This window comes from Bradyrhizobium sp. F1.13.3, from assembly GCF_040548265.1.
In the GTDB taxonomy this organism is placed as follows: domain Bacteria; phylum Pseudomonadota; class Alphaproteobacteria; order Rhizobiales; family Xanthobacteraceae; genus Bradyrhizobium.
Map to the genome: position 1 here is coordinate 227,909 of NZ_JBEPRI010000013.1, position 50,965 is coordinate 278,873.

The following is a 50,965-nucleotide window of genomic DNA, read 5'->3' on the forward strand; positions in this document are numbered from 1 at the left end:
GCTGTCGCTCGCGTCCCACGATCGTCTGCTCAACGTCCTGCCGCTGTTTCACGCCCATGGTTTGATCTCCGGCCTGCTGACGGCGCTGGCCGCGGGCTCCAGCGTGATCTGTACCGACGGTTTCGACGCATCCTCCTTCTTCGGCTGGATGCGGCAGCTGCAACCGACCTGGTACACGGCAGTGCCGACCATCCATCGCGCGCTGCTGACGGCGGCGGAGGCGAACCCGGATCTTGCCCGATCGTCGTCGCTGCGCGTGATCCGCTCCGCCTCGGCATCGCTTGCGCCTGCGATCCTCGACGGGCTGGAGGCGACGTTCGGCGTTCCCGTGCTCGAAACCTACGGCATGACGGAGGCGGCCTCACAGATCGCGGCCAACCCGTTCGAGCTGCGCAAGATTGGATCGGTCGGCCGTGCCGCGGGCCCCGAGATCGCAATCATGGACGAGACGGGCCGCGCGCTCGCCAGCGGCGAGCATGGCGAGATCACGCTGCGCGGACCCAATATGAGCCGCGGCTACTATAATGACGAGGCGGCGACACAGGCTGCCTTTCGCAACGGCTGGTTCCGGACCGGCGATCTCGGTTATCTCGACTCCGACGGCTATCTCTTCATCGTCGGCCGCATCAAGGACGTCATCAACCGCGGCGGGCAGAAGATCTCGCCCCTCGAGGTGGAAGAGGTTCTGCTCAGCCATCCGGGGGTGCTGGAGGCCGGCGTGTTTGCCGTCCCGCACCAGAAGCTCGGCGAGAACGTCGCCGCAATCGTGGTGCTGCGGCCTAATTCCGAGGCGACCTCGGACCAGTTGCGTCAGTTCGCCCGGAAGCGGCTCGCGGCCTACAAGGTGCCGAGCCTGATCCGCAGCGTGGCGACGCTGCCGAAAGGCGCCAGCGGCAAGGTTAAGCGCAATGCGCTGGCCGAGCTGATCGCAACAGGGGGCGGCGGCGAGGACGAGGCTCGTCTGCCGCGCAATGCGCTGGAGACGGAGCTCGCCGGGATCTGGGCCAATTTGCTGGAGCTGCCGCAGGTCGGGGGCGATCAGGACGTCTTCGCGCTCGGCGCGGACTCGCTCGCGGTGACGCAGATGCGCTCGCGCCTGCGCGAACGCTTCAATGTCGACTTCTCGTTCGAGGACGTTTTTGATTGCGCCACGGCCGCCGCGCTTGCGGCCCGGATCGAGACCGCTGCAACCCATCGCGAAACGCTGCTGCCGGCTTGGCGCCAGGCCACGGAAGCAGACGCGCCGCTCTCGTTCCAGCAGCAGCGGATGTACGTGCTCTCGCGGCTCGACCCCACGCGCTACAATTATAACGTCGTCGAAGTCGCGCTCCTCAAGGGTGGGCTCGGCGTCTCCGCACTTTCTACTGGCCTCGCCGCGATCTCGGCGCGCCATGAGGCGTTGCGATCGATCATCGTTGAACGCGAGGGCGAGCCGGTGCAGCTTGTGCTGCAATCGCCGCCGCAGTTCGAGCGGATCAAGCTCAAGCCCTGCCCTGCGGACAAGCGGGCCGCTGTCGTCAGGCGCGAAGCGCTCCGGCTCGCGCAACATCCGTTCGACCTTGCGCATGAGGCGCCGCTGAAGGTCACGCTGCTCTCGTTCGACAAGAGCAGCCACGCGCTGGTGGTCAACGTCCACCACCTCGTCACCGACGGCTGGTCGCAGCGGCTGTTCTGGGAAGAACTCGCCGCCCATTATTCGGCAGCGCGCAAGAAGGACGCGGCGGCACTGCCTTCGCCCGCCTTCCAGTACCGCGACTTTGCGCTCTGGCAGCAAAGCTGGGCCAAGACGCCGGCGGCAAAGGAGCAGCTCGATTACTGGCGGACGCATCTCGACGGCGTCACCACGCTGCCGCTGTGGACCGACCGGCCAAGGCCGGAGGTCTGGAGCGGTCACGGTGCCCGTCACTATCTGGAATTCTCCAAAATTCTGTCGGCCGACCTGCGTGCGCTGAGCCAGAACCAGGGCGTCACGCCCTTCATGACCCTGCTCGCGGCGTTCCAGTGCCTGCTGTTCCGCCACACCGGACACGAGGATGTCGCGACGGGATCGCTGATCGCCAACCGTAACCAGATCGAGAGCGAGCGTCTGATCGGACTGTTCGCCAACACCCTGATCCTGCGCAATGATTTTGGCAGCGATCCGAGCTTCGGCGACATGTTGCGCCGGGTACGGCAGGTCACGCTCGATGCCTATCGCAATCAGGACCTCCCGATCGAAGAGGTCCTTCGCGCGCTTCAGATCGCGCGAAGGAGCGATGGCAATCCGCTGTTCCGGATCATGTTCATCCTCCAGAACGCCTCGATCGAGGCGGCATCTTTCTCCGGTCTGTCGACGCGGCGGCTCGAGATCGATCCAAAGGTGGCGCGATTCGACATCACCCTCGAACTGGTCGAGGCCGACGGCCGTTTCACCGGCTTCTTCGAATACGCCACCGATCTGTTCGACGCGGCGACGATCGAGGGCATGGCCGCTCAGTTCAAAACCCTGCTCAAATCCGTCATCGCCGATCCCGAGCAGCGCATCTCGCACCTGCCACTCCTGACCGAGGCCGAACGCCGGCAGCTGCTGGCGCAGGGCCGGGGCGTGCGGGCCAATTTCGCCACGCGCAGCAATCCGAGCGAACGTTTCGACCGCCAGGTCAAGAAGACGCCGAACGCGATCGCCGTGTCGGACGGCCGCACATCCGTGAGCTATCGCGAGTTGGCGCGCCGCAGCCAGGCGGCCGCGCGCTGGCTGGCCCTCGAAGGCATCGGCGCCGAGGTCGTGGTCGCCCTGCTTGCAGATCGCGGGCCCGACCTGCTTGCCGCGATGATCGCGGTGCAACGCGTGGGCGCTGCCTTCCTCAATCTCGATCCCGACCAGCCGCCGGCACGGCTCGCAACCATCCTCGGATCGAGCGGCGCCCGCGTGTTGCTGACCGGACGGGCGCAGTCGTCCATGGCGGAGGCGCTGCTCGAACCGCTGGTCGAGCGCATCCGAATGGCCGAGCTCGAGGACGCCATTGCGCCAGCGTCGACCAAGCCGGCCCGCGCGGCCCGGCGCGCGGCTTCGAGCCTTGCGTACCTCATCTACACCTCCGGCTCCTCCGGCGCGCCGAAGGGCGTCATGATCGAGCAGCGCGGGCTTTCGAACCATCTGGCCTCGCTCATCTCCGAGCTGAACCTCTCGTCCCGGGACGTGATCGCGCAGACCGCGCCCCAGAGTTTTGTCATCTCGGTGTGGCAGTTCCTCGCGGGGCCCATGGTCGGCGCGCGCGTCCATGTCTGCAGTACCGCGATCGTGCAGGACCCGATTTTGATTGCGCAGGAAATCGAGCGCGAGGGCATCACGGTGCTCGAGATCGTCCCGTCGCTGCTGCGCGTCATCCTCGATCGCATGGACGAGGCACAGGTCCGACGCGCCTTTGCGAGGCTGCGGCTTCTGATCTCGACGGGCGAGCCGCTGCCCATCGATCTCTGCAAGGCCTGGTTCGCCCGCTGTCCGAAAGTGCCGCTGATCAATGCCTATGGTGCGTCGGAATGTTCCGACGACGTCTCGCTGCATCGCCTGACCAGGGCGCCGGCGACCGACACGAGCCATGTCCCGGTCGGCGCGCCGCTTCCGAACATGCAGCTCTACGTGCTCGACGCAAGCCTGCAGCCGCAGCCGGTCGGCGTGACCGGCGAGCTCTGCATCGGCGGCGCCGGTGTCGGCCGCGGCTATGTCAACCATCCCGCGCAGAACCGGCAGCGCTTCCTGCCCGATCCGTTCTCGCGCAAAGCAAGCAGCCGGCTGTACCGGACCGGCGACCTCGCCCGCCGCCGCGCCGACGGCACGATCGAATGCCTCGGTCGCGCCGACCATCAGGTCAAGGTCCGCGGCTACCGTATCGAGCTCAAGGAGATCGAGAACGCGCTTGCCGACCATCCGGGTGTGCGCGCTGGCATCGTCGAGCCGCGTCGCGAAGCGAGCGGCGATGCCAGGCTGATTGCCCATATCGTCGCAAGATCCGGCAGCCGGAGCAGCGCCAGCGAGCTGCGCGACTTCCTGAAGAGCCGGCTGCCGGGACACGCCATCCCGTCCGCGTTCCTGTTCCTGGATCAGGTGCCGCTCAATGCCCATGGCAAAATCGACCGGAGCGCGCTGCTGGCGCCGGCGCAGCAGGAAACGTTCGGACCGGATACGACCGTGCCGGCGCGGCGCTTCACCGAAAAGGTACTGTCCGACATCTGGATCGACCTGCTGACGGTCGAGAGCCTCGGCGTGACCGACAATTTCTTCGACCTCGGTGGCCATTCGCTGCTGGCGGGCCAAGTCATGGCGCGCGTCGCTCGGGCGCTCGGCGTGTCGCTGCCGATCAAGACCATCTTCGAGGCACCGACGATCGACGAGCTTGCCCGGCGGGTCGACGAGGCCGTGGCGGCAAAGCCGCGCAAGCCGGCCGCAAGTTTCGCAAGGCTGGCTACAGCGAGCCTGGCCGAAGGCAGCCCTCCCACGCTCTCGATCGCGCAGGACCAGATGCTGCGGATCGAGCAGAATCTTCAGGGACTGCCGCTGTTCAACCTGCCTTTCGCCTTCCGTCTCCAGGGGCCGCTCATTCTGGCTGCTCTGGCGCAGGCGATCGACGACATCGTGCGCCGGCACGAATCGCTGCGGACCCATTTCGGCTGGAACGGCGGGGAGCCCGTCAGCCGCATCGCCGCGCCCGGCGCCCTCGGCCGTGTTCTGGCCGTCGAGACGATCGGCGACGGTCAGCCCCACAACAACAAGCGGCGCAAGGCGCTGGAGCTCCGCAAGATCGATCTCCTGATCGAACAGGAGACCTATACCCCGATCGACACCACGCGCGCGCCGCTGCTGCGCGCCCGGCTGCTGCGACTTCACGACGGCGATCACGTGTTGCTGCTGACACTGCACCACGCCGTCGTCGATGGCTGGTCGATCGGCGTGCTGTTCGAGGAAATATCCAACCGTTATGCGGCGCTGGCCGGCTATCGGTCGGTGCCGCTGCCGAAACCGCCGCCGGCTTTTTCGGACGTGGCGCGCTGGCAACGCTGGTGGTGCGGCACCGATGCCGCCCGCCGTCAGGCGGCCGACTGGACCGAGAATTTGCGCGGGGCGCCTCCCCTCTTCGAGGGCGAATCAAGCCCGGGCCCGTCCAGGGGGCACCATCCGGTCAGTCTCGAGCGTGAGCTGATCAGCCGGCTCGCGGCTTTCGCCGGCCAGCACAATTGCACGCTGTTCATGTGCCTGCTGACCGGTTTGAAAGCCCTGCTGCTGGCGCGGACCGGCCGCAACGACATCTCGATCGCCACCGCCATGGCCAATCGCGCCCAGCCGGACACCGACCGGATCGTCGGTCCGTTCGAGAACACGGTGATGGTTCGCACCAAAATCACGCCGGAGCTGTCGTTCGCGCAGGCAATGGCCCGGGTCCGCGAGAGCGTGCTCGACGCGCATGCGCGCCAGGAGCTGCCGTTCAACATCCTGGCCGACCATCTGGAGCAGGAGGGCGTCAATCCAGCCTCGCTGCTCCAGGTCTATTTCACCCTGCAAAATCCGCTGCGCCAGCCGCTCGATTTGCCTGATCTCGCGACAGCATCGATCGGCAACATCGCCCGCGAAGGCCAGCCGGTGCTGCCGATCGACCAGACATGGCTGTCGCTGATGCTCAAGGAGCGGTCGACGGGTATCACCGGTTCATGCAATTACAAGAGCGAGCTGCTCGACGGCGCTACGGTCGGCCAGTGGATGGAGGATCTCGTCGCGCTGCTCGGGGCTGCTCTCGTCCAACCCAATGCGCCACTCGGCCGATTGCTCAATCGCAGGGCGGCATGACCGGCCGCAAAGCACGGACGAATACGGGGTCACTCGTCAAAGCTGTGAATGACCAAGTTGCATCTTGATTATTTGGCGCCATCGCGCAAGATTATTCTCGCGTTTTGATTTGGACGATTATTTTCAACCGGGGAGTTCGTTATGGGTTTCATCAAATTTACCAAGGGCACCTCGTTGAGCGACAAGGACCGCAAGGCCCTGCAGAAGTTGCTCGGCGCCGAGAAGAAGAAGCTGCAGTCCGCGCTGAAGGACGTCGACGCTAGCATCTCGATGTTGGGCGGCTCAAAGAAGTCCAAGAAGAAGAAGACGTAAGACTCGTCGGCCGGGACGCCGCACGAATCTTCGGGCTTCAGTTTTCGGGCTTCAGCTTTCAAATTTGGCCGCTCGCGTGTCGAGTTGGGGTCTCGCACAAGCTTGCGCCCGTAAACCGGCCAGCAATCGACAAGGATTCGCCCGAGTGGACCGCTAGAAGCGGTCCGCTCAGTTGATTCTTGCTCAGTTGATTCTTCCGTCATGGCAGGGGATTTGGCCCCGGCCTGACGCCATGGGCCCAATTGATGGCAGACGACAGAATTGAACTGTTTGTCGGACTGATCGAGACTTTTGACGCGCCGGATGCGGTTGATACGTGCCGGCGCCTGCTCTCGGTCGACGAACGGGTACGAGCCCACCGCTTCATGTTCGAGCGGCACCAGCGGCAGTATATTTTCGCGCATGCGATGTTGCGCCTTGCGCTCTCGCATGTCGCACCTGAGGTCGCCCCCACCGACTGGTCATTTGCGGCCGGGCGTTACGGGCGGCCGTTTGTCGCATCGCCCAAGACCTCGAGCGCGCTGCATTTCAGCCTGTCGCATGCCGACGGCTGCGTCGCCTGCGTCGTGTCAGGGCATGAGACCGTCGGCGTCGATGTCGAGACCGTGTCGCGTCGGGTGGCGCCGCTGTCGACGGCGCTTCGGTTCTTCGCGCCGGAAGAGGTCGAAACGCTGCGCGGGCTGCCGGAGCCCGCCGCGACCGAGCGCTTCTTCGACTACTGGACGCTGAAAGAGGCCTATCTGAAGGCCAGGGGTTTCGGCCTCAATTTGCCGCTCGATGCCTTCGCGATGCAGGTATCGCGCGAGGCGATCGAGATCAGCTTCAAGCCCGATATTGCCGACGATCCGCAAGGGTGGCGATTCCAGCTGATCTCGCCGTCGCCCTCGCATCGTCTCGCGATTGCCGATGGCTCCCGCGCCACCGGCGGCCTTCCCATCACCCGCAATGCGTGGCCGCTGCAGGAGGCGGCTGAATGACGCCGCGGCGGCTGCGCGTAGCTGCAGGAGGCGGCTGAATGACGCCGCGGCGGCTGCGCGTATTTCCCGCGATTTCGCGCAACCGCGACCCCAAGAAATACGTCGCCGAGTTGATGCGGGTCGCGCAGTTCGCCGACCGCAACGGCTTCGAAGGCATCCTGCTGTTCGAAGGCAACGACGTGTTCGTCGAGCCCTGGGCGATGGCCCAGCACATCATCGGCGAGACGACCCGATCCTCGCCGCTGATCGCGGTCAATCCGGTCTACATGCACCCGTTCACGGCGGCGAAATTTGTCTCGTCCTTTGCGCAGCTCCACGGCCGCAAGGTCTATCTCAACATGATCACGGGGACGGCGGTCAGCGATTTGCAGGGGCTCGGCGACGAGCAGTCGCATGCCGACCGCTATGTCCGGCTCGGCGAATTCGTTGCGCTGATGCGCCAGCTGCTGGCAAGCCCGCGGCCGGCGACTTTCGAGGGCCGGTTCTACCGCGCAAGCAACCTGCAACTGCGGCCGCGCCTGCCGCCGGAGCTGATGCCGGAATTTCTGGTCGCAGGCCAGTCCGAGCCGGCACAGCGCGTGGCGAAGGAGACCGGCTGCATCAAGATGCAGATGCTGCCGCCCGATCTCGACCGCGGCCTCGATGCGCCGGGCGTGAATTTTGGAATTTTCGCCCGCGAGGGACGCGACGAGGCACGACAAGCGGCAAAGGCGCGTTTCCGCGATAATGCCGACGATCGCGAACTGCTCGCACTCACCGTGGAAAACAGCGATTCCGTGTGGAAGCGGCGCCTCTACGAGGGCCAGAGCGGCGAGCTAGCGGACAATGGCTATTGGCTGCTGCCGTTCCTGACCTTCCAGGCCGACTGCCCCTACCTCGTCGGCAGCTACGCGGAGATCGGCGCGAAGCTGAAGGAATTTGCCGCGAAAGGGCTGACCACGATCATGCTCGACATGGTCGCAGACGAGACCGAGATGCAGCACGTCTGCAAGGCGCTCGCGGCAAGCGGGATGTTTTGAGTTGTTGATGAAGTCGATCTAACCATCACATCGTCATTGCGAGCGTAGCGAAGCAATCCAGAGTCCCTGCGCGGAAAGATTCTGGATTGCTTCGCTACGCTCGCAATGACGGAGAATGATGGGCTACTCAGCGAGAATCACCGCGCCTCTTCGAATCCCGCCAGCACCGAGGTCAGGTTCGCGCCCAGGATATCCGAGAGATAGCCGCCCTCCTGCACGAACACGGTCGGCAGGCCCATCTTCGCGATGGCCTGGCCGATGCGGCGGAAGCCGGGCGTAGTGACGGCGAGACCCTTCAGCGGATCGTGCTCGGAGGCGTCGAGGCCGAGAGCGATGACGAGGGCGCCGGGCGCAAAGGATTCGATCGCCTTGCGCGCGACGTCCATCGCCTGGATGTAACCGTCATCGCCGGTGCCGATCGCCAGGGGGATGTTGAGATTTGTGCCGAGGCCGGGACCTTCGCCGCGCTCATGCGCATAGCCCCACACGTAAGGGTAATACGCGACGGGATCGGCATGGATCGAGACCGTGTAGACGTCCGGCCGCGCGTAGAAGATGCCTTGCGTGCCGTTGCCGTGATGGACGTCGACGTCGAGGATCACGACACGCTCGTGCCTCTGCCGCAGATGCGCCGCCGCGATCGCGCTGTTGTTGAGGAAGCAGAAGCCGCCGGCCATGTCGCGATAGGCGTGATGGCCGGGCGGACGGCAGAGCGCGTAGCTCGCATCCTCGCCGTCCATCACCATCTGCGCCGCGGTGACGGCGACGTCGGTCGCGGCGCAGGCCGCGGCCCAGGTGCCCGGGCCGATTGGCGCCGCGGTGTCGGCGGTGTGCCAGCCGAGCTTGCCGATGATGTGAGTGGGATAAGTCGCGGCATGGCGCACCGGATGGATGTTGCCAATCATCTCCGGGCCGGAATCGCCGAGCGCGGTCCAGGCCTCCCAGGCCTCGCTCAGGAACGACAGATATTCCGGACTGTGGATGCGCGCACGCGGCCCCTGCCCGAATGTGGTCGGCTCGACCAGTTGATGCTTGCCGTCCTTGAGCCCCTTGAGCAGGCGGTCGGCACGTTCGGGCTGCTCGGTTGTGCGCTTGACCACACCACGAACCAGGAAGAATTGCGGATCGTGGCTGCGATGCAGCTCGGTATGGACGGCTTTCACTCAAACACTCCGTGGTCGCTTTGACGGTGCCACAGATGTCTAAATCCCCGCGGCGGCGAGATGCAAGCAAGAAGAATGCCGCCCGTGTCGCGCCGCCCTGCGCCGGAAGCAGATCGCTCGTGAAACTCAGCAGCGCCCGCGCTGAAGACAGTGCTCGCGGCCCTGCTGGTCGGTGCGGAAGGACTCGACGAAGCCGCCCTGACGCTGGGTCACGAAGATCGTCTTGCCGTCGCTGCCGCCGAAGGCGAGATTGGTCGGCTCCTTGGCCCTTAGCGCAATCTCCCGCTCGACCGCGCCACTGGCCTTCATCAACGTGATCGTGCCCTTGAGGATGCGCGCGACATAGAGGCGGCCGGCCATGTCGGTGCGCAGGCCGTCGACGGTGTCGGGCTGGAACGCCTTGACGAGTTTCGGACTGGTGAGCTCATTGGCGCCGACCGTGTAGGACCAGATCTGGCCGCTGCTGGATTCCCCGACATAGAGCGTCTTGTCATCAGGGCTGAGATCGATGCCGTTGGTGGTGCCCATCGCGCGCGGCGCCGACATGAGCTGTCCCTGCACCGTTCCGTCGGCTCCCTTCGCGATGCGCCAGATGTGACCTTCGCGACCTTTCCAGTTCGGATCGCTCGCGTAGATCGTGCCGTCGCGGGCGATGGTGATGTCGTTGGGCTGGTTCATCTCGTCGGAGTGAAACCAGAGGGCGGGCTCGGTCGATCCCTTCGGGATCGCGAAGATGTTGTGCTTCTTGTAGTCGGCGATGAACATGGTGCCATCGCGCGCGAAGCGGATGGCGTTGCCGACGCTGCCCTCGGGCAAAGCCGTAAACGGCACGGACGCCGCGCCGCCGACAGGCAGCTTGCCGATGGTGCCGGGCTTGCCGAAATTGACGACGAAGAGATTGCCATCGAGATCGGCGGCCGGCCCTTCGATGCCGAACGTGTATTCGCCTGATGGCGTCACCTGCACGCTTTCGAACAGTTTCGTTTCCGCTCGGGCCGGTGCCGTCGCAAGGACGAGAACAACGCTACTGCACAGGCACCAAAAATTCCTGCCGGATGTAATAGCCATCGCCGTCGCTGCACTCGCCATTCAGATAGGGATCGGCCGGCCGGAAGAAGCGGCTGAAGCCAAGTTTGTCTACAGCGTTCCTTTGTGTCACGACGACGACCTTGGCAGCCGGTATTTCGCCGCATTCCTTGTTGGTTTTCCCAAAGAACTTGCGCTGCGGCGGGCCGGGCTTGATCCGCATCCGGATGCCTGGAACCATTTTTGACACCAGCAGATCCGCCGTGTCGAGCAGGCGCGTGTAACCAGGCTCGGCCTTCGGCAAGCCTTCGCCACCCGGCGGCATCAGCTTCTCCGCGCCTAACCCGTGAAGCCGCGTGCGCAACTTGCCGGAGTCGGGATCGCCAGGATAGATCCAGCCATCCTGCGACAGCATGAAGCGAAGCACCGTCGCGTCCTTCTGTGCGTCCGATTGGCCGGGCTTCAAGCCGAAATCCGAGTGACAGCCGACGCAATGCTTCTCGACGAGGCCCTTGCGCAAATTGGTAAGCCGGACGCTGTTCTGCGCGTCCCTGGCCACGAAGACCGCCAGTTGATCGATCAGCGCCTGGCTACGCATGTCGCAGGGCAACGGCGCGGGCGCATCGCCCGCGGCCCGGTCGATCCGGATCACGGTCTGGTTCTTGTCCTCGACCAACCAGATTGCGCCGTCCTCCGCGACCGTCATGCCGACGGGCGCACCTTGCGGCCGCGCGCCGTTGACGCGGTGCCAGCCTGCGATCAGCTCCTCGAACGGCGCCGCGGCGACGTCGCCGGCCTCGGTGTGAAAGCTGTGGGTCGGATCGGCCGCGCAACTGACATGATAGCGCACCGGCGCCGGGGCGGGCTTCGGGAAGCCGTGGTCGTCGACGTCATAGACGATGACGCGGCTGCCGGTCGGGCGATAGCCGTGCAGGCCGACCAGCAGCTTGCCCTCGAGCTCCGGAAATTTCACGCCGTGATAATAGAGCATCGCGAGCGGCGCACCGTGCGGCGGCAGCAGCGAGAACGGCGACTTGTAGAGAACGTTGGAGGTGCACAGCGACTTGTAGATTCCCGCCTGCAAGACGATCCTGAATTCGGGACTCGGCGTCGACAGATCGTAGCAATAGGGCCAGCCGTAATGCCGACCCTGCTCGATCGCATTGATCTCCTCGTTCGGCTTGAAAATGTCAGGCAGGTCGCGACCGTTCTCGCCTTGCAGGAAGGCATAGCCCGCATCGGGAAAGCTCGGGTGCAGCGCCAGTGCCATCGAGTTGCGCAGGCCGCGCGCATAGACGCTATGCGGCGGGTCGGCATCGCCAGGCTTCAACGCCGGGAAAATACCGCCCGGCGGCGGCATGAACAGCCAGATCGACGCCATCGCGGAAGCGCCCTCGGCCGCCGCGCAAGGCTTTGTGATCGGCGCCGGCGTGATGCAGTCGTCGCTGTGCGAGCCGATGTTGACGAACAGGCGGCCGTTCTTATCAAAGACAAACTGCTTGAGTGGATGCGCGCTCTCGTCGACCCTGGTGCCGTCGGGCAATGTGATCCGGCGGCCCGGCATGTGACGGACGATGGTCTCGACCGTATCGCGCGGTTTGTCGGCGAGCGGATCGAACCGGAAGATCGTCTCCGCGCTCGAGGCATAGAGCTTCTTGTCCGGACCGATCACGAGACCGAACGGATATTCGATTGCAGTCAGCAGCTCCTTGAACCGCTGTCCCTCAGGTGCACGCGGGTCGAGCAACAGCAGCCGCCCGTCGGTATGGCCCCAGCCCGCCATGTCCGCGACCACGAACAGGTCACGACCGGGCACCTGGATGATCGAGCGCGGGAATTTCAGCCGATCCTCCTCGCTGGCGACGAGGCCGGCGCAAAATCCCGCTTTCATGTCGATCTGGATTCTTGGAAAAACCAGATCGGAGCTGCCGCAGGTCTCCGGGCCGATCGCATAGCCGCTCTTGCGGACCGGTTCTGACGAGCCTACCGAGGCGAAGGTCAGGAGGATCACCAAGGCGCCCGCGCATACGCGCAGGCTTCGGCGTTCACGCCAGAATGTGAGGTGGTTCACGGCGCCTCCCGGGCTTTCCGTCCAGGGTTGTTCCATGCCGTGGGAATGCCGTCCAGTTGATCAACACCCCCTTGTGATCAAACCAGCAGGGGGCTTGGCGCCGACCAATCTCCGTAGATTCCCTTACCGGGCTCGACCCGAATGTTTCGCGAAGGCTTGGAATGGTATCGGTTTGCCGTCCCAATCGCTCCCAATAGGAGACGCATATGGTCCAGGTCTATTTTCACTGCTCAAATACCGAGGGCACGCTGATCGATCGCAGCGGCACAGCGGTGACCAATCTGACCGAGGCGCGCGACCGTGCCGCCCAGATCATGAACGCGATGATCCTGACGCCCGGCGCTGAGGATTGGCGCGACTGGGTGATCCATGTCAGCGGCTCCGACGGCGAGGAGATCTTCGATCTCCCCTTCACTGCCATGCTCGGCAAGCCGCACTGAGGTGATGCCATGTTGCTCGCGTCACTGACCCTGCTCCGCCAGCCCCTGAGCTTCGTCGCCAGCAAATGGCAGACGCTGATCCGGATCGCCGGCAATCCCTACCGGCCCGAGCTCCACTACATGCGCGGGCCTGGCCCGAAATGGCACGCCAAGTATCAGGCCAGCCGGCTGGATCGCGCCCGCTGAGCCCTGCGGCTCCTGCTTTCCACTGATCGGTCTCACAACTCGTCATGCCCGGGCCTGCCCGGGCATTCACGTGTTGGCGCCTCCCCCGCCTGCTTCACACCAGCCATGTCGCGCCTCCCTTTCCATGTTCTCGGTGGGGGCGATGTGCCATTCTTCGCACGCTCCCGCCCATTGCGGAGCTCAGCGCAACGAAGCCAAACCGAAGACAGCACACAGACATCATCATGCCTCATCAGTTCAGCCACGCCCAAACCGTCCGCAAGCCCGCCGTTACATCCAAAGGCGGCATCGTCGCTGCGCAATCGCGGCGGGCGGCCGAAGTGGGGGCGCAAGTGCTGGCGGCAGGCGGCGACTGTGTGGACGCGATCGTCGCCACCACCTTCGCGCTCAACGTGCTGGAGCCCTGGAACAGCGGCATGGGCGGCGGCGGCGCGATGGTGCTCTACCGTGCGGCGGAAAATCGCTACGAAGTGATCGACTACGGCATGTGCGCCCCGCAAAGCCTGCGCACCGCCGACTATCCGCTCAGCGGCGAAGGCGCGGCTTCCGATCTGTTTCCCTGGCAGCGGGTCAAGGACGACCGCAACATCCACGGCCCCGGCTCGATCGCCGTGCCCGGCGTCGTCGCCGGCATGGAAGAGGCGCATCGTCGTCACGCCAGGCTGCCTTGGAAAGATCTGGTCGCGCCAGCCGCGGCCCTCGCCGGTGAAGGCCTGCTGGTCGATTGGTGGACCACGCTGACGATCGCGGCGTCGGCGGCCGATCTTCGGCGCTATCCCGCGAGTGCGACAACGTTCCTGAAGGACGGCCTCCCGCCAAGCGCGCCATGGGGCATCAAGTCAGAGACGCGACTGCCGCTGGACACACTGAAGGCGACGCTGTTGCACCTTGCCGACGCCGGTCCGCGCGATTTCTACCAAGGCGATCTCGCCAGGAGCATCGCATCCGACATCAGCGCCGACGGCGGCGCGCTGTCGGTGGAGGACCTCGCCGCGTTCCGCGCCCATCCGCGCGAGCCGCTGGCGATCCCCTATCGCGGCGGCAAAGTGTTTGCGACGCCAGAGCTCACGGCCGGGCCGACGATGGCGCATGCGCTGCGCCTGTTGCTACAGAACTTTAAGCCGGGAAGCGCGCCCGATGCAGCCGCCTACGTCGAATATGCCGCCGCGCTGCAATCAGCCTATCGCGAGCGGCTCAAGGATATGGGGGATGCGGACGGCAAGCGTTCGCTCGGGGCGGACTATCTGGCGCCCGCCTGCACCACGCATTTCTCCGTGGTCGACCGCCACGGCAACATCGCGGCCGTGACGCAGACGCTGCTGTCATCCTTCGGCTCGAAATACGTCACGCCGCACACCGGCATTGCCATGAACAACGGCATCATGTGGTTCGACCCGACGCCGGGCACCACCAACTCGCTCGCCCCTGGCAAGCGCTGCCTCACCAACTACACGCCTGTCATCGCCGAGGCCAAGGACGGCAAGCGGCTCGCGGTCGGCGCCTCGGGCGGTCGCCGCATCCTGCCCTCGGTGATGCAGATCGTATCGTTTGCGATGGATTTTGGCATGGATCTCGATGCCGCGATCCATCAGCCGCGCATCGATGCCAGCGAAGGCGCAATCGTGATCGGCGATACCAGGTTGCCTGCGGGCACACGCGAGACGCTCGCGGCGCGCTTCGACTATGAGGAAGCGCGGGTGCAGTCCTTGCCGCAGAAGTTCGCCTGCCCGAGCGTGGTGATGCGCGACGGCGACACCAATTCCGGCGCAGTCGAGATTTTCCAGCCGTGGGCCGACGCGGTGGTCGAGGGCTGAGGCTTAGATCCCCAGCCGGTCCCGCACGCGACCAGCGATCACTGCCGTCGTCACGCCCACCGGCCACAACGCATGCATCGGGATCGGCTTGATGCCGGTGACGGGCATGTCGATCTCGGCCTTGGCGCCACCGATCAGACGGCGCGCCAGTTGCGCGCCCATCGCGGTCGAGAGCGCGACGCCGCGGCCGTTGCAGCCGAGCGAGATCAGGATGTTGTCCGCGGGCTCGTGCACATGCGGATAATGATCCCCTGTGATGGCGAGCCGGCTATTCCAGCCATGGGTCCAGGCAACGCCCTTGAGCTGCGGCCATAGCCGCTCGGCATATCGCATGAGATAGGCGACGTCGCGCGGCGAATTGATCCAGCGCATCGGACCGCGACCACCCATCAAGAGGCGGTTCTGCTGATCGATGCGGTAATAGACGGTGATGTGGCCGCTCTCGTAGAGCACCGGTCGCGTCGGCATGATCGAACGTGCCACGTCATCAGACAGCGGCGCCGTGGCGGCGATCGAGGAAAACACCGGCACGATGGTGCGGCGGAGCGCCGGCCAGAGATCGTCCGTAAAACCGTTGGTCGCGAGCAGCACCTTGTCGGCATGAACCACCGCGCGCGGAGTCTCGATGCGCCAGCGGCTGCCCTCGCGACGGAGCGATAGTGCCGGTGTTTCGCCATGCACCTGCGCGCCCGCGGAGATCACGGCGCGCGCAAGGCCGCGGGCGTAGCTGAGCGGATGCAGGTCGCCGCCGCGGGTATCCAGCATGGCGCCGATGTAGCGATCGGTGCCGGTCATCTCGCGCAATTGCTCGCGATTGAGGTACGTCACCGGCATCCCACGGGCGATGCACTGTTGTGCGGTTGTCTCGATCGCGGCGGCGCTGGCCTCATTATAGGCCGCGCGCAGCGTGCCGTTCTGCCGCGCTTCGCACGGAATCTGGTAGCGACGGATCAAATCGTGGGTGAAGTTCGTCGTGCCGTAGGAGAACGCGACCATGCGGCGGCCGAGCTCAGCGCCGAAATCGGCCTCGATCTGATCGGGATCGTGCTTCAGTCCGGGATTGGTGTGGCCGCCATTGTTGCCGGATGCGCCCCAGCCCGGCTCCTGCGCCTCCAGTACCAGTGCCTCGACGCCCTGCTCCGCCAGATGCAATGCGGTGGACAGGCCGGTGTAGCCGCCGCCGATAATGGCGACGGAAACATTCTTGTCCGTGTCGAGCGGCGGCGTCGCAACCGGCGCCACGGCGGTGTCGGCGTAGAGCGAGGGTGGCAGCGGCAGGCGCGTCATGGCAAGAACCGGTCAGAGCGGATGCAGCACGCGGCGCAAAAAGTCCTGCGTCCGCGCATGCTGCGGTTGATTGAGCACCGATTTTGCCGGCCCCTGCTCGACGATAACACCGCCGTCAATGAACAGCACACGGTCGGCGACGTCGCGGGCAAAGCCCATCTCATGGGTGACGACGACCATGGTCATGCCGTCATCGGCGAGCTTGCGCATCACGCCGAGAACGTCGCCGACCAATTCAGGATCGAGCGCCGAGGTCGGCTCGTCGAACAGGATGGCCTTGGGTTGCATCGCCAGCGCCCGCGCGATCGCGACGCGTTGCTGCTGGCCGCCGGAGAGCTGCGGCGGATGTTCGTTGGCCTTCTCGGCGAGGCCCACTTGAGCGAGCAGTGCGCGGCCACGCTCGAATGCGGCAGCGCGCGGCTCCTTCTTCACATAGAGCGGACCCTCAACGACGTTCTCCAGCACCGTTCGGTGCGGAAACAAATTGAAGCGCTGGAACACCATCGAGACCTGGGTGCGGACCTTCACGATCGACGGAGCGTCGCGATCGACCTTCAACCCCTCGACGCTGATCTCGCCGCGGTCATAGCTTTCGAGCCCGTTGATACAGCGCAAAATGGTGGACTTGCCGGAGCCGGAGGGCCCGACGACGCAGACCACCTCGCCTTTCTGCACGGACGCCGTGATGCCCTTGAGCACCTCGTTCTCGCCAAAGCTCTTGTGGACGTCGGTCAGCTCGATCATTTCTTGCCGGCCCGCTTCTCGAAGTGACGGACCAGCAGGATCAGCGGAATGCTCATGGTGAGATACATCAGCGCAACCATCGTAAACACGTTGGTGTTCTTGAAGGTCGAGGACGCGATCAGCTTGCCCTGAAGGGCGAGCTCGGCGACCGTGATGGTCGAGGCCTGCGAGGAATCCTTCAGCATCATGATCATGACGTTGCCATAGGGCGGCAGCACGATGCGCACCGCCTGCGGCAGCACGACCCGGCGCATGGTCAGCCACCAGCCCATGCCGATCGATTGCGCCGCCTCGATCTGCCCCTTGTCGATCGCCTCGATGCCGGCGCGGAAATTTTCCGCCTGATAGGCCGAGTAGGCGATGCCGAGCCCGAGGATCGCGGCCTGCAACGCGGACAGCGTGACGCCGAGATCGGGCATCACGAAGTAAAGGTAGAACAACAGCACGATGATTGGAATGCCGCGGATCACGTTGATCAGGCTGGCGCTGAGCAGCGACAGGACGCGGATGCCGGAGACCCGCATCATCGCCCAGACCAGGCCAAGCACCGTCGATAGCAGCAGCGAGCCGATGGTGACGACGATCGTCAGCACGACGCCGCTCATCAGGATCGGGAAGAATTCGGCCGCGTCGTGCCAGAAGCCCTTCATCAATCAGCTTTCATCGATTGGCGTCTGGCGATCAACCCTGTGCCTTCAGGCCCCATTTATCGAGGATCTTGTCGATGGTGCCGTTGGCCTTCAGCTTGGCGAGCGAGGCGTTGATCTTGCCGAGCAGCGCGGTCTCACCCTTGCGCACGCCGATGCCGACCGAGCCGACGGTGACGGGCTTATAGCCGTCGACCAGGCGCACCTCGGGAAAGCCGCCCTGCTTCAGATTGTAGGCGAGGATCGGATAGTCGGCGTAACCGGCCTTGAGGCGGCCGGTGTTCACGTCGCGCAGGATGTCGGGGATGGTGTCGTAGGCCTTGACGTCGGCGAACAGGCCGGACTTCTTCAGCGCGTCGACGAAGGCGGTGCCGACCTGGGCGCCGACCGTCTCGCCCTTCAGATCGTCCTGGGTGGCGTAGGCCTTGGAATCGCTCTTCGGGACCACGAGGCCTTCGCCATAGGTGTAGATCGGATCGGAGAAGTCGACGACCTCCTTGCGTGGCGCCGTGATGAACATCGCGGCCGCAATGATGTCGATCTTGCTCGATGTCAGCGATGGAATCAGCGCCGAGAACTGCATCGGCTCGATCTGCACGTTGAAGCCGGCATCCTTGCCCACTTCAGTGACAAGATCGACCATGATGCCCTGGATGCTATTGGTCTTGGTGTCGAGGAACGTGAAGGGAATGCCTGTCGGCGTCGAGCCGACCTTCAGCACTTGCTGCGCCGAAGCCGGCACCATTGCGGCAATCGCGAGTGCCGCAACCGCGGCCAGACCAAAACGCTTCATCGCATCCCCCTTGGGCCCGGCCGATGGCGGCGCTCGCAGATCTCGTCATCGCAGACGTTGCGGGCCAAGCCGTTTCGGCCTATTTTCACCAGTATGAAAATTTGGTCACACTTTTACGGCCGATGCAAGCGGTTTTCATGCACATGAAGGAAGCGGTTTGACGTGAGCGGTGGCAAAAGAATGCGCAGACCGGCCGCCGCAAAGCGGGTGAAGAAGGTGCAGATAAAGGTGAAGGTGAAAGCCAGCGCCAGCACCAGGACTATTGCGAGAGCGGCCGAGCCGGCGATGGATGTCGCGGTCGGCCGCCGCATTCGCGATCTCAGGCGCATCAGGCAATTCTCGCTGGAGACGGTCGCTTCGCGCACGGATCTCTCGATCGGCTTCCTCAGCCAGATCGAGCGCGGCCTGTCGTCGCCGTCGCTGCGCGTACTGGCCACGCTCGCCGACGTGCTCGGCGTCGGCATCGCCGCGCTGTTCGGCGCGAGCCCGAATGCCGACGGCGCATCCGACCAAATCGTCACGCGAGGGCTTCAGCGGCCCGAACTGAAGCTCTGGCGCACCGGCGTGTCGAAGCAATTGCTGAGCCCCGCCAGCACCGACAACCGGCTCAACCTGTTCCTGGTGCATCTGGAGCCCGGCGGCTCCACCGGCGACGAGCTCTATACCCATGACGGCGAGGAAGCCGGCCTCGTGCTCGAAGGCGAGATGATGCTGACGGTGGACAACGAGACATGGTCACTGAAGACGGGCGACAGTTTTCGGTTTGCAAGCCGGAGGCCGCACCGATTTTCAAATCCGGCCGAGAATGCGAAGGCCGTGGTGTTGTGGGTGAATTGCGTGACCGCGGTGGGGTAGCGCAGCCGTCATTCCGGGGCGATGCGCAGCATCGAACTATGGTGCGCAATTGCGCACCTGAGAATCTCGAGATTCCGGGTTCGTCTCTTCGAGACGCCCCGGAATGACGGCCTCACTTAGCCAAACCGGTACTTGTACCGGTCCACCGTTAGCGCACTCACATCAATGTCCGGCTTCTTGCCCGACAGCATGTCGGCGAGCACGCGGCCGGAGCCGCAGGACATGGTCCAGCCTAGCGTGCCGTGGCCGGTGTTGAGGTGAAGGTTGGCATACTGCGTGGGGCCGATCACCGGCGGGCCGTCCGGCGTCATCGGGCGCAGACCGCTCCAGAACGTCGCCTTGGAGAGGTCGCCGCCGCGCGGGAACAGATCGGTCAGGGAGTGATCGAGCGTGGCGCGGCGCGCATCATAGAGCTGGCTCGAGAAGCCGGAGATTTCGGCGGTGCCGCCGACGCGGATGCGATTGCCGAGGCGCGTGATGGCGACTTTGTAGCTCTCGTCCATCACGGTCGATTCCGGCACGCCGGAAGCGTCCTTGATCGGCACCGTGATCGAATAGCCCTTCACGGGATAGACCGGCAGCGAAATATCGAGCGGCGCGACCAGCCGCGACGACCAGCTTCCGAGCGCGAGCACGTAAGCGTCTGCCTGCAACATGCCGGCGCTGGTCGCGACACCGCTGACGCGCGCGCCGTCGGTGACGATGCGGTCGATGCCGGTGTTGAACATGAAGCGCACGCCGAGCGCTTCGGCGTGCTTGGCCAGCGCCTGCGTGAACATGTGACAATCGCCGGTCTCGTCCTGCGGCAGGCGGAGTCCGCCCGCGAACTTCTCCTTCACGCCCGCCAGCGCCGGCTCGGCCGCGATGCAGCCCTCTCGGCTCAGCACCTCGAAGGGCACGCCGTACTCCTTGAGCACGGCGATGTCCTCACCGGTGCCGTCGAGCTGGGCCTGGTAGCGGAACAGCTGCAGCGTGCCCTGCGAGCGCTCGTCATACTGGATGCCGATGTCGCGGCGCAGGTCGCGCAGGCAATCGCGGCTATATTCCGCGATCGGAATCATCCGGCTCTTGTTGATCGCGTAGCGTTCGCTGGTGCAATTGCGCAGCATCTTGAGCAGCCAGACCCACATCACGGGATCGAGCTTCGGCCGGATCACCAGCGGGCCGTGTTTCATCAGCAGCCATTTGACCGCCTTCACCGGGACGCCGGGACCGGCCCAGGGCGAGGAATAGCCGGGCGACACTTCGCCGGCATTGGCAAAGGAGGTCTCGAGCGCCGGTTCGGGCTGACGGTCGACAACCGTCACCTCATGGCCGGCACGCGCGAGGTAGTAGGCAGAGGTGACACCGATGACACCGCTGCCGAGGATCAGAACTTTCACGCTTCGTCAAACTCCCGCGGCATCACGCTCGCCGCTGCAAGAGGAAACTCCGCAACGGCGAGAGCAATTATCAGGCCACCCGCTTGATGGCGTCGCCGAGGATCGACACGATATCATCGATGTGGCTCTTCTCGACGATGAGCGGAGGCGACAGCGCAAAGCTATCGCCGCTCATGCGGAAGTACAGCCCGCGATTGAAGCAGTCGACCATGACGTCGTAGCCACGCACGCCGACCGTACCGTCACGCGGCGACAGCTCGACCGCGCCCATCAGGCCGCAATTGCGGATGTCGACGACGTTGGGCAGGCCCTTCAGCGAATGCAGCGCATCGCGCCAGTATTCGGAGATCGACGCACCGCGCGTCAGCAGACCTTCGTCCTTGTAGATGTCGAGCGTGGCGATGCCCGCGGCGCAGGCGACCGGATGCGCCGAATAAGTGTAGCCGTGGAACAGCTCCATCGCGTTCTCCGGGCCGACCATCAGGCCGTCATGCACCTTGCGGCTCGCAAACACGGCGCCGCAGGGAACGGTGCCGTTGGTGATGCCCTTGGCCGTCGTCATCATATCAGGCGTGACGCCGAAGAAGTTGGCGGCGAACGGCGTGCCGAGGCGACCGAAGCCGGTGATGACCTCGTCGAAGATCAGGAGAATGCCGTGCTTGTCGCAGATCTCGCGCAGGCGCTGGAGATAGCCCTTCGGCGGCGGCAACACAGCGGTCGAGCCCGGCACCGGCTCGACGATGACGGCCGCGATGGTCTCGGCGCCGTGCAGGGCCACCAGCCGCTCGAGATCATCGGCAAGCTCGGCGCCATGCTCGGGCTGATCCTTGGCGAAGGCGTTGCGGGTGAGATCATGGGTGTGGCGGATGTGGTCGACGCCCGGCAGCAGGGTGGCGAAGGCGCGGCGGTTGGCGACCATGCCGCCGACCGAGGTGCCGCCGAAGCCGACGCCGTGGTAGCCGCGCTCGCGGCCGATCAGGCGGGTGCGGCTCGCCTGGCCGTTGGCGCGGTGATAGGCGAGCGCGATCTTCAGTGCGGTGTCGACCGACTCGGAGCCGGAATTGGTGAAGAAGATCCGATCGAGGCCCTTCGGTGCGATCTCGGCCAGACGCTCGGCGAAGTCGAATGCCAGCGGATGGCCCATCTGGAACGACGGTGCGAAGTCCAGCGTCATCAGCTGGCGCTCGACGGCGGCGGCGATCTGCTTGCGGCCGTGGCCGGCATTGACGCACCAGAGGCCGGCGGAGGCGTCGATCACCTTGCGGCCGTCGACGGTGGTGTAATGCATGCCCTCGGCCGAGGAGAACAGGCGCGGCGCCTTCTTGAACTGCCGGTTGGCCGTGAACGGCATCCAGAACGAGTCGGTCTTGATGGTGTTCGGAATCTGATGAAGGGTCACGGGCCACGCTCCTTTGCTGACCTGCTACCAGAGGCACGGCTTGAAAAGCGCAACAAGTCCTTTTCTGATGAGCTGCAAGCCATTGATTTGACTGGGGCTGCCGGTCCATATTTGCGAGATCCGCAACACCTGCAACACGGGACAGGGACATGAGCGTCGATATCGGTGGACGGCTGCGATTCATCCGGGCGCGCCAGAAGCTGTCGCAGCGCGAACTCGCCAAGCGCGCCGGCGTCACCAATTCGACGATTTCGCTGATCGAATCCAACCAGATGAACCCGTCCGTGGGAGCGCTCAAGCGCATTCTCGACGGCATCCCGATGGGGCTCGCCGAGTTCTTCGCGCTGGAGCCGGAGAGCCGGCGCAAGATATTCTACCGCGGTGAAGAGCTGACCGAGGTCGGCAAGAAGCCGATCTCGTATCGGCAAGTAGGCGACAATCTGTTCGGTCGCAGCCTGCAGATCCTGAAGGAGCGCTACGAGCCTGGCAGCGACACCGGACGCGTTCACCTCGTCCATGACGGCGAGGAAGGCGGCATCGTGATCTCGGGAAAGCTCGAAGTCACCGTCGAGGACGAGCGCCGCATTCTCAATCCGGGCGATGCCTACTATTTCGAGAGCCGTCGCCCGCATCGCTTCCGCTGCGTCGGCGGCAAGCCGTGCGAGGTGATCTCGGCCTGCACGCCTCCAACGTTTTGAAGTTGTCCGCAATCCTACGGAGCCACCGGTATCTTACGGAGCTTGAGCCATCTCAATTTCCGCGGCCTGATCCTCTATATGTTTCGAGCCATAGCCAAGCAGCCTCCGCTTTCCGGAGCCGCTTCGTAACAGGGCTCGCTATGAAGATCACGCTCGCAAATGCAGAGGTTGCACTCGATGAAGTGCAGCGCGACAGCGACAAGCTCCATTCGGAGGAGCTGCGCAAGGCCATCGCGAACTACATCGAGTCGCAGCGAGAAGCGCTCAAGGCTCTTCGCAAGAAGCTGCACTAGCACGCGGGGGCGAGAAGGCCTCGCCCGCCGCGGCCTCAAAGCTACTTCAGCAACTCCTCGATCCGGATCGGGAAACGGCGCACACGCACACCGGTCGCATGCCACACCGCGTTGGCGACTGCCCCTGCACTGCCGGTGATGCCGATCTCGCCGACACCCTTGATGCCGAGCGCGTTCACATGCGGATCGTGCTCCTCGACCGTGATCACGTCGAGCGGCGGCACGTCGGCATTCACCGGGATATGGTACTCGCCGAGATTGGCGTTCATGATCCTTCCGGTGCGGCGGTCGGTGATGGCTTCCTCGTGCAAGGCGAAGGACAGGCCCCAGATCATCCCACCGAACAGCTGGCTCTGCACCATGCGCGGGTTGACGATGCGTCCCGCGGCGAAGGCGCCGACCATGCGGGTGACGCGGATCTGGCCGAGCTCGGGATCGACCTTCACCTCAGCGAATACCGCGCCATGGGCGTGCATCGCATACTCCTCCATCGCCGCCGGATTCGGCGCGCCGGTGCCGCGCGCCTCGACCTCGGCGACGCCGGCGCGCGCGAGAATCTCGGAATAGCTTTCGCCGCGGCTCTCGTCGTCGCGCCGGATCAACCGGCCATCGCGCGCGATCACGCCGGCATTGCCCGCACCGAACAGCGGCGAGCGCTCGTCACCGGTGGCGAGATCGGCGAGTTTTGCAATCACGGCCGCGCCTGCGCTGTGGATCGCAGCACCCGCGGTTGCCGTGTGTGCTGAGCCGCCGGCAATGCCGGCATCGGGCAGGTCGGATGAACCCGCCTTGAACTCGACGCGGTCGATCTCGAGCCCGAGTTCGTCGGCCGCGATCTGGGCCAGCGCCGTCCAGGCGCCCTGCCCCATGTCATGCGCGCCGATCTCCATGGCACCGGAGCCGTCGCGGCGAAGCACGGCACGCGCTTCGGCCTGGAACATCAATGCCGGGAACGTCGCAGTGCCCATGCCCCAGCCGACCAGAAGGCCGGCATCGTCGCGCATCTGCCGCGGCTGGAGCGGTCGCTTCGCCCAGCCGAAGCGCGCCGCGCCCTGCTCGTAGCAGGCACGCAATGCCTTGGACGAGAACGGCTTGCCGGTGATCGGCTCGACCTCGGCATAGTTCTTCAGACGAAAGGCGAGCGGATCGATGCCGCAGGCCCAGGCCATCTCGTCGATCGCGCTCTCCAGCGCGATCGAGCCGGTCGCCTCGCCGGGCGCGCGCATGAACAACGGCGTGCCGGTGTTGACGCGCACGGCATCGTGCGAGGTGCGGATCGCAGGCGCCGCATAGAGCGTGTGCGAGGCATCGGCTGCGGGTTCGTAGAAATCATCGAACGTGCTCGACACGGTCCTCGCATGGTGATCGAGCGCGGTCAGGCGCCCCTCGCTGTCGGTGCCGATGCGCAGCCGCTGCCGCGTCGGCGCGCGATGGCCGACCGGGCCATACATCTGCTCGCGACGCAGCACCAGCTTGACCGGCTTGCCGACGAGCTTTGCCGCCATGATGCCGAGAACCGGAGGACCGGCCATGAGCCCCTTCGAGCCGAAGCCGCCGCCGAGGAACGGGCTGCGGATGTGGATCTTGTCGTGCGCGATGCCGAACAATTCGGCAACGCGCGCGAGCGACAGCATGAGGCCCTGGGTCGGCATGTCGATCTGCAGACTATCGCCGTCCCAGGCCGCCACGATCGCATGCGGCTCCATTGCGTTGTGATATTGGGGCGGCGTTTCGTAAACCGCGTCGATCCGCTTGTCGGCAGACGCAAGTCCCGCCTCGACATCGCCGCGGTGATTTTCCGTCGGGTTGCCGACCCCGACGACCGGCGGCACGAAGCTTTCACCCGCATCGAGGCCGATGAGCGCGGGCAGCGTCTCGTAGCGCGGCGCCAGCAGTGCCGCGCCTTCCGTCGCCGCCTCCAGCGTCTCGGCGATCACGACGGCGATGGGCTGGTTGGCGTAGCGGACCTCATTGCTCTGCAACACTTCCATCCGGAATACGAATGGATTGGTCTTGATCTCGGGGTCGATCGCGAGTTCAGGCTTGTGGTCTGACGTCATGACATCGACGACGCCAGGATGGCGCTTGGCAGCCGCGACATCGAGCGAGGTCACGCGGCCGCGCGAAATGCTGGCGACGGCCATCACCGCAAACAGCATGCCGGGCGGATGATTGTCAGCGGCGTAGGTCGCCTGGCCCTTGACCTTGAGGACCCCGTCGCGGCGGGTCAGCGGCTGGCCGATGTTCGAGCCGTGGCGCAGATGAGCGGGCGCGCTGGTGAGATTAAGCTCGGGCATGAATGGCTCCGGACGTCGGGGCAAAGGGAGAGGCCGGCAGCGCGGGGATGCGCGCGAGCGTACCGGCGGCGGCGAGGCTCAGCGCGCGCACGACGATGCGGCGCGCGAGCTCGATCTTGAAGGCGTTGTCGCCGGACGGTTTTGCGTCGGCAAGCGCGCGCGAGGCGGCTTCCCGGAAAGCGTCCACCGTGGGCGCCACGTTCCTGAGCACGTCCTCCGCAGCGCGGGCGCGCCAGGGTTTTGCGGCGACACCGCCGAGCGCAAGCCGCGCCTCCACGATCTTGCCATTCTCGATCCGCAGCGCAGCGGCAGCCGAGACGACGGCAAACGCGTAGGACGTTCTATCGCGGACCTTGAGATAGCGCGCATGCGCGGCAAAGCCGCGCGCAGCGGGCGGCAGACGCACCGCGACGATGAGATCACCCGGCTCGAGCGCCGATTCACGCTCGGGCGCATCGCCGGGCAGGCGATGCAGTTCGTCGAGCGCGATCTCGCGCCGCCCGTTCCTGCCCTCGATCTCGACGATGGCGTCAAGCGCGACCAGGGGCACGCAGAAGTCGGACGGATGCGTGGCGATGCAGTTTTCGCTCCAGCCGAGCACGGCGTGGGTGCGGTTTTCGCCGTCGCGCGCGTCGCAGCCGCTGCCGGCCTCGCGCTTGTTGCAGCGGCTGGCGGTGTCGTAGAAATACGCACAGCGCGTCCTTTGCAGCAGGTTGCCGCCGACGGTCGCGGCATTGCGCAGTTGCGCCGATGCGCCGGAGAGCAGCGCTTCGGCGACGGCCGGATAGGACTTTGCAAAGTCGGCGTCATGCGCAAGATCGGCGTTGCTCACCAGCGCGCCGATGCGGATGCCACCGTCGGCAAGGCGCTCGATTAGATCGAGCCCGTCGAGATGGGTGACGTCGACCAGACGATCCGGACGGCTGACGCCGCCCTTCATCAGATCGAGCAGGTTGGTGCCGGCGGCGAGATAGACCGCGCCCGGCTGGGCCGCGGCAGCGACGGCCTCGGCGACCGTGGCGGGCCTGACATAATCGAACTGCTTCATGCGGAGCGCCTCTGATTGGATTCGTCCATGCCGGCCTGCGCGTCGAGCACGGCATCGACGATGCCGGCATAGGCGCCGCAGCGGCACAGATTGCCGCTCATGCATTCGCGAATGCGCTCGGGATCGTTGCCGGCCTGCGCCTCGCTCATCATGCCGATGGCGCTCATGATCTGGCCGGGCGTGCAGAAGCCGCACTGAAATCCGTCATGGGCGATGAAGGCGGCCTGCACGGGGTGAAGCTGGTCGCCGCGCGCCACGCCCTCGATGGTAAGAATGTCGGCGCCGTCATGACTGATGGCAAGCGCGAGACAGGAGTTGATGCGCTTGCCGTCGACGAGAATGGTGCAGGCGCCGCATTGGCCGCGGTCGCATCCCTTCTTGGTTCCGGTCAGATGGAGGCGCTCACGCAAGAGATCGAGCAGCGTGACACGCGGATCGTCGAGGACGAAGTCGCGCCGCGCACCGTTCACGGTGAGGCTGATGGAGTGGTTCATACAAGGCTCCGATCAGATATGGACATGAGTCGTCGCGCAGCGCGCCACCGCCGTGGCCGCCGTCGACAAGCGCCGCCCGAACATCGTCCGAGCCAACGTCTTCAGCGAAGATACGGAGGCAGCCTCCGCTTAACAAGGGCCGGCGGGAAATATTTGGAATTCGTCAAAAGCCCGTGCGCATCAACGCGATGCAGCCCCGTAAGGGTTCAATCTAACCAATTCGTGATCTACATTGCGTGGATGGACGAGCACACCGACCAGACCCGGAAGCCCCGCGCCGATGCCGTGCGCAATCGCGAGCGCGTGCTCGAGGCGGCCAAGGCCGTGTTCAACGCGGGCGGGCCGGAGGCGAGCCTCGAGGCGGTGGCAAAACGCGCCGGCGTGGGAATCGGCACGCTCTATCGGCATTTCCCGACCCGCGAGGATCTGTTCGAGGCGGTGTACCGGCGCGAGGTCGAGCAGCTCAGCGAACTCGCCGAGCAGTTGAAGAACGCGAAGGACCCCGTCGACGCGCTCAGGCGCTGGCTGCGCTCAGGGGTCGAATTCGTTGCCACCAAGAAGGGCATGGTGGCAGCCTTGGCACTCGCGGTGCAGAGCGGGTCGGAGTTGCATGCCTTTTCCTTTGAACGCCTGACCAAGGCGATCGGCTCGCTGCTCGATCGCGCAGCCGCGGCCGGCGCCATGCGGGCAGACGTCAGCCCCGAGGACTTGCTGCGCGCGTTCTTCGGCATGTGCTACATGCACGACCAGCCCGGTTGGCAATCCTCGGTGCTGCGAATGCTCGACGTGTTCGTTGACGGGCTGCGGGTGCAGCCTGTCGTGAAAGCCAGGGTCCACGCGGCCGCCAAGCCCGCGAAGCCGGCTGCAAAGCGGAAGCGATAGCCGGCGAGATGTGCTAGGATCGGCGCGGCCGGGAATTCAACGCGGAGCCTGTCATGCGCATCGCCGCCTTGCTGGTCTTTCTCAGTGTCGTCTTCGGTCCCATCTCAGCGCGCGCCGACGATGTCGCGACGGCACGGGACATCATCCGCGCCCAGGAGCAGGCATTCGGCCGCGACGACGCGAGCGCGGCCTATTCCTACGCCGCGCCGGCGATCCGGGAGATCTTCCCCGCGCCTGACATCTTCATGTCCATGGTGCAGAACGGCTACCCGCCGGTCTATCGGCACAAGAGCTTTGAATTTGGCGACAGCAAAAGCGACGGCAGCCGGATTGCCCAGCACGTCCATATCATCGATGCCAATGGCGAAGCCTGGGAAGCGCTCTACACGCTCGAGCAGCAACCGGACGGCAGCTACAAGATCACGGGTTGTTCGCTGCTGAAGGCGGGACAGGCAGTCTAGGTCGCAAGACCCGGACCGGTCCTGACTGCATTCATCCGCGACCGGATCAGCAGCGTCAAGACGATGCCTATATTGAGCGCGTTCCACGCCACGCCGTTGGCGAACGCAGCCGCGTAGGAACCTGTCGCGTCGAAGATGACGCCCGAGACCCAGCCGCCGAAGGACATGCCGAACACGGACGCGAAGATCACGATGCCGACGCGGGTTGCGGCCTCGCTCGCCGGCATCGCCTCGCGCACGATGATGGCATAGCTCGGCACGATGCCGCCCTGGAACAGGCCGAACATCGCGGAAATCAAATAGAGCGAGGTCAGGCTGTCGAAGAACAGGTAGAATACGAGCGCAAATCCCTGGGCCACCGCACCGATCAGCAGTGTGGGGATGCCGCCGATCTTGTCGGCGAGATAGCCCGAACCGATCCGGCTGACGATGCCGCAGGCCATCATCAGCGACAACATCTCGGCGCCGCGAGCCACGCCATATCCGAGATCGCCGCAATAGGCGACGATATGCACCTGCGGCATTGCCATGGCGACACAGCAGGAGATGCTCGCGATCGAGAGCAGCACCGTCAGCGTGTTGGTCGACAGCTTGAGATCGACCCGGGGCGGCGGCGCATTGGCATGGTCGTGGACCTTGTCGTGACCGATCTGCGCGCGCAGCACCAGCACGAGGATCGTCATCAGGACGACGCAGACAAGGCCGATTCCGATATGGGTGTGGCGCCAGCCGACCTCCTGCATGCCCCAATTCACAATCGGCGGCCACATCGTGCCGGCGACATAATTGCCGCTGGCGACAATGGTCACGGCCAGGCCGCGATAGCGCTCGAACCAGTGCGAGGCCTCCGCCATCAGCGGCGCGAAGGTCGCGGAGGTGCCGAGCCCGATCAAGAAATACGCTGCCACGAACTGCCAGAGCTGGGTCGACAGACCCGCCAGGACATTGGCGACGCCGAGAAAGGCGATGCTGATTGCCATCGCCGCCACGATGCCGAACCGGTCGGTGATCCGGCCGGCGATGACGCCGCCAAGCCCGAAGCCGAACATCATGAGGGTGAAAGCCAGCGACACCGCGCCGCGCGTGGCAGAGAATTCGGCCTGCACCGCGGGAATCATGACCACGATCGCCCACATGCCGACGCCGCCGATCGAACCGATCACAAGTGCAATAACAAGGCGCATCCAGGCCTGACGCGAATCAGGGGTGAATGCTTCGGGTGTTTGTCCTGATTGATTTGGCGCGTGCACGGGCGGGACCATGGCCCGCGGATCGCCACAGGGTCAAGCATTGTGGCGCGATATTGGGCATGCACGGTGCACTGCGGTAAGAAGGAGCTTGGCGAACGCGCGTTTTGTCATTATTTTGCAAATCAGCGCGTGCTACATGGCCGCGCGAAGAGCAAGTCGGCGGAATGTTGCTGCGATTGACACGATCGATGCGGATCAGGGTGGGGCGCTTCATTGCCCTCGCCTATCTGTTCTGCGTGCTCGCGCCGGCCGCAAGCCTCGCCTGGGGTAGCGGTCCAGCACCGTGCCTCGACGACACGCTCCTCGCCGACCTCGGGCCGGTGCATCACCAGATCCACGCCGGCCACACGCATGACGGCGCCTCGCATGACCACGCAGGGGCACATGCGCATCACCAGGCCGCCGCGCAGGACGCGCCCCCCGCCCCTCATCGTCACGACGGCAAGGGTACGCCGGGACCGTGCTGCGCGATGATGTGTGTGAGCGCGCTGCCGGCCGACCTGCCCAGCGTCGCAAAGCCGCTTCAGCCGGTTTCCGCCTGCTCGCCCGAGATCGTGGCCAGCCTGCACAGCGCGGCGCCGCCCCTGCACTACCGCCCTCCCATCATCTGATCTGACGCGCGACAACGTCAGGCCGAGCGCGCATCTGCGTGCGTGAGCCTGTGGTCTCCAGACAGATCAGGGATGAGTCATGCTTACGCTTTCCGGGGCGAAGTCCGCCGCTGCATCCGCAGCGCGGGGGCGACACTTTCGATTCAATTGGCCGCTGCTGGCCGCGACCGCATTGGCGTTGTCCGGCTGCATGCCGGCAACGACACAAATCGCCGGCGCTGATCCTGCCAATCCGGCGGCCAAGGTCGCGCGCGCCGGCTATCATTCGACGATTGCGCCCTACACCAGCCTGCGGCCAGCAACCCCGGCACCATGGCGCGAGCGCAACCAGAGCGTCGCGCCGCAGCCCAAGCAAGACCGGTAGGAGCGCGCCATGACACACCGTCTCGCGCCAAGCCTGCTCGTTCTTGCCTCGCTCGGCTTGTCGGGCTGTGCCGCCTTCTCGCCCGACAGCGGCATGAATGCCGTCTCCGAGCTGACGAGCCAGACCATCAACAAGGATGTCGCTTTCGTGCGAACGGCCGAGGGAGCTGGCGCGGCCGACGCGCGCGTTCGCCAACTGCTCTCGCGAACACTCAGCGTCGAGACCGCCGTGCAGATCGCACTGCTCAACAACAAGGGGCTCCAGGCCGCCTATAACGAGCTGGCGCTGGCCGAGACCGATCTCGTCGAGCAGAGCCTGCCGCCCAATCCCGTGTTCTCGGTCTCGCGGATCTCGGGCAACGGCGCCAGCGAAATCGAGCGTCAAATTGTCGGCGACATCCTCGCGCTCGCCACACTGCCGTTCCGCTCGGAGATCGCCCGCGACCGTTTTCGCCAGGCGCAATTGCGCGCGGGTCTGGCGACGTTGCGGCTTGCCGCCGATGTCCGCCGCGCATATTGGCGCGCCGTTGGCGGCAACGAGATGGTGGCGTTGCTGACGGATGCGAAGGCGACGGCGGAATCGACTGCGCAGCTCGCGGTCAAGCTCGGCGAAACCGGCTCGATCAACAAGCTCGATCAGGCCCGTGAACAGGTGTTTTACGCCGAAACCACCGCCGACCTCGCCACCGCGCGACAGACGGCGACGAGCGGGCGCGAAAAGCTGGCGCGCCTGATGGGACTGTGGGACGGCGGCCTCGACTTCCGGCTGCCCAACCAGCTGCCGCCGCTGCCGCGCCGGCCGCAGGCTTTACCCTCGATCGAGGCCGACGCGGTCGCCCATCGCATCGACCTTCAGATCGCGCGGCTCGAGCTGACGGCGCTGGCGAAATCGCTGAACCTCACCGAGGCGACCCGCTTCGTGACCCTGCTCGATCTCGCCGGCATCTCCCGCCGCACCCGGGATCCGGAAGGCGCGCCGTTCCGCGAGCGCGGCTTCGACGTGCAGTTCCAGATCCCGATCTTCGACGGCGGCGAGGTGCGGGTGCGGCAGGCGGCGGAGACCTACAATTTCGCCTTCAATCGGCTGACCGAGCGCGCCGTCAATGTACGCTCCGAGGCGCGCGATGCTTACCGGATCTATCGCTCCGGCTACGACATCGCCAGCCACTATCAGCGCGAGATCATCCCCTTGCGAAAAATCATCACCGAGGAGATGCAGCTCCGCTTCTCCAGCATGCAGGTCGATATTTTTGCGCTGCTCACCGAGGCGCGGCAGCGGCTCGCCTCGCTGCGCGGTGCAATCGATGCCAGGCAAAGATTTTTCCTTGCCCAGTCCGACCTGCAGACCGCCATCAATGGCGGCGGCGCGCCTGCCGACGGCGACAATTCAACCACTCTCGCCGCGGCAGCGCCTGCCGATGGCCGTCACTGACATGGAGGCCAACATGTTTTCCCGCCGAGGATTTCTGGGCAGCGCCGCGCTCGCCGGCGCATCCGTCGTCAGCGGCCGCGCGCAGGCCGCCTCCATTCCGGAAGCCCCGCACATGGACAAGGTGGTGATGCAGCCGCCGCTCCACCCCATCAGTGGACCGGACTATCGCCCCGTCGTTACGCTGAACGGCTGGTCGCTGCCGTTCCGGATGAACGGCGACTGGAAGGAATTCCATCTCGTCGCCGAGCCCGTGGTGCGCGAATTCGCCGAGGGCATGAAGGTGAATCTGTGGGGCTATAACGGCCAGTCGCCGGGCCCGACGATCGAGGCCGTCGAGGGCGACAAGGTCCGCATCTTCGTCACCAACAGACTGCCCGAATACACCACCGTGCACTGGCACGGCATGATCATTCCCAGCGGCATGGACGGTGTCGGTGGACTGACGCAGCCGCACATCCAGCCGGGAAAAACCTTCGTCTACGAGTTCGAGATGAGGAAGAGCGGGACGTTCATGTACCACCCGCATTCCGATGAGATGGTGCAGATGGCAATGGGCATGATGGGAATGGTGGTCGTGCATCCGCGCGATCCGAACTTCCGTCCGGTCGACCGCGACTTCGTCTTCGTCATGAGTACCTATCGCGTCGATCCCGGCACGTACTTGCCGCAGGTCAACGAGATGACCGACTTCAACATGTGGACCTGGAATGCGCGGGTGTTTCCCGGCATCGATCCGCTGCCGGTCAGGCTCGGCGACAAGGTGCGCGTGCGCATCGGCAATCTCAGCATGACCAACCATCCGATCCATTTGCACGGCCACAGCTTTGCCGTGACCTGCACCGACGGCGGCTGGATTCCGGAGAGCGCGCAATATCCGGAGACGACGACCGACGTACCGGTCGGTGCTGTCAGGGTGTTCGACGTGCTCGCCGATAATCCCGGCGACTGGGCGTTCCACTGCCACAAGTCGCACCACACCATGAATGCGATGGGACACGACATGCGCAACATGATCGGGGTGTCGCGCAAGGATCTCGCCAAGGCCGTCGGCAAGCTCGCCCCTGACGGCATGGCGATGGGCTCGACCGGCATGGCGATGGGCAACATGGAGATGCCCGCGCCCGACAATACGCTGCCGATGATGACCGGCACCGGTCAGTTCGGCCCGATCGAGATGGGCGGCATGTTCACGGTGATGAAGATCCGCGAAGGCCTCGCGCGCGACGACTATCGCGATCCCGGCCCCTACCAATTCCCGCAAGGCACCGTCGCCTACGAGGTCACGCCGCCGGCCCCGGAGCCCGTGCGGCAACAACCGGGCGGACCGCCGATGAAGAACATGAAGATGTGAGCGTTTCGATGAACCACCACCAACTGGAGATATCAATGAAGACGACGATCAAGCTCGGTCTTGCGCTGGCCGCGCTTTCGACCGCGCCGGCCTTTGCCCACGACCAGCACGGGCACGGCACCTTTTCGGCCGGCGAGCCCGGCGATCCGAAAAAATCCGCGCGCACGATCGAGATCCTGCTGAACGAGATGGACTACACACCCGCCAGAATCGAGGTCAAACGCGGCGAGCAGATCCGCTTCGTGCTGCGCAACGTCGGCAAGGAGGACCATGAATTCCTGCTCGCCACCACAAAGGAGAATCTCGCGCATGCGGTGGAGATGAAAAAGCATCCGCACATGGAGCACGACGATCCCAACGGTGTCAGGCTCGCACCGAGCAAGACCACCGAGATCCTCTGGAAGTTCAGCAAGGCCGGCACGTTCGAATTTTCGTGCCTGATTCCCGACCACCGCGATTACGGCATGGTCGGCCACGTCACCGTAAAGTAACGCAAGGAGGCTCCCATGAACCGCATCATCCGTATCGCCGCAGCGCTGTCGCTGGCCATCGGCCTTGCCACAGGTGCCCTGGCGGCCCAAGGCGCCGCGATCAGCGGCGAGGTCAAGAAGATCGACGAGGGCGCCGGCAAGATCACCCTCAAGCACGGGCCCGCGAAGAATCTCGGCATGGATGAACCCATGACCATGGTCTACCGCGTCAAGGACCCGGCCGTGCTCAAGCAGGTGAAGGTCGGCGACAAAGTGACTTTCGAAGCCGAGGAGGCGGCCTCGGGCTATACGGTGACCCGGATGGAGAAGGCAAAGTAGGGCTACTGCCTCCGTCCGCCGAATTTCGGCGCCAGACGCTTCCACAACGTCATGGCCGGGCTCGTCCCGGCCATCCACGCCTTCGGCGCGGCATGAAGAACGTGGATGCCCGGGACAAGCCCGGGCATGACGGCTGCTTGCCCGCCAGATGGCCGAAATACCGCAGTCAGCCCCCATGCCGCACCCCTTATTAACCCTTTGCTAACCATACACCCGGCAAGAATTGCCCAGTGGAGTCGAGTGTCGTCAGCCGCGTAGAACGGGAGCTCCCGTGGACGCCAGTGCGGTGCCTCACTTTCGAAACGGCGGCCCTTCGGCCGCCGCGCAGACGTTTGGGGCGCGCGGACGGCAGTCGCGCGGAGGGGCAGCTACCATGGTCGACGTCACCGCGGGACAGGGCGTAGGCGGCACAAACGCCGGTTTCCCCACCCTTGCCGAGATCGGCAATATCCTCAAACGCGGCGATATCGCGCTGGCTCTCGGCGTGCTCACCATCCTGGTGGTGCTGATCCTTCCGCTGCCCGCGATCGTGCTGGACCTGTTTCTGGCGATTTCGATCACGCTCTCGATCCTGATCCTGATGACGTCGCTGTTCATCCAGGCGCCGCTGGAATTCTCCGCTTTCCCGACCGTCCTGCTGATTTCGACCATGCTGCGGCTGTCGCTCAACATGGCCTCGACCCGCCTGATCCTGTCGCACGGGCACGAGGGCACGGACGCCGCCGGTCACGTCATCGAAGCCTTCGGCAGCTTCGTGATGGGCGGCAATTTCGTCATCGGCATCATCGTCTTCGCCATCCTGATCATCGTCAACTTCGTCGTCATCACCAAGGGTTCGGGCCGTATCGCCGAAGTCGCGGCGCGCTTCCACCTCGACGCCATGCCCGGCAAGCAGATGGCGATCGACGCCGATCTCTCCGCCGGACTGATCGACGAGGCGGTCGCCAAGCAGCGGCGCAAGGATCTGGAGGACGAGAGCGGCTTCTTCGGCGCCATGGACGGTGCCTCCAAATTCGTCCGCGGCGACGCCATCGCCGGCCTCCTGATCGTCTTCATCAATGTCGTCGGCGGCATGATCATCGGCGTGGCGCAGCAGGGCATGTCCTTTGCCGATGCCGGCCGCAGCTACACGCTGCTGACCGTCGGTGACGGCCTCGTCACCCAGGTGCCGGCGCTGATCGTTTCGACCGCCGCCGGCCTGCTCGTTTCCAAGGCCGGCGTTTCCGGCGCCGCCGACAAGGCGCTGATGAAGCAGTTCTCCGGATATCCGCAGGCGCTCGCGATGTCCGCGGCGGTCATGCTGGTGCTGGCGGCCCTGCCGGGCATCCCGACCCTTCCCTTCCTGGCGCTCGGCTCCGGCGCCGGCGCGCTCGCCTGGAACGCCCGCAACCGCAACCGGGCGACTGCCAGGGCTGAGGAAGTTGCGAAGACCGCACCTGCGCCGGGAATGCCGGGCGCACCGGGCTCCGCTGCGGCGGAGGAGCCGATCTCCGCGGCGTTGAAGATCGACGACCTCAAGATCGAGCTCGGCTATGCCTTGCTGCCGCTGGTCAACGGCCCCGACGGCACCGACCGCCTCACCGAGCAGATCAAGGCGCTGCGCCGCTCGCTCGCGATCGAGATGGGTTTTGTGATGCCCGCCGTGCGGATCCTCGACAACGTCCAGCTCGAGGCCAACACCTACATCATCAAGATGAAGGAGGTCGACGCCGGCACCGGCAAGATCTGGCCGAACCAGTTCATGGTCATGGACCCCGGCGGCAGCCAGGTTCAGGTGCCCGGCATCCACACCACCGAGCCGACCTTCGGTCTGCCCGCGACCTGGGTCGACGCCAGCCTCAAGGAGGAGGCCTCGCTCAAGGGCTATACCGTCGTCGACGCCGCGACCGTGCTCTCGACCCACCTCACCGAGCTGCTCAAGGCCAACATGTCGGACCTGCTCTCCTATGGCGAGGTGCAGAAGCTACTCAAGGAGCTGCCGAAGGAGCAGGGCGAGCTGGTCAAGGACATCGTGCCCGGACAGGTCACGGTCTCCGGCATTCAGCGCGTGCTGCAGCTGCTGCTTGCCGAGCGCATCTCGATCCGCGACCTCTCGACCATCCTCGAAGGCATCGCGGACTCGCTCGCCTTCTCGCGAAATCCCGCAACCATGGTCGAGCACGTCCGCGCCCGCCTGGCGCGGCAAATCTGTGCGCAGAACACCTCCTACAGCGGTTATCTGCCGCTGATCGCGCTGTCGGCGCGGTGGGAACAAGCCTTCGCCGAATCCATTATCGGCCAGGGCGAGGAGCGCAGCCTCGCGATGCAGCCTTCGAAACTGTCGGAGTTCATGACCGGCGTGCGCGAAGCTTTCGAGCGCGCCGCGCGCGAGGGCGAGGCCCCGGTGCTGGTCACCTCTGCGGCAATTCGTCCCTTCGTGCGTTCCCTGGTCGAGCGGTTCCGGGCCCAGACGACCGTGCTGTCGCAGGCTGAAATCCACCCCAGGGCGAGACTGAAAACGGTCGGAAGCATCTGATTTGCCTTAAGAAGCCGTGTGTTTTTTGGCCACAGGCAAATGGTTTTTAAGCTTTTGGCGCCTTGCCGATCGACGGCCGGCAAGGCGCCTGGCAGACACATTACAGCTTTGAAATAATTGCGAAATTGCACGATCAAGGGCCGTTTTTGATCGCGGCTTCTCACGTCCTGTCACGCTCTTGTGATCGCCCCTTGGGAACGAATCCCCCCAATACTAGGTTGTTGGGCACCGGAAGCATGAACCTGCCCAAACACGCAGGCGACTACTTCGGGTAGGTGGCGGCAGGAGCCTTCCATGAACCACTCGATTTACAGCGCAGATCGCTCGACCCACCTCAAGATCGTGGTTGTCGCGCTCGTTGCCGGCATCGCGGTGGCGGGTCTCGGGATCACCGCGCGAACGAGTTCAGATGAAGGCCTGACCCAGACCGCTCGCGTCATGAAGGCCGGCAAGCCGATCGCCATCACCAGCTCGAACGTTTCGCTCGTTCGCTAAGGAGATTTGAGTTTCAGGAATTCACGCGGCTCTTTATCAGCCCCCCAAAGTCGCCACGTGGATATGTAGACGACCCCAACCCCAAGTCGACTACAGAAAGCGCCCGCCCCCCACGGGCGCTTTCTCATGTCTGGGGTATTGTTTGCTGGCGTATGTAGCACGGGCAACTGTGTGCTACTGGCGCTGTCATTCCCCGCGTAGGCGGGGAATCCAGTACGCCGCAGCCTCTCCGTATTCCCGCGCTGTCTCTGGAATACTGGATCGTCCGCCTTCGCGGACGATGACACCGAATTGGGACTACCGCGCCCCATACGTCGGCGGCGGCGCCTGCACGGTCGGCGCGGCTGCGGCGAACAGTTCATCCTTGCGCCCCGAGAGCGGCGGATAGATGCGCTTGCGGTTGATGGTCTGCTTGGTTGCCTTCGCGGCCGCGCCGGTGGCGCGGACTTCGCGGTCCCATCCTTCCGTGTAGAGCGCGCCCCAGCCGCCGAGATCGAGCACGGTCACATACCAGTCGATCCGGAGCGGCAGCATCGGCAGGCCCGCGAGATCGGCGACCACGTTGTGGCCGGCGAAGCGGCCCATGGGACGCGCGAACTGGCAGGACATCACGGTCGGATGCAAGCCGTCGACCACGCTCGAGGCGACATCCCCGGCCGCGAACACGCCGCCGACATCCGCAACCCGCATCATGGGATCGACGAGAAGGCGCCCAAGGCGATCGCGTGCGTCCGGGAAGCTCGCGGCCAAGGGGCTCGCGCGCATCCCGGCACACCAGATCACTGTCCGCGTCGGAATGACCTCGCCCGAGCTCAGGCGCAGGCCGGCGGCCTCGACGGAGACGACACGGACGCCAAGCCGTGTCTCGACGCCGAGCGAGGCTAACGCCGCATCGATGACGGGACGCGCATGCGCGCCGATCGTTGCGCCCACGGCAGGATTGGGATCGACCAGGATGATACGGTGGCTGCCGGTGATGCCGGCACGCGCCAGCCTGTCGGGCATCTCGGCCGCGACCTCGATGCCGGTGAAGCCCGCGCCGACCACGACGATCGTCGAGCGCCCCGGCGCGGGCACGCTGCGTCCGAGCGAAGTGAGATGGCCCTCGAGGTGGAGCGCCGCTGCATAAGTGTCGACATCGAAAGCATGCTCGGCAAGGCCGGGAATGTCGGGACGCATCACTTCGCTGCCGAGCGCCAGCACCAGCCGGTCATAAGCCAGCGTCTCGTCGCCACCACCCGTGACCAGCGAAATCTCGCGCCGTTCCGGATCGATGGCTTCGACGGCGCCGATGCCGTGACTCACGCCGATCGGATCGAGCAGTTGCGGCAGCGGCAGCGCGACCTCGCTGAGATCGGCCTCGTAATTGCGGACGCGGATGTTGTGATAGGGATTGCGATCGACGACACGGATCTCGATGTCACGGCCGGCCGCGCCGATCTCCTCGCGCTTGCGTGCGGCACCGATGGCCGCCCACAGACCTGCAAACCCGGCGCCGAGCACGACGATACGCGCCATGTCCGTTGACTGCATTTCCCAAGAGAGCGACGAGGAAGCGACGAACGATCAAGCCGTCTGACCGCGCAGACAGATATAGCTCATCCGGCCGGGCGCACCAACGGCGGCGGCACCGCCGCGCCGCACAAATTGTCGGCGCGGCTTAGGCCTCGCGCAGTTCCGACGGCGTCGCGCTAAAGCGCTTGCGGAAGGCGCGGTTGAAATAGGACAGATCGGAGAAGCCGGATGAGTGCGCGATGTCGCTGATCTTGCGCGTCCTGGCGCGGGGATCGCTGAGCAGCTTGCGCGCCTGCAGCAGGCGCTGCTCCAGCACGAATTCGGTGAAGGTCGTTCCGGCCTGCTCGAACAGGCGCTGTGCCTGGCGCGGGCTCAGGCCCGAGCGCGTGGCAATCTCGGACAGGCAAAGATCGTTGCGGCCAAGCGCGGCCATCACGTCGGCGCGCATGAGATCGAGACGGGCCGCCGCATGACCTCGCCCGCGCGCGAGACTTGCATGTTCGGCATCGGTGCCGAGCAGGAGACCGACGAGATCGACCATGTGCTGCGCGGTCAGGCGCTGGCCGACGGCGTCGAGATGCGGCGCGTGATGGGCCGCTAGGGAGTGGTAGCGGAAAATCGTCTCGGCGACCGCGCCATCCGAGAGCACTTGCGACAGCTTGTCCTCGGCGCGCGGATTGATGTCGAGCAGCGCGCGGCGCGGCATGCGGATGGTGGTGAAGCGATCTTCCTCGGTGTGGCCGACCGTGCCGGTGATGCCCATGTCGACGAGCACCATCTGCGCGGGCGCAAGCTCCACGGCATGGCCGTTCTGCCCGACGCGGACGAGACCCGCATGTGCCGCGATCAGGACGAGATCGTCGCTGCCGTCGGCAAGGTGGCTCTGGGTGCGCGAATATTGCGCGGAAGCGCCTTCGGGAATGGCGAGCGCGATATTGTCGACCACGCTGACCTGAAGCCGGCAATCGATGCTATCGCCCCGGCTCGGCCCGATATCCAGGCCGCAGGCTCCGAAAGTCCGCTCGCGCCAATGTTCGAAGGCCGGGCCGTGTGGCAGCCCCGCATATTGGTGAATGAAGATGCCCGACGTTTTCGCTGCATCCATCTGATTTCTCGCCCCTCTCCGGCACCATGATTGGGGGGCGCCGACTGCAAATTCCGGGCATTTGACGCCGCGACATGCAGAGAGGTTCAAATTGAGGGCGGATTCTGCGGGATTTGTCGGGATACGACGGCGGGACGGACCGTGGCGACAGGAAACGATCAGGCATTGCCACGACGATGTTGAAGCGTCCAATGCCTCCCCGGTGTCGTCCTGGACAAGCGAGCAGAGCGAGCGCCGATGGTTGCTCACCCGTGTTGCCACCACTCATTCTTGCGACAAGCTCTTGGGGTAATGGGTCCTGGCTTTCGCCAGGACGACAGTAGAAACCTACTTCTTCGCGGGCGCCTGCGGCTGTGACGGCGGCACGGTCTCGATCAGCTTGCCGGAAAATACAGGCGCCGAGGTCGGCTGGCCGCTGGGCGAACCGCCGGTCTGCTCGACGGTGACCGCGTATGTCGCGCCGTTGACGACGTCGGCATCGTACGAACCGAGCACCGGTCGCGCGGTGAAATCGCCGGCGCCGATCACACCCAGCGAGCGCGGACGCGGCAGCTTGTCGGAGATTAGCCAGAGCTCGAAGCTCTTGCCGGGCTCCGGTGTCGCGCCGACCTTGCGCACGGTAAAGTTCTTGGTCGCACCGTCGATGGTGAGGATGAAGGCGGGACCGCCGCCCTGGCCCTGCAACAGCGCCACATATTGCGACGCCGCCGCCGGGAGCGGCGCCGGTGTCTTCACCTCGACCGTCTGGATGCGTGGCGCCGGTCGCAAGCCGCCCGGCAGCGCCTCGGGCTGGAAGATCTGAAGCGACAGCGTCACGAGCAGCGCGGCCGCGAGCGCGCCGACGGCGGATGCGATGGTGCGCCAGCGCTTCACGCGGCCCTCGAGCTGGATCACGTTGCTGTTGTCGGCAACCGGCGGCGGTGGCGCGCGCACGACCTCCGGGTCCGGCGCGTGGACCTGCGGCATGAATATCGGCGCGACATCGGGAAGCGCATCGGACGCAAGTCGCGCCGGATCGGGCTGCTCCGCTTCGGGCGGCTGCGGCCCCGGTTGCTGCATAGTCTCCGACGGCACCTGCGGAGGCACGGTATCGGGCGAGGAAAACTCCGGCACAGGTGGCGGCGCGACATCCGGCAGCGCTGGCGGCTCCTGCGCAAAGGCCGTCCGCGCGAGCTCGGACCTGATGTTCTCCCATACGATCGGACGCGGCTGGATCGAGCCGACCATCTGGTTGAGGACGCCGAGCCGGAATGCCCACGCCTGCACAACATCGGCGAACGCCTTGTCCACCGCCATCATGGTCTCGACCTGCGCGCGCTCGCCGGCGTCGAGCGTGCCGAGCGCATATTCCGCGGCGAGCGCGATATGGTCCTCCGTATAGGCCATCACTTGCGGTCCAGACCCATCCTCACAGTACGAGCTCTCATGGCTCGAACCTCATAGCCCGAGACATTCGCGAATATCCATCATGCTGCGCCGAAGCCACGTCTTCACCGTGTTGACGGGCGCTGCGAATTTCTCCGCCAATTGCTCGCGGCTCCAGCCGTTGTAATAGGCGAGAAGCACGAGTCTCTGACGGTCCGGTTCGAGCCGGCCGATACATTCCAGGAGCCGCTTCAATTCCTCGCTCATCTCCCGCCGCGCCAGCGGATCGGGGCTATCGCTTGCGACTTCCATCGCCTGCGGCTCTTCCTCGATGGAGACTTCCGTCTTCTTGCGCACGATGTCGATGGCGCGGTTGCGCGCGATCGACGCCATCCAGGTGATCGGCGACGCGAGAGCGGGATTGAACTGGCCGGCGCTGTTCCAGATCTTGACGTAGGCCTCCTGAATGACCTCCTCTGCTAGATCCTGTCGGCGCAAGATACGGAGCACGATGCCATAGAGTTTCGCGCGCGTGGCGACGTAGAGGCGCTCGAACGCGGCCTGATCGCCCTGCGCTACCGCCCCAATCAGCCCGACCAGCTCTGCTGGCGTCAGCATTCAGTCCCCCAATGCGCGGCCCTCGCGTTCCGCGCGGGCCCTGGCACCCCGCCACCATAGCGCGCGACAAAGCCGACCACCAAGGGGGCGCGGCGCCACTCTGTGGACAGCACATGCGAAAACCCGGACCTTTGGGGTCCGGGTTTTGCAAATTCTCGCAGGTCTGGCGGCTAGCGTCTCAGGCGACGGCGCCCATGCGGGCACGCATCAGGCCAATACTGTCGAGATCGGCCTGCTCGCGGGCGTTTTCCTCGGCCCGTTCACGGGCCTGATCGCGCTCGTCGAGGAGCTCGACCTTCTTCAGCTCCTCGAAGGCTTCGGCCAGCGCAGCCTTGGCTTCGTCGAGCTGGCCCTTCAGCTCGTCGGCCGAGCGGGTCAGGTTCTCGCGACGCTGGATGGCAGCCTTGGCATAGGTCGGATAGGCGAAGTGCGAGGGATCGTTGATCCCGGCGCGCTCCTGCTCGGTCGAGATCTCGCGTTCAAGATCGGTCGACATCCGCTGGAAGTCGGCGATCATGGTCTCGATCTGGGTGACCCGGCGGCGCTTCTCGTCGACCTGAAACTTCTTCAGGCGGATGAGGGTATCACGTGACTTCATCGACTCGTACTCCCCAGAAGTCCCTTGGCTGCGCGTGGGACAACACCGGTCTCCCCACAGGCCCGACGGGGGCCAAGACCGGCTCTGCTACTCTGTGGGATGGGATGATGACGGGACAAAGTTAGCGTTCCGTTTCCAAATTGCCGAGGATTTGCGCCAACTGACGGTAGCCGTCCGCCAGCGACGCATTTTCGTCCTTGCGCTGGCGCAGGAAGGCCTCCAGCGGCTCGTGCAGGCGGATCGCCTCGTCGACCTCGGGGCTGGAGCCGGCGCGGTAGGCGCCCAGACGGATCAATTCCTCCATGTCAGCATAGGTCGCCATCACCGCCCGCGCCTTCTGGATGGTCGGCCAGAACTGCGGGTCGGCCGATTTCGGCATGGTGCGGGAGACGGATTTGAGGATGTTGATGGCGGGGTAGCGGCCGCGCTCGGCGATCGAGCGCTGCATCACGATGTGGCCGTCGAGAATGCCGCGGACGGCATCCGCAATCGGCTCGTTATGGTCGTCGCCATCGACCAACACCGTGAAGATCGCAGTGATGGCGCCCTCGCCCAGGCCCGGACCGGCGCGCTCCAGAAGCTTCGGCAGCTCGGTGAACACGGTCGGCGTGTAGCCCTTGGCGGTCGGCGGCTCGCCTGCGGACAGGCCGATCTCGCGCTGGGCCATGGCAAAGCGCGTCACCGAATCCATCAGGCAAAGGACGTCCTGCTCCTCGTCGCGAAAATATTCGGCGACCGCGAGCGTCAAATACGCAGCCTGGCGGCGCATCAGCGCCGGCTCGTCGGAGGTCGCGACCACGACGACCGAACGCGCCAGGCCCTCCTCGCCGAGGTCGTCCTGCAAGAATTCCTGCACCTCGCGGCCGCGTTCGCCGATCAGCCCGATGACGCTGACCGCGGCATCGACGTTGCGCGCGAGCATCGAGAGCAGCACCGACTTGCCGACGCCGGAGCCTGCGAAGATGCCCATGCGCTGGCCGCGGCAACAGGTCAGGAACGTGTTCATCGCGCGCACGCCGAGATCGAGCGGCGCGCCGACGCGCTTGCGCGAGTGCGCCGGCGGCGGCGAATTGCGGTACGGCATCGGGGCCGGGCCCTGCGGCAGCGGTCCCTTGCCGTCGATCGGCTCCCCCAGCGCATTGACGACGCGGCCGAGCCAGGCCGCGCAAGGCCGCACCTGATTTGCGGCATTGGCGATGACGGCCTTGCAGCCGCGCCGCACGCCGTCGAGGCCGGCGAACGGCATCACGACGGCATTGTTGCCGGAGAAGCCGATCACCTCGCAGGGGATGGAACGGTTGCCGCCGGTCTCGATCACGAGCCGCGCGCCGACCGACATCGCATGGATCGGGCCGGCCACCTCGACCATCAGGCCGCGCACGCCGACAACACGGCCGTAAATATTGATGCCGTCAATGTCGCCGATCTGTTCGGCAAGAGCCTTCATAAGAGGGCCTTCATGAGGTGATCGCCTTCATAATCCCGGGCTTCGTGGCGAATACCTTAAGTTTCGCCATATTTCTGAACGGCGCTTAACTTCGTGTTTACCCGCATCGTTAATCATTGCGTCACTGTCTTTGTGACTGAGCGTGGCTCCCCTTCAGAAGAAGGCTGAGTCGCGGGAGTCGGTTAGGCCCGTCTCTTAAAGTGGAACTTGAACGCAACCGGATAACGAAAGCTGCTTCGCACACAAGACCTTAGGGCGATTCGACGAAAATTGCATCTACAGGGCTTGCGTTCCAGAATCAGAATTTGTTAACCATCTGTTGTCAGGATCCGAATCAGTTGTTCAAAGGCGTTTTGTTGTGTGCCGCGAATGCGGCCGACCTGACGCCCAGGAGCGGCGACTATGGGGAACTGGCATGCGCGTTTTGCTGATTGAAGATGACAGCGCCGTCGCGCAGTCGATCGAGCTGATGTTGAAGTCTGAGAGCTTCAACGTCTACACGACCGATTTGGGGGAAGAAGGCGTCGATCTCGGTAAATTATACGATTACGACATTATCCTTCTCGACCTCAATCTGCCCGACATGTCCGGCTACGACGTGCTCAAGCAGCTCCGGGTCTCCAAGATCAAGACACCAATTCTGATCCTCTCCGGCCTTGCCGGCATCGAGGACAAGGTCAAGGGTCTCGGCGTCGGCGCCGACGACTACATGACCAAGCCCTTCCACAAGGATGAGCTGGTTGCCCGCATCCACGCGATCGTGCGCCGCTCCAAGGGACATGCCCAGTCGGTGATCCAGACCGGCGACCTCGTCGTCAACCTCGACACCAAGACGGTGGAAGTCGGCGGCCAGCGCGTGCATCTGACCGGCAAGGAATACCAGATGCTGGAGCTGCTCTCGCTCCGCAAGGGCACGACCCTCACCAAGGAAATGTTCCTCAACCACCTCTATGGTGGCATGGACGAGCCCGAGCTGAAGATCATCGACGTCTTCATCTGCAAGCTCCGCAAGAAGCTCGCGAATGCCTCGGAAGGCCGCAACTTCATCGAGACCGTGTGGGGCCGCGGCTACGTGCTGCGCGAGCCGCACGAGGTCGAAGAGCGCATTCCCGCCTGATCCTGGGTTTACCCGCGAGCCCTTCGGGGCTTGCTCCTCCCAGCCTGGACCCCGCCGCAAATGGCGGGGTTTTGTTTTTTGGGGATGCGAGCGCGGCCTCATCGTCCTCCGGCCGTTGAACCGCTACCCTTCCCCCGCCGACGAATGGTCGCTGCACGATGGGGGAACGATGATCCTGCAATCACTCGCCGGCCTGCCCGCCTTCCTGGTCTATTTCTGCACCGGGCTGATCGCGATCGTGGCGTATCTGTTCGTCTACACCCGCATCACTCCGTACAACGAATTCCAGCTGATCCGCGACAACGAGCCGGCCGCGGCGATTGCACTCGGCCTCAGCCTGCTCGGCTTCGTCGCGCCGCTGGTCAGCGCCATCGCGCATTCGGCCAATGTGCTGGATTGCCTCATCTGGGCGATCATCGCGCTGATCGTGCAGATCATCGTGCTCTTTCTGGTGAGGGTGCCGGTGCCGAACCTGCCGGCGAGGATCGCCGCCGGCGAGCTTGCGCCCGCAATCTGGCTCGGGCTGTCCTCGCTCGCCGCGGGCCTGCTCAACGCCGCCTGCATGATCTACTGACATGGCCGACAAGCCCTCCAAAAAGGAGTTCGGCAAGCGCCGGCCGGCGGCGGGACCGCCGCCCGCACAGCAGCAGGTGAAGCGCTCTGGCCGTGTCGCGCTGCTGGTGATGGGCACGATCGCGGTCGGCACCACCGCCTACACGCTAATGCCGCGGCAGAATTGCGAGCCCTCTGCTGCCGGGGCGATCGTTCCCGGGGCGACGATCCCCGGAGCCGCGCCGGTGCAGGCGAGCACCGCCTGCAGCAGCAGAAGCAGCTCGTCGGGCAGCGGCGGCAGCTCACGCTGGTCGTCGCGATCGAGTTTCTTCAGCAGCGATTCATCGAGCCATTCCTCGTCCGGAACGTCGTCCGATTCAGGCTCCGGCGGCGTGAGCCGCGGCGGCTTCGGCTCGTTTGGCCATGGCTTCTCTGGCGGCGGCTGACCCATGCGACGCATCGTCTGCCCCGAGCGCGACGACTGGCGGCAGACCGCCGAACAATGCGGCTTCGCCTTTCACACCATCGACGGCGAGCGCTATTGGGACGAGCGCGCCTACTACGCCTTCACGCTCGACGAGATCGAGCGCGGCATCGAGACGCCGACCGGCGAGATCGACGCGATGTGCCTGGAGCTTGCCGGCCGCGTGATCGGCGACGAGCGTCATCTGCAACGCTTGAAGATACCGGACGCGTTCTGGAGCCTGATCGCCGAGAGCTGGGCACGAGAGGACCGCAGCCTCTATGGCCGGCTCGATCTGAAATTTGACGGCAAGGGGCCGGCAAAGCTGCTCGAATACAACGCGGATACGCCGACCTCGATTTTCGAAGCCGCGGTGTTTCAATGGACCTGGCTCGAACAGGCCATCGAACGGCGCATCATCCCGTCGCGGGCCGACCAGTTCAATTCCATCCACGAACGACTGATCGAAGCGTGGAAGCAGATTGCCGCCAGCCGCCACGTCCATCTCACCGGCACCACGGGCAATGAGGAGGATGCCGGCACGCTTGCTTATCTCGAAGACACCGCGCGCCAAGCGGGACTGACGACCACGCTCCTGGATGTCGAGGCGATCGGCTGGCGCAATGATGCCGGCGGCTTCGTCGATCTCGACGGCCGCGACATCGCGCTAGCCTTCAAGCTCTATCCCTGGGAATGGATGTTCCACGACAGCTTCGGCGCAAAGCTCAAGGGCGCACCGACACGCTGGATCGAACCGCCGTGGAAGGCGGTGCTCTCCAACAAGGGCATCCTGCCGCTGCTCTGGGAGATGTTTCCGAACCATCCCAATCTGCTGCCGGCGTTCTTCGAGGACGATCCGCGGGCAGCCGAGCTCGGCAGCTCCTATGTGCGCAAGCCGCTGCTGTCGCGCGAAGGCGCCAATGTCACGCTGGTATCAGGCGGAATGCCGCTCGACGAGCAGGCAGGTCCCTACGGCGCCGAGGGATTCGTGCGACAGGCGCTCGCACCGCTGCCGAACTTCTCAGAGTTCTATCCAGTGGTGGGAAGCTGGTTGGTGGATCACGAACCCTGCGGCCTGTCGATCCGCGAGGACGAGAGCCCGATCACCGGCAACGGCTCGCGGTTTCTGCCGCATGCGATTTTGTGAAAGATACCCTTCTTCCCTTCTGGGAGAAGGTCGCCGCGTAGCGCCGGATGAGGGGTTCTATTCGCGAGTTCAAGTGTCAGTTGGGCTCGCGGCTCGCGCGTCGACAAGGCAGGGCACCGCGGCGGCGTGGCACAAAGTGCATAGAGACTTTTCGCAGCGACAGATCAGCTATGTGTTAAATGTGCGCACAAAGATACTTAGGCGACCTGAATAGCGCGGTACGCTCTTTGCAACGGAGAGGGGACCGGTGCCGGGGCTCGTGCATATCGTTGATGACGACCTGTCGTTCCTGACGGCCATGGAGCGTCATTTAAGGCACGCCGGTTACGAGGTCGCCGTCTATGCGTCGGCGCAGGCGTTGCTGGACCGACTGCCGAGCGACAGCATTCCGAGCTGCATCCTTCTCGATGTGCAAATCCCCGACTTGGACGGCCCTGCGCTCCAAAAACAATTGAGCGAGCTCGGCTCGACATTGCCGATCATATTTCTCTCCGGCCATCGCGACATTCCAATAACTGTGCGAACCATAAAGGCGGGTGCGCAGGATTTTCTGAGCAAGCCGGTAAGCTCAGAAGACCTTCTTCGCGCAATCGCCGGAGCCTTGGCACACCATCGATCGTCACGAGACCTGCAGACCATGCTGAACATGGCTCGTGCTCGTCTCGCTAAATTGACGCCGCGCGAGCGACAGGTCTTCGACCTTGTCGTTCGGGGCAAAATCAACAAGCAGATCGCACACACGCTCGGAACGACCGAGCGCACGATCAAAGCTCACCGCCACGGCTTGATGGAGAAAATGCAGGTTCGGTCGTTAGCCGAGCTGGTCTCTCTTGCCGAGCGGATCGGCGTCTTGGACGGCGCATCCGACGAGGGAGGGACGGCCTGACAACTCCACCAGTTTGCAGCTACCTGCCGCTCCGCGGTCGTATATTGCCAGTACGTCGAATATCCGGTGGGTTGCGTTGCCCGGGCCGGCGTCGTGCTCAGGCCTCGTCCGGTGGCGCGCGCAGCGGTCCGCCATAATGCAGGTGGCAATGCAAATGGCGGTGTCACCGCGCCGCTGCCACCCTCAACGACGGCGGCATCAATCCGCCCATCGGGCGGCCGGAGCGCGTCGGATTGAGCTGATAGAGACCACGACGGTCGGCGATCGGGCGGAAGGCGTCGGTGATGCCGACGACGGATTCGGCGGCGCCGAGCAGCAGCGTACCGTCGGCTTCCAAAACCTTTGCCATGCGCTCGAAGATCACCGCCTTGGTGTCCTGGTCGAAATAGATCAGCACGTTGCGGCAGAAGATCACGTCGAACGTGCCGAGATGGGAGAAGTCCTGCAACAGATTGAGCTGGCGGAACTGCACCATGGCGCGGATGTCGGCATTGAGCTGCCAGACCTCGCCCGCCTTCGTGAAGTATTTCATCAGATGCTGGATCGGCAGGCCGCGCTGCACCTCGAACTGGCTGTAGACGCCGGCCTTGGATTTCTCCAGCACCTCCTGCGACAAATCGGTGGCGACGATCTCGATGCGCCAGCCGGCGAAGGCTGCGCCCATCTCCTTCACGCACATCGCGATCGAATAGGGCTCTTGTCCCGTCGATGACGCCGCCGACCAGATGCGCAGCGACTTGCGCGCCGCGCGCGCCCGAAGCAGCCCCGGCAGGATCGTTTCGCGCAAATGATCGAACGGGATCTTGTCGCGATAGAAGAAGGTCTCGTTGGTGGTCATCGCTTCGACCACGTCGCTTGCAAGCCGCCCGTCGCCGTTCCTGATCTTCAGCACGAGATCGGGAATCCCGGCGAGGCTCGCCTTGCGGGCCAGCGGCAGCAGCCGGCTCTCGACCAGATACTGCTTGTCCGGGGAGAGATCGAGGCCGGAGCGCTCTTTCAGGAATTTGCGCAGATAGTCGTAGTCAACCGGCGTCACGAGCGGTCTCCCGCGAACAGGCGATTGACCCGGGCGCCGATCTGGTTGAGCGGCAGGATCGCCGCGCAGATGCCGGCATTGGCCGCTGCGCCCGGCATGCCCCAGACGACGCTGGAAGCTTCGTCCTGCGCGATCACGCTGCCGCCGGCGGCGACGATGTCCTTGCCGCCGCGCATGCCGTCCGAGCCCATGCCCGTCAGGATCACGGAGAGGATAGCGCCATGCCAGATGTCGATGGCGGAGGTGAACAGCGGATCGACCGCGGGCTTGCAGAAATTGACGGCGGGACCGTCGTCGAGCGCGATCGCCACGTCGGCGCCGCTCCGCACGACGCGCATGTGCTTGCCGCCCGGCGCAAGATAGATGCGGCCCGGCTTCACCGGCTCGCCATCGATCGCCTCGGCCGCAGGCTTGCGGCTCGTGCGTGCCAGATGCTCGGCGAGAATGGTGGTGAAGGTGGGCGGCATGTGCTGGGTGATCAGCACCGGGACGCGGTCGATCACGGGGCCGAGCTCGGTGACGAGCGCCATCAGCGCCTGAGGACCGCCGGTCGATGAGCCGATCAGTAGCACCTTCGGCGCCTGGGTCGAGAACGGACGCGTGGACAGCACCGAGGACGACGACGCATGCACCGCCGGAGCCGCCGCAGGCCGCGCGACAACCGGTCCACGTGCAGCCGGAGCCGGGCTTGGGGGCGCCAGCGGCGGGCTCGCGACCGCGGCCTTGCGGCGCAGCCGTGCGCCGAGGTGACGGATTTTCTGGATCAGGTCGTGGTGGAAGATGTCCGCAGCCGACGCCTCGCGCGTCGATTCCGGCTTCGGAATGTAGTCGGCTGCGCCGAGCGACAGCGCCTTGAAGCTGATTTCGGCGTTACGGCGGGTCAGCGTCGAGGCCATGATGATGACGAGATCGCGCTTCTTCGCCAGGAGTTGCGGCAGCGCCGAGATACCGTCGAGCTCGGGCATTTCGATATCGAGGACGGCAACGTCGGGGTTGATGCGTTCGATCTGGTTGACCGCCTCGAGCCCGGTGCGCAGCGACGCCGCAACTTCCATGTCATGCTCGGCACCGACCCAGCGCGAGATCAGTCCGCGAATGACGACGGAGTCATCGACGATCATCACCCGCAAAGGTCCGGCTTCCCGCGACGAGCCCGGGGTCGAATTACCTGCGAACGCAACACTCATTACTCACCAACTCAGACTGAAACGGTCAGTTGAAAACAAACGCCGAAGGAGCCGTTCAGCCTCCGGGGCGGTCGCTCAGATAAGGCCGACTTCCTGGAATTTCGCCGTCACGATGTCCTTGTCGAAGGGCTTCATGATGTACTCGTTGGCGCCGGCGTGCAGCGCGCGCGCGATATGCGCGACGTCGTTCTCGGTGGTGCAGAACACCACCTTGGGCTGGTCGCCGCCGGGCATGCGCCGGAGATGGCCGAGGAACTCGTAGCCGTCCATCACCGGCATGTTCCAGTCGAGCAGGACCGCATCGGGCAAGCCGCGCTTGCAGGCCTCCAGCGCCTTCTCACCGTCCTCGGCTTCGAGGATCTGGAAGTCGAGGCCCTCCAGGATCCGGCGCGCAACCTTGCGGATGACGCTGGAATCATCAACGACGAGACAAGTTCGCATGTGAACCTCTGCTTCTCCCCGCTTTTGCGGGGGCACTTCCAATTGCAGGTACGTCGGCGGATGTGCCGGCGTATCAGGCCGCCATCATCTCGGGCGCGAGCTCGAGGACGCGGTCGACGTCGAGGACGACCATGAGCTGGCCGTCGAGACGGTGGACACCGCCGGCGAGCTTGGCCATGCGGGGGTCGAGATTGACGGGGTTTTCTTCCATGCCGTCCTCGGCGAGCCGCAGCACTTCGCCGATCTGGTCGATCAAGAGGCCATAGGATTCACCGCGCAGGTCGACGCCGACCGCCATCGGGATCTTGCCGTCCTCGGGCTTGGGCAGGCCGAGCCGGGCGCGCATGTCGACCACGGTGACGATGCGGCCGCGCAGGTTCAGCACGCCCGCGATCTCGCGCGAGGACAGCGGCACGCGGGTGACGCGCTCGGGCATGAACACGTCCTGGACGCGGGAGATCGGCAGGCCGAACAGCTGGCCGCCGATCATCGCGGTGACGTATTCGACCATGGCGCCTTCGCCGGACTGGGTCTTCTTGGTCATGTTAGCTTCTCC

The 50,965-nt window shown here is 64.9% G+C and carries 48 protein-coding genes and 1 pseudogene (1 of these 49 only partly in view); 26 read left to right on the forward strand and 23 right to left on the reverse strand.

Features of this window, described 5'->3' with window-relative positions:
* The 4 genes from ABIB66_RS30425 to ABIB66_RS30440 form a co-directional block, all read left to right on the forward strand.
* Nucleotides 1–5,818, forward strand: the 3' portion of a protein-coding gene (locus ABIB66_RS30425; protein ID WP_354256807.1) for a non-ribosomal peptide synthetase. It extends 638 nt beyond the left edge of the window; only the last 5,818 of its 6,456 coding nucleotides appear in the window; the start codon falls outside the window, past its left edge; its stop codon occupies nucleotides 5,816–5,818.
* 141 nt (nucleotides 5,819–5,959) lie between these two features.
* Entirely contained in the window at nucleotides 5,960–6,130 is a 171-nt protein-coding gene (locus ABIB66_RS30430) for a hypothetical protein (RefSeq protein WP_162847227.1), read from the forward strand.
* Between the two features lie 245 nt (nucleotides 6,131–6,375).
* Nucleotides 6,376–7,107, forward strand: a complete 732-nt coding sequence (locus ABIB66_RS30435) for a 4'-phosphopantetheinyl transferase family protein (RefSeq protein WP_275172172.1) — start codon at nucleotides 6,376–6,378, stop codon at nucleotides 7,105–7,107.
* Between the two features lie 38 nt (nucleotides 7,108–7,145).
* Nucleotides 7,146–8,126 carry an LLM class flavin-dependent oxidoreductase gene (locus ABIB66_RS30440; RefSeq protein WP_275172173.1) on the forward strand — a complete coding sequence of 327 codons (981 nt, stop codon included), beginning with the start codon at nucleotides 7,146–7,148 and terminating at the stop codon, nucleotides 8,124–8,126.
* A 137-nt stretch (nucleotides 8,127–8,263) separates the two neighbouring features.
* On the opposite strand, the gene ABIB66_RS30445 is transcribed toward ABIB66_RS30440, so the two are convergent.
* From ABIB66_RS30445 to ABIB66_RS30455, 3 genes are all read right to left on the reverse strand, one after another.
* Nucleotides 8,264–9,289, reverse strand: coding sequence for a histone deacetylase family protein (locus ABIB66_RS30445; RefSeq protein ID WP_275172174.1), 1,026 nt, complete (start codon nucleotides 9,287–9,289; stop codon nucleotides 8,264–8,266).
* Nucleotides 9,290–9,415: 126 nt separating this feature from the next.
* Nucleotides 9,416–10,357, reverse strand: a complete 942-nt coding sequence (locus ABIB66_RS30450) for an SMP-30/gluconolactonase/LRE family protein (RefSeq protein WP_275172176.1) — start codon at nucleotides 10,355–10,357, stop codon at nucleotides 9,416–9,418.
* Nucleotides 10,314–12,386 carry a PQQ-dependent sugar dehydrogenase gene (locus tag ABIB66_RS30455; protein ID WP_275172177.1) on the reverse strand — a complete coding sequence of 691 codons (2,073 nt, stop codon included), beginning with the start codon at nucleotides 12,384–12,386 and terminating at the stop codon, nucleotides 10,314–10,316. Before ABIB66_RS30455 ends, ABIB66_RS30450 begins: the two co-directional genes overlap by 44 nt.
* Before the next feature lie 206 nt (nucleotides 12,387–12,592).
* Between ABIB66_RS30455 and ABIB66_RS30460 the strand changes: the two genes are divergently transcribed.
* From ABIB66_RS30460 to ABIB66_RS30470, 3 genes are all read left to right on the forward strand, one after another.
* On the forward strand, nucleotides 12,593–12,826 hold the full coding sequence (locus tag ABIB66_RS30460) for a DUF6894 family protein (protein WP_007600593.1): 234 nt from the start codon (nucleotides 12,593–12,595) through the stop codon (nucleotides 12,824–12,826).
* A 9-nt stretch (nucleotides 12,827–12,835) separates the two neighbouring features.
* The gene (locus ABIB66_RS30465; protein WP_275172179.1) at nucleotides 12,836–13,012 is read left to right on the forward strand and encodes a hypothetical protein; all 177 of its coding nucleotides are present in this window, start codon (nucleotides 12,836–12,838) and stop codon (nucleotides 13,010–13,012) included.
* A 224-nt stretch (nucleotides 13,013–13,236) separates the two neighbouring features.
* Nucleotides 13,237–14,826, forward strand: coding sequence for a gamma-glutamyltransferase family protein (locus tag ABIB66_RS30470; protein ID WP_354256810.1), 1,590 nt, complete (start codon nucleotides 13,237–13,239; stop codon nucleotides 14,824–14,826).
* A 3-nt stretch (nucleotides 14,827–14,829) separates the two neighbouring features.
* Here the strand turns inward: ABIB66_RS30470 and ABIB66_RS30475 are convergent, their stop codons facing one another.
* The 4 genes from ABIB66_RS30475 to ABIB66_RS30490 are packed head-to-tail and all read right to left on the reverse strand — an operon-like array spanning nucleotide 14,830 to nucleotide 18,297.
* Nucleotides 14,830–16,113, reverse strand: a complete 1,284-nt coding sequence (locus ABIB66_RS30475) for an NAD(P)/FAD-dependent oxidoreductase (protein WP_354210443.1) — start codon at nucleotides 16,111–16,113, stop codon at nucleotides 14,830–14,832.
* Between the two features lie 12 nt (nucleotides 16,114–16,125).
* Nucleotides 16,126–16,857, reverse strand: coding sequence for an amino acid ABC transporter ATP-binding protein (locus ABIB66_RS30480; RefSeq protein WP_354210444.1), 732 nt, complete (start codon nucleotides 16,855–16,857; stop codon nucleotides 16,126–16,128).
* The gene (locus tag ABIB66_RS30485) at nucleotides 16,854–17,507 is read right to left on the reverse strand and encodes an amino acid ABC transporter permease (protein WP_007600584.1); all 654 of its coding nucleotides are present in this window, start codon (nucleotides 17,505–17,507) and stop codon (nucleotides 16,854–16,856) included. The genes ABIB66_RS30480 and ABIB66_RS30485 overlap by 4 nt, the downstream gene beginning before the upstream one ends.
* Nucleotides 17,508–17,538: 31 nt before the next feature.
* Nucleotides 17,539–18,297: an ABC transporter substrate-binding protein gene (locus ABIB66_RS30490; RefSeq protein ID WP_354210445.1), complete on the reverse strand. Its 759-nt coding sequence runs from the start codon at nucleotides 18,295–18,297 to the stop codon at nucleotides 17,539–17,541.
* Between the two features lie 180 nt (nucleotides 18,298–18,477).
* On the opposite strand from ABIB66_RS30490, the gene ABIB66_RS30495 reads away from it, so the two are divergent.
* Nucleotides 18,478–19,152 (forward strand): helix-turn-helix domain-containing protein, encoded by a 675-nt coding sequence (locus tag ABIB66_RS30495; RefSeq protein WP_354210446.1) that lies wholly within the window; start codon nucleotides 18,478–18,480, stop codon nucleotides 19,150–19,152.
* Nucleotides 19,153–19,268: 116 nt separating this feature from the next.
* On the opposite strand, the gene ABIB66_RS30500 is transcribed toward ABIB66_RS30495, so the two are convergent.
* Nucleotides 19,269–20,534 (reverse strand): D-amino acid dehydrogenase, encoded by a 1,266-nt coding sequence (locus ABIB66_RS30500; RefSeq protein WP_354210447.1) that lies wholly within the window; start codon nucleotides 20,532–20,534, stop codon nucleotides 19,269–19,271.
* Between the two features lie 70 nt (nucleotides 20,535–20,604).
* On the reverse strand, nucleotides 20,605–21,933 hold the full coding sequence (gene aptA, locus ABIB66_RS30505) for an omega-aminotransferase AptA (protein ID WP_018455698.1): 1,329 nt from the start codon (nucleotides 21,931–21,933) through the stop codon (nucleotides 20,605–20,607).
* 149 nt (nucleotides 21,934–22,082) lie between these two features.
* On the opposite strand from aptA, the gene ABIB66_RS30510 reads away from it, so the two are divergent.
* Entirely contained in the window at nucleotides 22,083–22,631 is a 549-nt protein-coding gene (locus tag ABIB66_RS30510) for a cupin domain-containing protein (RefSeq protein WP_007606338.1), read from the forward strand.
* Nucleotides 22,632–22,771: 140 nt separating this feature from the next.
* Nucleotides 22,772–22,924 (forward strand): hypothetical protein, encoded by a 153-nt coding sequence (locus ABIB66_RS30515; protein ID WP_354210449.1) that lies wholly within the window; start codon nucleotides 22,772–22,774, stop codon nucleotides 22,922–22,924.
* A 41-nt stretch (nucleotides 22,925–22,965) separates the two neighbouring features.
* Here the strand turns inward: ABIB66_RS30515 and ABIB66_RS30520 are convergent, their stop codons facing one another.
* From ABIB66_RS30520 to ABIB66_RS30530, 3 genes are read right to left on the reverse strand one after another with little or no spacing between them, the layout of a single operon-like run.
* Complete coding sequence (locus ABIB66_RS30520) at nucleotides 22,966–25,221, reverse strand: xanthine dehydrogenase family protein molybdopterin-binding subunit (RefSeq protein ID WP_354210450.1); 2,256 nt, start codon at nucleotides 25,219–25,221, stop codon at nucleotides 22,966–22,968.
* Nucleotides 25,208–26,269: an FAD binding domain-containing protein gene (locus ABIB66_RS30525; RefSeq protein ID WP_354210451.1), complete on the reverse strand. Its 1,062-nt coding sequence runs from the start codon at nucleotides 26,267–26,269 to the stop codon at nucleotides 25,208–25,210. The genes ABIB66_RS30520 and ABIB66_RS30525 overlap by 14 nt, the downstream gene beginning before the upstream one ends.
* A complete protein-coding gene (locus tag ABIB66_RS30530) occupies nucleotides 26,266–26,763 on the reverse strand; it encodes a (2Fe-2S)-binding protein (protein WP_027568188.1) in 498 nt (165 codons plus the stop codon). Before ABIB66_RS30530 ends, ABIB66_RS30525 begins: the two co-directional genes overlap by 4 nt.
* A gap of 240 nt (nucleotides 26,764–27,003) precedes the next feature.
* Between ABIB66_RS30530 and ABIB66_RS30535 the strand changes: the two genes are divergently transcribed.
* Complete coding sequence (locus ABIB66_RS30535) at nucleotides 27,004–27,645, forward strand: TetR/AcrR family transcriptional regulator (RefSeq protein ID WP_354210461.1); 642 nt, start codon at nucleotides 27,004–27,006, stop codon at nucleotides 27,643–27,645.
* Between the two features lie 53 nt (nucleotides 27,646–27,698).
* Nucleotides 27,699–28,106, forward strand: coding sequence for a DUF4864 domain-containing protein (locus ABIB66_RS30540; protein ID WP_354210452.1), 408 nt, complete (start codon nucleotides 27,699–27,701; stop codon nucleotides 28,104–28,106).
* Here ABIB66_RS30540 and ABIB66_RS30545 read toward each other — a convergent pair.
* On the reverse strand, nucleotides 28,103–29,368 hold the full coding sequence (locus ABIB66_RS30545; RefSeq protein WP_354210453.1) for an MFS transporter: 1,266 nt from the start codon (nucleotides 29,366–29,368) through the stop codon (nucleotides 28,103–28,105). The two genes, ABIB66_RS30540 and ABIB66_RS30545, sit on opposite strands and share 4 nt — an antisense overlap.
* A gap of 152 nt (nucleotides 29,369–29,520) precedes the next feature.
* Between ABIB66_RS30545 and ABIB66_RS30550 the strand changes: the two genes are divergently transcribed.
* The 8 genes from ABIB66_RS30550 (at nucleotide 29,521) to ABIB66_RS30585 (ending at nucleotide 36,932) form a co-directional block, all read left to right on the forward strand.
* Entirely contained in the window at nucleotides 29,521–29,967 is a 447-nt protein-coding gene (locus ABIB66_RS30550; protein WP_354210454.1) for a hypothetical protein, read from the forward strand.
* 79 nt (nucleotides 29,968–30,046) lie between these two features.
* Complete coding sequence (locus ABIB66_RS30555; RefSeq protein ID WP_354210455.1) at nucleotides 30,047–30,331, forward strand: hypothetical protein; 285 nt, start codon at nucleotides 30,047–30,049, stop codon at nucleotides 30,329–30,331.
* A 9-nt stretch (nucleotides 30,332–30,340) separates the two neighbouring features.
* A complete protein-coding gene (locus tag ABIB66_RS30560) occupies nucleotides 30,341–31,762 on the forward strand; it encodes a TolC family protein (protein WP_354210456.1) in 1,422 nt (473 codons plus the stop codon).
* Between the two features lie 13 nt (nucleotides 31,763–31,775).
* The gene (locus tag ABIB66_RS30565; RefSeq protein ID WP_354256815.1) at nucleotides 31,776–33,113 is read left to right on the forward strand and encodes a copper oxidase; all 1,338 of its coding nucleotides are present in this window, start codon (nucleotides 31,776–31,778) and stop codon (nucleotides 33,111–33,113) included.
* A 35-nt stretch (nucleotides 33,114–33,148) separates the two neighbouring features.
* A complete protein-coding gene (locus tag ABIB66_RS30570; protein ID WP_354065328.1) occupies nucleotides 33,149–33,604 on the forward strand; it encodes a cupredoxin domain-containing protein in 456 nt (151 codons plus the stop codon).
* Between the two features lie 15 nt (nucleotides 33,605–33,619).
* Nucleotides 33,620–33,922 carry a copper-binding protein gene (locus ABIB66_RS30575; RefSeq protein ID WP_275172204.1) on the forward strand — a complete coding sequence of 101 codons (303 nt, stop codon included), beginning with the start codon at nucleotides 33,620–33,622 and terminating at the stop codon, nucleotides 33,920–33,922.
* 373 nt (nucleotides 33,923–34,295) lie between these two features.
* Entirely contained in the window at nucleotides 34,296–36,437 is a 2,142-nt protein-coding gene (gene flhA / locus ABIB66_RS30580) for a flagellar biosynthesis protein FlhA (RefSeq protein ID WP_354256818.1), read from the forward strand.
* Between the two features lie 294 nt (nucleotides 36,438–36,731).
* Nucleotides 36,732–36,932, forward strand: a complete 201-nt coding sequence (locus ABIB66_RS30585; RefSeq protein WP_007600553.1) for a hypothetical protein — start codon at nucleotides 36,732–36,734, stop codon at nucleotides 36,930–36,932.
* A 297-nt stretch (nucleotides 36,933–37,229) separates the two neighbouring features.
* Here the strand turns inward: ABIB66_RS30585 and ABIB66_RS30590 are convergent, their stop codons facing one another.
* From ABIB66_RS30590 to fliI, 6 genes are all read right to left on the reverse strand, one after another.
* On the reverse strand, nucleotides 37,230–38,450 hold the full coding sequence (locus tag ABIB66_RS30590; RefSeq protein ID WP_354212056.1) for an NAD(P)/FAD-dependent oxidoreductase: 1,221 nt from the start codon (nucleotides 38,448–38,450) through the stop codon (nucleotides 37,230–37,232).
* A gap of 142 nt (nucleotides 38,451–38,592) precedes the next feature.
* Nucleotides 38,593–39,552, reverse strand: a complete 960-nt coding sequence (locus ABIB66_RS30595; RefSeq protein ID WP_354065333.1) for a helix-turn-helix transcriptional regulator — start codon at nucleotides 39,550–39,552, stop codon at nucleotides 38,593–38,595.
* 327 nt (nucleotides 39,553–39,879) lie between these two features.
* Entirely contained in the window at nucleotides 39,880–40,938 is a 1,059-nt protein-coding gene (locus ABIB66_RS30600) for an anti-sigma factor (protein WP_354212057.1), read from the reverse strand.
* A gap of 51 nt (nucleotides 40,939–40,989) precedes the next feature.
* Nucleotides 40,990–41,535, reverse strand: a complete 546-nt coding sequence (locus ABIB66_RS30605) for a sigma-70 family RNA polymerase sigma factor (protein ID WP_354212058.1) — start codon at nucleotides 41,533–41,535, stop codon at nucleotides 40,990–40,992.
* Nucleotides 41,536–41,713: 178 nt separating this feature from the next.
* Nucleotides 41,714–42,133, reverse strand: a complete 420-nt coding sequence (gene fliJ / locus ABIB66_RS30610; protein ID WP_007606301.1) for a flagellar export protein FliJ — start codon at nucleotides 42,131–42,133, stop codon at nucleotides 41,714–41,716.
* Between the two features lie 121 nt (nucleotides 42,134–42,254).
* Nucleotides 42,255–43,580: a flagellar protein export ATPase FliI gene (gene fliI / locus ABIB66_RS30615; RefSeq protein ID WP_106946294.1), complete on the reverse strand. Its 1,326-nt coding sequence runs from the start codon at nucleotides 43,578–43,580 to the stop codon at nucleotides 42,255–42,257.
* A 415-nt stretch (nucleotides 43,581–43,995) separates the two neighbouring features.
* On the opposite strand from fliI, the gene ctrA reads away from it, so the two are divergent.
* The 6 genes and pseudogenes from ctrA to ABIB66_RS30645 form a co-directional block, all read left to right on the forward strand.
* Nucleotides 43,996–44,697 carry a response regulator transcription factor CtrA gene (gene ctrA / locus ABIB66_RS30620; RefSeq protein ID WP_007600544.1) on the forward strand — a complete coding sequence of 234 codons (702 nt, stop codon included), beginning with the start codon at nucleotides 43,996–43,998 and terminating at the stop codon, nucleotides 44,695–44,697.
* 169 nt (nucleotides 44,698–44,866) lie between these two features.
* Nucleotides 44,867–45,271, forward strand: a complete 405-nt coding sequence (locus ABIB66_RS30625) for a DUF350 domain-containing protein (protein ID WP_211381727.1) — start codon at nucleotides 44,867–44,869, stop codon at nucleotides 45,269–45,271.
* A 1-nt stretch (nucleotide 45,272) separates the two neighbouring features.
* A complete protein-coding gene (locus ABIB66_RS30630) occupies nucleotides 45,273–45,695 on the forward strand; it encodes a hypothetical protein (RefSeq protein WP_354212060.1) in 423 nt (140 codons plus the stop codon).
* Nucleotides 45,696–45,698: 3 nt separating this feature from the next.
* Nucleotides 45,699–46,859: a glutathionylspermidine synthase family protein gene (locus ABIB66_RS30635; RefSeq protein ID WP_354212061.1), complete on the forward strand. Its 1,161-nt coding sequence runs from the start codon at nucleotides 45,699–45,701 to the stop codon at nucleotides 46,857–46,859.
* A gap of 247 nt (nucleotides 46,860–47,106) precedes the next feature.
* A complete protein-coding gene (locus ABIB66_RS30640) occupies nucleotides 47,107–47,745 on the forward strand; it encodes a response regulator transcription factor (protein WP_354212063.1) in 639 nt (212 codons plus the stop codon).
* Between the two features lie 30 nt (nucleotides 47,746–47,775).
* Nucleotides 47,776–47,982, forward strand: a pseudogene (locus ABIB66_RS30645) (hypothetical protein); the annotation flags it as partial.
* Here ABIB66_RS30645 and ABIB66_RS30650 read toward each other — a convergent pair.
* The 4 genes from ABIB66_RS30650 to ABIB66_RS30665 form a co-directional block, all read right to left on the reverse strand.
* Nucleotides 47,909–48,781, reverse strand: coding sequence for a CheR family methyltransferase (locus tag ABIB66_RS30650; RefSeq protein ID WP_354212065.1), 873 nt, complete (start codon nucleotides 48,779–48,781; stop codon nucleotides 47,909–47,911). The pseudogene ABIB66_RS30645 and the gene ABIB66_RS30650 sit on opposite strands and share 74 nt — an antisense overlap.
* A complete protein-coding gene (locus ABIB66_RS30655) occupies nucleotides 48,778–49,968 on the reverse strand; it encodes a protein-glutamate methylesterase/protein-glutamine glutaminase (protein ID WP_354065343.1) in 1,191 nt (396 codons plus the stop codon). Before ABIB66_RS30655 ends, ABIB66_RS30650 begins: the two co-directional genes overlap by 4 nt.
* 75 nt (nucleotides 49,969–50,043) lie before the next feature.
* Complete coding sequence (locus ABIB66_RS30660) at nucleotides 50,044–50,409, reverse strand: response regulator (RefSeq protein ID WP_007600538.1); 366 nt, start codon at nucleotides 50,407–50,409, stop codon at nucleotides 50,044–50,046.
* Nucleotides 50,410–50,482: 73 nt separating this feature from the next.
* Nucleotides 50,483–50,953 carry a chemotaxis protein CheW gene (locus tag ABIB66_RS30665; protein WP_007606277.1) on the reverse strand — a complete coding sequence of 157 codons (471 nt, stop codon included), beginning with the start codon at nucleotides 50,951–50,953 and terminating at the stop codon, nucleotides 50,483–50,485.
* Nucleotides 50,954–50,965 lie beyond the last annotated feature (12 nt).

Bases quoted from the DNA above. Each gene is read 5' to 3' on its own strand.
- ABIB66_RS30430 (WP_162847227.1), top strand. From the start codon at position 5,960: ATGGGTTTCATCAAATTTACCAAGGGCACCTCGTTGAGCGACAAGGAC.
- ABIB66_RS30435 (WP_275172172.1), top strand. From the start codon at position 6,376: ATGGCAGACGACAGAATTGAACTGTTTGTCGGACTGATCGAGACTTTT.
- ABIB66_RS30440 (WP_275172173.1), top strand. From the start codon at position 7,146: ATGACGCCGCGGCGGCTGCGCGTATTTCCCGCGATTTCGCGCAACCGC.
- ABIB66_RS30450 (WP_275172176.1), bottom strand. From the start codon at position 10,357: ATGGCTATTACATCCGGCAGGAATTTTTGGTGCCTGTGCAGTAGCGTT.
- ABIB66_RS30460 (WP_007600593.1), top strand. From the start codon at position 12,593: ATGGTCCAGGTCTATTTTCACTGCTCAAATACCGAGGGCACGCTGATC.
- ABIB66_RS30465 (WP_275172179.1), top strand. From the start codon at position 12,836: ATGTTGCTCGCGTCACTGACCCTGCTCCGCCAGCCCCTGAGCTTCGTC.
- ABIB66_RS30470 (WP_354256810.1), top strand. From the start codon at position 13,237: ATGCCTCATCAGTTCAGCCACGCCCAAACCGTCCGCAAGCCCGCCGTT.
- ABIB66_RS30475 (WP_354210443.1), bottom strand. From the start codon at position 16,113: ATGACGCGCCTGCCGCTGCCACCCTCGCTCTACGCCGACACCGCCGTG.
- ABIB66_RS30480 (WP_354210444.1), bottom strand. From the start codon at position 16,857: ATGATCGAGCTGACCGACGTCCACAAGAGCTTTGGCGAGAACGAGGTG.
- ABIB66_RS30485 (WP_007600584.1), bottom strand. From the start codon at position 17,507: ATGAAGGGCTTCTGGCACGACGCGGCCGAATTCTTCCCGATCCTGATG.
- ABIB66_RS30490 (WP_354210445.1), bottom strand. From the start codon at position 18,297: ATGAAGCGTTTTGGTCTGGCCGCGGTTGCGGCACTCGCGATTGCCGCA.
- ABIB66_RS30495 (WP_354210446.1), top strand. From the start codon at position 18,478: ATGCGCAGACCGGCCGCCGCAAAGCGGGTGAAGAAGGTGCAGATAAAG.
- ABIB66_RS30510 (WP_007606338.1), top strand. From the start codon at position 22,083: ATGAGCGTCGATATCGGTGGACGGCTGCGATTCATCCGGGCGCGCCAG.
- ABIB66_RS30515 (WP_354210449.1), top strand. From the start codon at position 22,772: ATGAAGATCACGCTCGCAAATGCAGAGGTTGCACTCGATGAAGTGCAG.
- ABIB66_RS30520 (WP_354210450.1), bottom strand. From the start codon at position 25,221: ATGCCCGAGCTTAATCTCACCAGCGCGCCCGCTCATCTGCGCCACGGC.
- ABIB66_RS30525 (WP_354210451.1), bottom strand. From the start codon at position 26,269: ATGAAGCAGTTCGATTATGTCAGGCCCGCCACGGTCGCCGAGGCCGTC.
- ABIB66_RS30530 (WP_027568188.1), bottom strand. From the start codon at position 26,763: ATGAACCACTCCATCAGCCTCACCGTGAACGGTGCGCGGCGCGACTTC.
- ABIB66_RS30535 (WP_354210461.1), top strand. From the start codon at position 27,004: ATGGACGAGCACACCGACCAGACCCGGAAGCCCCGCGCCGATGCCGTG.
- ABIB66_RS30540 (WP_354210452.1), top strand. From the start codon at position 27,699: ATGCGCATCGCCGCCTTGCTGGTCTTTCTCAGTGTCGTCTTCGGTCCC.
- ABIB66_RS30545 (WP_354210453.1), bottom strand. From the start codon at position 29,368: ATGGTCCCGCCCGTGCACGCGCCAAATCAATCAGGACAAACACCCGAA.
- ABIB66_RS30550 (WP_354210454.1), top strand. From the start codon at position 29,521: ATGTTGCTGCGATTGACACGATCGATGCGGATCAGGGTGGGGCGCTTC.
- ABIB66_RS30555 (WP_354210455.1), top strand. From the start codon at position 30,047: ATGCTTACGCTTTCCGGGGCGAAGTCCGCCGCTGCATCCGCAGCGCGG.
- ABIB66_RS30560 (WP_354210456.1), top strand. From the start codon at position 30,341: ATGACACACCGTCTCGCGCCAAGCCTGCTCGTTCTTGCCTCGCTCGGC.
- ABIB66_RS30565 (WP_354256815.1), top strand. From the start codon at position 31,776: ATGTTTTCCCGCCGAGGATTTCTGGGCAGCGCCGCGCTCGCCGGCGCA.
- ABIB66_RS30570 (WP_354065328.1), top strand. From the start codon at position 33,149: ATGAAGACGACGATCAAGCTCGGTCTTGCGCTGGCCGCGCTTTCGACC.
- ABIB66_RS30575 (WP_275172204.1), top strand. From the start codon at position 33,620: ATGAACCGCATCATCCGTATCGCCGCAGCGCTGTCGCTGGCCATCGGC.
- flhA (WP_354256818.1), top strand. From the start codon at position 34,296: ATGGTCGACGTCACCGCGGGACAGGGCGTAGGCGGCACAAACGCCGGT.
- ABIB66_RS30585 (WP_007600553.1), top strand. From the start codon at position 36,732: ATGAACCACTCGATTTACAGCGCAGATCGCTCGACCCACCTCAAGATC.
- ABIB66_RS30590 (WP_354212056.1), bottom strand. From the start codon at position 38,450: ATGGCGCGTATCGTCGTGCTCGGCGCCGGGTTTGCAGGTCTGTGGGCG.
- ABIB66_RS30595 (WP_354065333.1), bottom strand. From the start codon at position 39,552: ATGGATGCAGCGAAAACGTCGGGCATCTTCATTCACCAATATGCGGGG.
- ABIB66_RS30600 (WP_354212057.1), bottom strand. From the start codon at position 40,938: ATGGCCTATACGGAGGACCATATCGCGCTCGCCGCGGAATATGCGCTC.
- ABIB66_RS30605 (WP_354212058.1), bottom strand. From the start codon at position 41,535: ATGCTGACGCCAGCAGAGCTGGTCGGGCTGATTGGGGCGGTAGCGCAG.
- fliJ (WP_007606301.1), bottom strand. From the start codon at position 42,133: ATGAAGTCACGTGATACCCTCATCCGCCTGAAGAAGTTTCAGGTCGAC.
- fliI (WP_106946294.1), bottom strand. From the start codon at position 43,580: ATGAAGGCTCTTGCCGAACAGATCGGCGACATTGACGGCATCAATATT.
- ctrA (WP_007600544.1), top strand. From the start codon at position 43,996: ATGCGCGTTTTGCTGATTGAAGATGACAGCGCCGTCGCGCAGTCGATC.
- ABIB66_RS30625 (WP_211381727.1), top strand. From the start codon at position 44,867: ATGATCCTGCAATCACTCGCCGGCCTGCCCGCCTTCCTGGTCTATTTC.
- ABIB66_RS30630 (WP_354212060.1), top strand. From the start codon at position 45,273: ATGGCCGACAAGCCCTCCAAAAAGGAGTTCGGCAAGCGCCGGCCGGCG.
- ABIB66_RS30635 (WP_354212061.1), top strand. From the start codon at position 45,699: ATGCGACGCATCGTCTGCCCCGAGCGCGACGACTGGCGGCAGACCGCC.
- ABIB66_RS30655 (WP_354065343.1), bottom strand. From the start codon at position 49,968: ATGAGTGTTGCGTTCGCAGGTAATTCGACCCCGGGCTCGTCGCGGGAA.
- ABIB66_RS30660 (WP_007600538.1), bottom strand. From the start codon at position 50,409: ATGCGAACTTGTCTCGTCGTTGATGATTCCAGCGTCATCCGCAAGGTT.
- ABIB66_RS30665 (WP_007606277.1), bottom strand. From the start codon at position 50,953: ATGACCAAGAAGACCCAGTCCGGCGAAGGCGCCATGGTCGAATACGTC.